Source organism: Variovorax sp. GW823-FHT02B07, from assembly GCF_058797695.1.
In genome coordinates, this window is record NZ_JBXAJX010000003.1 from 424,285 (window position 1) to 477,251 (window position 52,967).

Genomic DNA, 52,967 nt, shown 5'->3' on the forward strand with positions numbered 1-52,967 from the left:
CGATCAAGGAAAACATCGCCACGCGCGGCGACCCGCTGCCCGCGGGCACCGCCGCCGTCGACCTCATGCCCGCCGCCGCCGACGCGCCGCCGGCCGCGCGCCTGAAGGAAGCCGGCGCCGTCATCGTCAGCAAGACCACCATGCCCGACTACGGCATGCTGTCGTCGGGGCTGTCGAGCTTCCACACGCTGGCGCGCAACCCCTGGGACCTGAGCCGCACGCCGGGCGGTTCCAGTGCCGGCGCCGGTGCCGCCGCGGCCGCGGGTTACGGCCCGCTGCACCTGGGCACCGACATCGGCGGCTCGCTGCGGCTGCCCGCCAGCTGGTGCGGCATCTTCACGCTCAAGCCCAGCCTGGGGCGCATCCCGATCGACCCGCCCTACATGGGCCGCGCCGCCGGCCCCATGACGCGCACCGTCGGCGACGCCGCGCTCATGATGCAGGCGCTGGCCCGGCCCGACGCGCGCGACAGCATGAGCCTGCCCGCGCAGGACATCGACTGGGCCGCGTTCGACGTCGCGCCCGACCACCTGCGCGGCCTGCGCATCGGGCTGCTGCTGGACGCCGGCTGCGGCCTCGCGGTCGAACCCGAGATCCAGGCCGCGGTCGAGCAGGCGGCGCGCCTGTTCGAAAAGGCCGGCGCCACGGTCGAGCCCATGCAGCCCTTCATGTCGCAGGCCCTGCTCGACGGCATGGACCACCTGTGGCGCATGCGCTCGCTCGTGGACCTGAAGGCCCTGCGCCCCGACCAGCGCGCCAAGGTGCTGCCCTACATCCGCGAATGGGCCGAGAGCGCCGCCGAGTTCAGCGGCGAGCATGTGTTCCGCAGCTTCAGCCAGTTCCACGCCACGCGCGTCACCACGGTGAATGCCTGCGCCCGCTTCGACTACGTGATCTCGCCCGTGTCGCCCAACATGCCGGCGGCGGCCGAGGCGCCCTCGCCCACCAACGACCCGCTGCGGCCGCTGGAGCACATCGGCTTCACCGTGCCGTTCAACATGTCGGAGCAGCCGGCGGCGTCGGTGAACTGCGGGTACTCGGCCGGCGGTTTGCCGATCGGGCTGCAGATCGCAGGGCAGCGCTTCGACGACCTCGGCGTGCTGCGCGTGGCGCGTGCGTTCGAGCAGATCCGGGAAGTGCAGCGACCCTGGCCGCAGGTCTGAGCGCGGCCTTCATCAGGCCAGCTGCAACGACAGCATCTCCCGCGCCCGCGTCACGAACGCGGTCTCGCCCCGCCGCGCAGGCAGCCACTGGAACGCCACGCGCGGCAGCGCCGGCAGCCCATGCGGCGGTGCGAGCCGTGCAATGCCCTCCCCGATCGCCGATTCGTTGAGGCAGGCCACGCCCAGGCCCGCGGCCAGGGCCGACTGCAGGCCCGCCACCCCCGACGCGACATGCGCCAGCACGTAGGGCACGCGGCGGCGGCGCAGCAGGGACACGGTGAACTGGTGCAGCGAACAGGTGTCGGGCAGCGCCAGCAGCCGCACCGGCTCGCCGCGCACCACGCGCAGGCCGATCGCGCCGAGCCAGGCCAGCGATTCGCGCCGCAGCACGGCACCGCTGCCGGCCGCGGCTGCATTGGCCCCCGCGATGTTCATGGCCAGCCCCACGTCGAAATCGCCGTGCGAATAAGCGGTGCGCAGTGCGTCGCTCTTCAGGATGGTCACGTGGAGCCGCACCTGCGGATAGCGCTCGCCGAGCCGGCCCAGCAGGCGGGTGAGGTCGCCGGGGCGGAAGTAGTCGGTCACCGCCAGCCGCAGCTCGCCCTGCAGGGTTTCGCCGCGCAGGTCGCGAAAGGCCTCGTCGCTCAGCGCGAGGATGCGCCGCGCGTGCCCCAGCAGCCGCAGGCCCGCCTCGGTGGGCGCCACGCCGGCCTTGCTGCGGGTCAGCAGCGACTGGCCGGCGCGCTCCTCGAGCTTGCGGATCTGCTCGCTCACGGACGATTGCGACAGGTACACGCGCGGCGCCGCCGCCGTGAGGCTGCCGGCGTCGGCCACCGCCACCAGGGTGCGCAACTGTTCTAGGTCGAAGCCTTGCATGGTGCCCGCCTATCCATTCGCTGATCCGATGGATTCCATCATATCTTCCCGCTTTTCCGATGACTAGAGGAATCCCACAATCACCTCATCGACCACCCGTTCTTCAACGCAAAAGGAGTCCACCATGCCCCACATCGTCGTCCACCTCTCCGGCCAGCCTGACGCTGCCCTCACCCGCAAGACCGTCGACACGGTCGCCGAACTCACGCAGAGCGTGCTCGGCAAGGCATTGCCGGTCATCGCCGTCACGGTGCAGTACATCGCCGCCGACAGCTGGTTCATCGGCGGCAAGTCGCTGGCCGAGCTCGGCAAGTCGGCCTTCCACCTGGACATCAGCGTGACCGACGAGACCAACACCAAGGCCGAGAAGGCGCGCTACCTGCGCGAGGTGCACGCGGCCATGGCCCGGCTGCGGCCCGACCTGCACGAGGTCTCGTACGTCCACGTGATCGACGCGCGCGCCGCGGCCTACGGCTACGGCGGCCAGACGCAGGAGTACCGCCACCAGCAAGCGGGTGTCTAGGGCGTCTCACAGGGACTTGAAAGACGCCGGGGGCGTGGCACCATGCCGCCATGCCCTCCCACGGAACCCCGCACGCCGCCGACAGCCTCGGCAATCCGCTCACGCTCGACGACGCCGCCAGCCTCGCTTTGGTCGACGACTTCGTCATGGGCTTTCTCTCGACCGAGGCGCGCGCCGTGAACCTGCTGGCGCTGGCCGAACGCGATGCCAGCCCGATCGTGCAAGCCTATTGCGCGACGCTGCACCTGTTCGCCGAATCGCGCGAGGCCGCAGCGAATGCGCAGCCCTTCCTCGACAAGGCGCGCGCCGGTGCGGCGCGCGCCACGCCGCGCGAGCAGCGCTACATCGCCGCCGTCCAGGCCTGGGCCGACGGCGACATCGCACGCGCCATCGCGCTGCATGCCGAGCAGGCCCGCGAGCATCCGCGCGACCTGGTGTCGGTCAAGCTGGGCCAGTACCACTGCTTCAACACCGGCGACTGCCCCGGCATGCTGCGGCTCGCGCTCGCGGCGCTGCCGGCCGCGGCCGAGGTGCCCTACGTGCACGGCATGGCGGCCTTCGGCTACGAGCAGTGCCACCTGCTGCGCGAGGCCGAGGCCAGCGCGCGCCGCGCCATCGGCCTGTGCCGCAAGGAGCCCTGGGCCCACCATGCGCTGGCGCATGTGATGCTCACCGAAGGCCGGCTGGCCGAGGGGCTGGCGTTCATGCAAAGCGTGAGCGACACCTGGACCGGGCTCAACTCCTTCATGGTCACGCACAACTGGTGGCACGTGGCGCTGTTCCTCATCGACCTGGGCCGCGACGCCGAGGCGCTCGCGGTGTACGACGAGCACGCCTGGGGCGTGGTGAAGGACTATTCGCAGGACCAGATCGGCGCCGTGTCGCTCCTCGCGCGGCTCGAGCTGGCGGGCATCGACGTCGGCGCGCGCTGGGACGACGTGGCCGACCACCTGCGGCAGCGCCAGGCCGACCATGTGCTGCCCTTTCTCGACCTGCAGTACCTCTACGGCCTGGCGCGCGCCGGCCGGCCCGAGGCGCAGGTGCTGCTGCACAACATCGAGGCCTTCGCGCCCGTGGCGCCGACGTCCACGCGCGCCGCGTGGCAGCGCGTGTGCGTGCCGGCCGCACGCGGCCTCGTGGCCCATGCGCGCGGCGACGTGGCGGGTGCGGTCGAGGGCCTGGGCGTCGCGCTGCCGCGCATGATCGAGATCGGCGGCAGCCATGCGCAGCGCGACCTGTTCGAGCAGCTGTACCTCGACGCGCTGGTGCGCACCGGCACCGAGTCCGCGCTCGCGGGCGCGCAAGGCCTGCTGCAGCAGCAGCTCAACGGCCAGCCCGAATCGCTGCGGCTGCGGCGGCAGACCGACGCGGTCTACGCGCGACTGGGGCTCGGGCAGATCGCGGCGCGCTGAGCGGCGCGCGGCATCACCCATGCCTTCCGGTCATGGGGCGTGCCGCAAAAGGAATTAACGGCTGCGCGGGAGCGACTCCTAAACTGGCCGCTCCTCCCGCTCTCCTCCCGTTCGCCCATGCAGCGCTCCCTCGTCACGCTGGCCGTTCTCGCGGCCCTCGCCTCGCCCTTCCACGCCACCGCCGCTGAAGCCCCCGTCGCGCTCGACCTGCTGCTGCGCGGCGGCACCATCTACACGGGCGACAGCGACACGCCCGTGGTCGGCGACGTCGGCATCGCGGGCGACCGCATCGTGTTCGCGGGCCGCGCCATGCCAGCGCAGTTCAGCGCACGGCGCACCATCGACGCCACCGGCCTCGTGGTGGCGCCCGGCTTCATCGACGCCCACACGCACGCCGACGCCGACCTGCTCTCGAGCGACGCACGCAAGCGCCTGAACATTCCCTTCCTCACGCAGGGCGTGACCACGGCCGTGATCGGCAACGACGGCTTCGGCGGCTACGACATCGCAGCGCAAACGCAGAAGCTGCGCGCCGTGCCGGTCGGCACCAACGTCGCGATGTACGCGGGCTTCGGGCCGCTGCGCATCAGCCAGCTCGGCGAGGCCAACCGCGCCCCCACGCCCGCGCAGATGGACACGATGAAGCAGCACCTGAGCCGCGCGATGTGCGACGGCGCGCTCGGGCTGTCGACGGGCCTGTTCTACCCGCCGCAGAATTTCTCGAAGACCGAGGAGGTCATCGAACTCGCGAAGGTGGCGGCCGCGCACGGCGGCCTGTACGACAGCCACATCCGCGACGAGTCGATGTACAACGTCGGCCTCAAGGGCTCGATCGACGAGGTGATCCGCATCGGCCACGAGGCGAAGCTGCCGGTGCACGTGGCGCACATCAAGGCGCTGGGCGTGGCGGTGCAGGGCCAGAGCGGCGACATCATCCAGCGCATCGAGAAGGAGCGCGCCGCGGGCCTGGACATCACGGCCGACCACTACCCCTGGACCGCGTCGAGCACGCGCTTCTCGGCCGCGCTGCTGCCGCCCTGGGCCAACGAAGGCGGCCGCGCCGCGACGCTGCAACGCTTCGACGATGCGGCGCAGCAGGAGCGCCTGCGCAAGGACATGCGCGAGAACCTGCGCCTGCGCGGCGGGCCCGAGGCCATCCTGTTCTCGGCCGGCAGCACGACGTACGTGGGCAAGACGCTGGCCGACGTGGCCAAGGCCTCGAACGCCGACCCGGTCGACGCCGCCATCGCCGTGCTGCGCGACGGCGACCTGATGATCGCCTCGTTCAACATGAGCGACGACGACGTGCGCGCCTTCATGAAGCGGCCGTGGGTCATGACCTCGTCCGACTCGTCGCTGGGCCATCCGCGCGCCTACGGCACCTTCGCGCGCAAGTACGACCAGTACGTGGTGAAGGAGCGCGCAATCTCGCTGGCGCAGTTCATCCGCAGCAGCACCTCGTTCACAGCCGACACGCTGGGCCTCGTGCAGCGCGGCCACCTGCGCCCCGGCTACCACGCCGACGTGGTGGTGTTCGATCCGAAGCGCTTTGCGGCCAAGGCCACCTACACGCAGCCGACGCTGTTGTCCGAAGGCGTGGTCACGGTGCTGGTGAACGGCCGCCTCGCGGTGGACCGCGGCCAGCCCACGGGCGTGGGCGCCGGCGTGCCGCTGCTGCGCACGCCGAAGCCGGGCAGCTGCCCGGCCTGAGCCGAAGGCTCATCAGTCCTTCTTCAGGTGCCGCCGCTGGTCGTAGGTCGGCTGCGGCGGCAGGTCGGCGAGGTGGCGCGTGTCGGCCCACTCGACGATCTCGATGGCGTCCGGCGCGGCCGGGTCGGCGATGCGGATGCGGTTGAAGCCCGCGTTCGGGATCTCGCTCTGGCGCGGGCCGCTGAGGCTCAGGCCGCGCGCGGTGCGCCACACCATGTCGAGCACGCCGCCGTGCGTGACGACGATCAGGCGCTGGCCGCGATGCGCCGCGGCCACGGCGCCGAGCGCGCCGATCACGCGTGCATGGAACTCGCGCGCGCTCTCGCCCTGCGGCATGGCATGGTCTTCGCGGAACTCCAGCCACTCTTCCCAGGCGCGCGGATGCTGGCTCTGGATCTCGTCGGCCCGCATGCCCTCGACCACGCCGAAGTGCTGCTCGCGCAGCGCCACCGAGGTGACGACCGGCAGCGCCAGCTGCTGCGCCGCGGGCGCCGCGGTCTGCTGGGCGCGCATGAGGTCGCTGCTGATGAGGTGCTGTGCCGTCTCGCCCGCGAGCCGCAGGCCGAGGCGGCGCGCCTGCTCATGGCCGATGTCGTTGAGCGGGACGTCCGCATGGCCCTGGAAGCGCAGCTCGCGGTTCCAGGCGGTTTCGCCGTGGCGGATCAGGATGAGGTCGGTGGGGGCGGAGTCGGGGGTGGTGGTGGACATCGCATGCATTGTCCCCCGAGTGCATGACATGCCGGCTTCGTGCCAACCCGCTGTTGCACGGTCGCCACCGCGTGAGGGCCGTGCGCCGGGCGCGTCCGATCGCGCAAAATCGGCCCATGCCCCATCTTGTCCTGCTGCCCGGCCTTGCCTGCGACGAACGCCTCTGGGAGGCCCAGTTGCCCGCACTTCCCGCCGCCTTCGGCGCCCGCGTGAGCGACGTCCAGACGCGCCACGACACCATCGAAGGCATGGCCAGCGCCGTGCTGCGCGAGCACGACGGCCCGCTGGTGCTGTGCGGTGCCTCGATGGGCGGCATGGTCGCGATGGAGGCGGCGCGCCAGGCGCCCGAGCGCATCGCCGGGTTGATGCTGCTGGGCACCAGCGCGCGGCCCGAGACGCCCGACATGTTCGCGCTGCGCGAAGGCGCCATCGAATGGTTCGAGCGCGGCGAGGTGCGCGAGATCATCGAGCCCAACGTCGCCTTCGCCTTCCATCCCGTGCAGGCCGCCAACCCGGCGCTGGTGCAGCGCTACCTGGACATCGTGCTCGGCGCCGGCGCGGCCCAGCTCATCCGCCAGAACCACGCCGTGATGCGCCGCCCCGACGCGCGCACGCACCTGGCCCTGCTGCGTGCGCCCGTGCTGCTGATGTGCGGCGACGACGACCGCCTCGCGCCGCCCGAATGCACCCGCGAGATGGCGGCGCTGCTGCCGCGCGCCGAGGTGGTGTGGGTGCCGCAGTGCGGCCACATGCTGACGATGGAGAAGCCTGCCTTCGTCAACACGGCGCTCAACGACTGGCTGGGCAAGCACTTTCCCCGCGCTTGAGAGCCCCGGTCAGTGCAGCTGGCCGCCGGTTTCCGCGACGTCCTGCTTCACGGCGAGTGCTGTCTTCACGGTGATGCGCAAGGCATCGACCAGCGTCTCGAGCGCCATGCTCGGCGCACCCGGAAAGCGCGCCGCCTGCGCCGGCAGGTAGGGAATATGGATGAAGCCGCCGCGCACGCCCTTCGCCGCCGCGTGCGTCGCGATGCGGTGCATCAGCCCGTAGAAGAGGTGGTTGCACACGAAGGTGCCCGCGCTGTTCGACACCGAGGCCGGCACGCCGCCCGCGCGCAGTTCGCGCACGATGGCCTTCACGGGCAGGCTCGAGAAGTAGGCGGCAGGCGCGCCGGGCACCACGGGCACATCGATCGGCTGGCGGCCGAGGTTGTCGGGCACGCGCGCGTCGTCGACGTTGATCGCGATGCGCTCCGGCGTGAACTCGGCGCGGCCGCCGGCCTGGCCGATGCAGATCACCAGCGTCGGCTGGAGCTCGTCCATCGCGCGGTCGAGTGCGGCGAGCGCCTCGCCGAAAACGCAGGGCACGAGGCGCGCATGCACCGTGGCGCGGCCGCACTTCCAGCCGTCGAGCGTGCGCACCGCTTCCCACGACGGGTTGAGCAGCTCCTGCTCGAAGGGCTCGAAGCCCGTCAGCAGGACCGTGGGAGAAGCGCGTTTCGCCGGCATCCTGTTCAAGCCATCGCGCGAACGTCGATGCCTTCCTGCTGCAGCCGCTCGCGGATGCGCCGCGCGAAGGCCAGCGCATGCGCGCCGTCGCCGTGCAGGCACACGCTCTGGGCGTTGACGGGCACGGTGCTGCCGTCGATGGCGACCACGCGGTGGTCGCGCACCAGCGACAGGGTTTGCGCCAACGACTGTTCTTCGCTCTCGATGAGCGCGCCGGGCTGGCTGCGCGGCACGAGGCTGCCGTCGGGCATATAGCCGCGGTCGGCGAACACCTCTTCCACAGGCTGCAGGCCGGCGCGGCGGGCCGCATCGATCATGTTGCTGCCGGCCAGGCCGAAGAACTTGAGCGAGGGGTCGAAGCGGCGCACCGCCTCGCACAGCGCCTCGGCCAGCTCGGGCTCCTTCACCGCCTGGTTGTAGAGCTGGCCGTGGGGCTTCACGTGCGCGAGCCGGCCGCCCTCGGCTTTGACGATCGCGGCCAGCGCGCCGACCTGGTAGAGCACGTTCGCGACGATCTCCTCGGGCGGCAGGTGCATGGTGCTGCGGCCGAAGTTCTCGCGGTCGGGAAAGCTCGGGTGCGCGCCGATCGCCACGCCGTGGGCCATGGCCCAGCGCACGCACTGCTGCATCGTCCTGGCGTCGCCCGCGTGCCAGCCGCAGGCGATGTTGGCGGAACTCACGAGGCCGAGCAGCGCTTCGTCGCTGCCGGCGCCTTCGCCGAGGTCGGCGTTCAGGTCGATCTGCATGGGGTGTTCTCCGTCTCGGGGGCAGGTGCGGGAGCCACCTGCTTCAGGCCACAGTCTAGGCCGCGCCGGGCCAGCCCGCAGCGGCGAGCCCCTGCGCCACCTGCGCCAGGTAGCGCTGCTGCGCAGCCCAGGCCGCGAGCGCGTGCGACAAGTCGGTGCGCACCAGCCGCAGCCGGCCACCCAGCGGCGCCTGCGCGAGCTTCCAGAGGTCGGCGCGGATCACCACGCCGATGCGCGGGTAGCCGCCGGTGGTCTGCGCGTCGCCCATGAGGATGATCGGCTGACCCGAAGGCGGCACCTGGATCGTGCCGGGAATCACGCCCGAGGACAGCATGTCGCCGCCCGCCTTGCGCTGCAGCTCGGCGCCGGCGAGCCGGCTGCCCATGCGGTTGCTCTGCGGCGTGATGCGCCAGCGCTCGCTCCACAGCAGCGCCTGCGCGTCGGGCGTGAACAGGTCGAACTCGGGGCCGGGCAGCACGCGCAGCGCGAGCGTGCCGTCGGGCTCGGCCGTGCCCCAGTCGGGCGCGCGCAGGCCGAAGGGACGGCGCGCGTTCTGGTCTGCACCGAGGCGCGAAGCGCCCAGCGCGAGCCGGTCGCCCTTGCGCAGCGCGCGGCCCTCGTGGCCGCCGAAGCCGGCCTTGAGGTCGGTGCTGCGCGAGCCGAGCACGGGTGCCACGTCGATGCCGCCGGCCACCGCGAGCCAGCTGCGCAGGCCGGCCTTCGGCGTGCCGGGCGCATTGGCGCCGGCAAGGCGCAAGGTCTGGCCGGCACGCACCGGCACGCTCCAGCAGGGCCACAGCGGCACGCCGTCGAGCGTGGCGCCGAAGTCGTCGCCGGTGAGCGCGATGCGGGTGTCGACTTCGAACTGCAGCTCGCAGCCGCCCATGGTGAATTCGATGCCCGCCGCCGCGTCGGCGTTGCCGGCCAGCCGGTTCGCCAGCGTGAGCGCGAGCATGTCGAGCGCGCCGCCCGGGCAGATGCCGAGCTGGCGCAGGCCAGGCCGCCCGAGGTCCTGCACCGAGGCATGCACGCCGGGTTTGCGCACGAGGATCATGTCTGCAGGCTTTCGACGACGAAGCGCACGCGGTCGCCCGGACGCAGCAAGGTGGGCGACTCGGCCGAGGGATCGAACAGCTCGAGCGACGTGCGCCCGATGAGCTGCCAGCCGCCCGGCGACACCAGCGGATAGATGCCGGTCTGCTCGCCGCCGATGCCCACCGAGCGCGCGGGCACGGCGGTGCGCGGTTCGGCGCGGCGCGGTGTCGCGAGTTCGGGCGCCAGCCCGCCCATGAAGGCGAAGCCCGGCAGGAAGCCGAGCAGGTAGACCACGTAGTCGCCGCCGCTGTGGCGTCGCACCACCTCGGCCGCCGACAGCCCGGTGTGGGCCGCCACGTCGGCCAGGTCGGGACCGTGCTCGCCGCCGTAGGCCACGGGAATCTCGATGCGCCGCCCCTCGGCGGCATGGGCCGCGAGCCCCGGCCAGGCCTCGAGCACACGCGCCGCGAGTTCCTCGAACGCCACGGCGGTCGGGTCGAAGGTCAGCGTGAGGTTGTTCATGCCCGGCAGCGCTTCGCCGACGCCGGGCCAGGCCAGCACCTCGGCGGCCAGCGCCCAGATGCGCTGCTGCTGCGCCAGCGTGGCGGGCGCGGGCAGGTCGCACACCAGCGCCGCATCGCCCAGCGGATGCAGGCGGGGCAAGGGGGTGGCGCTCACCTCAGCGCGAAGCCTGGGAGCGGGCTCATTCCCTACCGAGGCTGCGGACCTTGGCGGTCAGCTGCTGCTCGACGTTCGGCGAGACGAACTTGTTGACCTCGCCGCCGAGCATGGCGATCTCGCGCACGAAGGTGCTGGAGATGAACTGGTACTTGTCGCTCGGGGTCAGGAACACGGTCTCGACGTCGGGCATCAGCGAGCGGTTCATGCCGGCGAGCTGGAACTCGTAGTCGAAGTCGGTCACGGCGCGCAGGCCGCGCACCATGGCCTTGCCGCCGCGCGCGACGACGAAGTCGCGCAGCAGGCCCGAGAAGCTCTCGACCGTGACCTGGTCGCTGTAGGGCTTCACGGCCTCGCGGGCCATGTCCATGCGCTCGGAGAGCGTGAACAGCGCCTTCTTGTGGTGGCCCGCCGCGACGGCGACGATCACCTTGGAGAAGAGTTGGGTTGCACGCCGCACCACGTCCTCGTGACCGAGGGTGATGGGGTCGAAAGTGCCGGGATAAACCGCGATCACGTTGCTGGCCATGGTTGCTTCTTCCTCATGCTGCCGGTGCGGCTTGTCCGGCGGATTATGCAGGCACGGACACAGCGCGGCGCAGCAGATGGGCATGCACGGCGCCGGCCTTCAGGTAGCGGAATTCGGCCAGGCCCAGCGCGGCGAGCTCCTCGGCGGCCCAGCGGCGCGGCGCCTCCAGGTAGATCGCGCCGTCGGCATGCAGCGCGCGCGCGGCGGCGCGCAGGGCCGGCTCGTACAGCGCGAGGTTGTCGAAGGGCGGATCGAGAAACACCGCCTGCAGGCTGCTCGCCACCGCGCGTTCGAGCGCGGTGACGCCGTTGCCGCGCTCCACGCGCACGGCCTCGGCCGAGAGCTTGGCCTTGGCGGCCTGCAGCTGGGCGACCAGCGCGGCGTCCTGCTCGCACAGCAGCACGTGGGCCGCACCGCGCGAGGCGGCTTCGAGGCCGAGCGCGCCGGTGCCCGCGAAGGCATCGATGCAGTGCCAGCCCGGCAAGGCACCACCGCCCACGCCGGCCAGGCTCGCAAGCCAGTTGAACAGCGTTTCGCGCACGCGGTCGGGCGTGGGGCGCAGGCCGGGCTTGTCGGCCACGGCCAGGCGGGTGCGCTTCCACTCGCCGCCGATGATGCGGACCTCGCTGGGCCGCGACGGGCGCTTGGCGGCAGGGGCGCGCGCGACGGGCGCGGCGGCGTTCTTCTTCGGGGGCTTCTGGGGCATGCGGCGAGCTTAACGCCGCAGCTGGCCCCCCTTCACTCAGTAGCCCATGAACGCGCGACGGGCCAGCAGCGCGGCCAGCACGAGCATCGTGCCGCCGATGAGCGCATCGAGCATCTGCCAGGCGCGCGGGCGTGCGAACACCGGCGCCAGCAGCCGCGCGCCGAAGCCCAGCGCGGTGAACCACAGCACGCTGGCCAGCGTCGACCCGACCACGAACCAGGCCTTGAGCAGGCCCGGGTACTGCGCCCCGGCCGTGCCCACGAGCAGCACGGTGTCCAGGTAGACGTGCGGGTTCAGCAGCGTGAAGCCGGCGGCCTGCGCGACCGCCGCGGCGCGCGAGCGCGAGGCGCCCTGCGACACCGTCTGCAGCGCGCCCGGCTGCCGCGAGCGCCACAGTGCGCGCAGGCCGTAGCCGCAGAGAAAGGCCGCACCGAAGCCCGCGAGCAGTGTCGCCAGCATCGGCCGCCCCTTCAGCGCCTGCGCCATGCCGGCCACGCCGGCGGCGACCAGCACCGCGTCGCAGACGGCGCAGAACAGCACCACCGCGCTCACGTGCTCGCGGCGCAGGCCCTGGCGCAGCACGTAGGCGTTCTGGGCGCCGATGGCGACGATGAGCACCAGGCTCATGAAGAGCCCGTTGAGGAAAGCGGTGGAGGCGTGAACGGCGGTCATGGTCCGAGCTTGCCCTCCGCAGGTGATTCAATCAAACTAAACTTTCTAACGCCGATTCAGTTTTACTTCATTCACCACCATGCTCGACTACGCCGCCCTGCACGCCCTCTCCGCCGTGGTGCGCGAAGGCAGTTTCGAGCGCGCCGCCCGCGCGCTGCATGTCACGCCCTCGGCGGTGTCGCAGCGCGTGAAGCTGCTCGAGGAGCGCACCGGCGGCGCGCTGCTGGTGCGCGGCCAGCCCTGCGTGGCGACCGAGGCCGGCCTGCAGCTGTGCCGGCACGTCGAGCGCGTGGGCATGCTGGAGCACGAGCTGCGCGAGGCCCTGCCCGCGCTGGGCATGGGCAGCGGCGAGGCGCACGAGCGGGTCACGGTGCGGGTGGCGGTCAACGCCGACAGCCTCGCGACCTGGTTCATGGCGGGTGCCGCGGCCTTCGCCGCGCAGGCGCCCGACGCGCTGCTCGACCTCACGGCCGACGACCAGGACCACACGGCCGAGCGGCTGCGCAGCGGCGCCGTGCTGGCGGCCGTGACCGCGCTGGCCCAGCCGGTCACCGGCTGCAACAGCGAGGCGCTGGGCACGGTGCACTACGTGGCCGCCGCGAGCCCCGGTTTCGTGGAACGCCATTTCGCCAAGGGCGTGGGCGCGCGCACGCTGGCCGCGGCGCCGAACCTGGTGTTCGACCGCAAGGACCGGCTGCAGGCGCGCTGGGTGCGCCGCATCTGCCACCGCAACGTGGAGACGCCGCGCCACTGGGTGCCCTCGCCCGCCGCCTTCGTCGAGGCGGCCTGCCGCGGCATCGGCTGGGGCATGCACCCGACCAGCATGGTGGCCGATGCGCTGCGCGACGGCACGCTGGTGGAACTGGTGCCCGGCGCGACGCTGCCGGTGCCGCTGTACTGGCAGCACGCCCGCGCGGCGCCGCGCCTGCTGGCGCAGCTCGGTGCCGCGGTGCGCGAGGCCGCGCGCAGCGGGCCGCACGCGCTGGCCTGAGCTTTTCTTTTCTTCTTACTGCGCCGCGGCGGCCTGCTTGCCGCCCACCACCACCGTCACCATGCGCTGCGGCTGCAGCTTGCGGGCGAACGCGGCCTGGATGTCGGCGGCCGTGACCGCGTTCATGCGCGCGGTCCAGGTGTCGAGGTAGTCCAGCGGCAGGCCGTACCAGGCGATATTGGCAACGTTGCCGATCAGCTTGCGGTTGCTGTCCAGGAGCAGCGGAAAGCCGCCGATCAGGTTGTCCTTGGCGGCCTTCAGTTCCTTCTCGGTCGGGCCTTCGGCCACGAACTTCGCGAGCACGTCGCGCGAGACCTTCGTCGCCGCCTCGGCCTGGTCGGGCCGGGTCTGGAAGCCGATGCGGAAGGCGCCCGCGTCGAGCCCCGGCGCAAAGCCGCTGTACACGCTGTAGGCCAGGCCGCGCTTCTCGCGCACCTCTTCGGTCAGCCGCGAGACAAAGCCGCCGCCGCCGAGCACGTAGTTGCCGAGCGTGAGCGCAAAGTGGTCCGGGTCCTGGCGCGGGTAGCCGGGCTGGCCGATGAAGACGTGGGCCTGCGCCGAGTCGAACGCAATGCGCTCGTCCTTCGGCGCCGTGAGCGCCACCACCGGCGCGACGGCCGGCAGCGGTGCGCAGGCGGCGGGGCTGGGCAGGCGCGACAGCAGCGTGGTCGCGAGCGCCTCGGCCTCGGCGCGCGTGACCGCGCCCACGATGCTGAGCTTGGCGCGGCACGGCAGGATCAGCTGCTCGTAGCGCTGGCGCATGGCGGCGGTGTCGATGCGCGCCAGCGTGGCTTCGGTCACTTCCTGGCCGTAGGGGTGCGTGCCGTACACGGCCTGCGCGAAGGCGCGGCCGACGACGGTGGCGGGCTTGGTGTTGGCTTCCTTGATGGCGGCGTTGATGCGCTCGCGCTCGCGCGGCCAGATGTCGTCGGGGAACGCGGGCTCGCCGATCTCGCGCGCGGCCAGGGCCACGGCCTTGCTCAGCAGCGCCGGGTCGGACAGCGTGCGCAGCGTGTAGCTGGTGCGGTCGGTGCCGGCGCTCACGTCGAAGCTGGCGCCCAGGTCGGCCCAGGCCTCGCCCAGCGCATTCTGGTCGAGCGCGGGCTCGCCGTTGCGCCCGGCGCGCACGCCCTTCTCGACCATCGCGGCGCTGGTGCTGGCCAGCCCGGCCTGCGCGGCCGGGTCGCGCCGGCTGCCGGCGTCGAAGTCGATCTGCACGTCGACGATCGGCAATGCGTTGGTCGACACCAGGTACACCTTGGCGCCGTTGGCCAGCGTCCAGTGCTGGATGGGCAGCGCGGCCTGCGCGCTGCCCATGCCGAACAGCGCGGTGATGCCCGCCAGGAGGGCGGTGCTTGCAATCTTGTGGAGTTTCTTCATGAGGGAATCCGGTGCCTTTCAGCGCATCTCGCCCACGGGGGCTGCGAAGCCGCGGCCGCGCTTGGGTTCGGGCGGCAGGGGCCGCAGCGTGGCGACCGTGAGCTGGTCATCGCCGAAGTACTTGGCGGCCACGGCCTGCACCTGCGCCGCCGTCACGGCCTGCAGCCGGGCGACGATGCGCTCGCTGGCGTCCAGCGGCAGGCCCTGGATCCAGTTGCTGCCGAGTTCGCGCGCCTGCGCCATCACCGAGTCGCGCTTGTAGGTCTCGCTCGCCACCCACTGCGTCTTGACGCGGGCCAGCTCGGCCTCGCCGACACCGTCTTTCGCGACGCGCGCCACCTGGGCGCGCAGCGCAGCCTCGACCGTCTCGGCGGTCTTGCCGGCGGCCGGCACGCCGTCGAGCATGAACAGCTGCGGACCGCGGCCGATGAAGCCCGCGTACGCGCCGGCCGAATCGGCCACGCGGCCGGGGCCCTGCGTGAGGGCGCGGTCGAGCCGCGCGCCGGCGTAGCCGTCGAGCACGGCCGAGAGCACCACCAGCGCCCAGGCGTCGCTGTTGGCGTCATCGATGTTCGTGAGCTGCGGCACGCGGAAGGCGAGCGACACGTACGCCTGCTCGGCCGGGGCCTTGAATTCGAGGCGGCGGATGCCGCGCTGCACTGGCTCGGTGCGCGGCTTGCGCTCCGGCACGGCGCGCGCGGGGATGCTGCCGTAGTACTTCTCGGCCAGCGCGCGCACGCGCGCCACGTCGACGTCGCCGGCCACCACGAGCACGGCGTTGGCCGGCACGTACCAGCGCTGGAAGAAGGCGCGCGCGTCGGCGGGCGTCATCGATTCGAGGTCGCTCATCCAGCCCACCACCGGGCGGCGGTACGGCGACGCGGTGAAGACGGCCGCGCTCTGTTGCTCGCCGAGCAGGGCGCGCGGCTGGTCGTCGGTGCGCAGGCGGCGCTCTTCCTTGACTACCTCGATCTCGCGCTTGAACTCGTCGTCGGGCCACTGGTTGTTGGCGAAGCGGTCCGATTCGAGCTTCATCACCTGCTCGAGGCTGCCGACCGGGATCTGCTGGTAGTAGCCCGTGGCGTCGCGCATGGTGAAGGCGTTTTCCTGGCCGCCCAGCGCCGCCACGCGGCGCGAGAACTCGCCGGCCGGCACGCTCTTCGTGCCCTTGAACAGCATGTGCTCCAGCACGTGCGCCACGCCCGAGGTGCCGTCGACCTCGTCCATGGAGCCGACCCGCACCCAGACCATCTGCACCGCGGTCGGCGAGCGCCGGTCGGTCTGCACGATCACGGTCATGCCGTTGGCGAGGGTGAATTGCTGGGGGCCCGGGGCCGCCGCGGCGGCGGCCGATGCGGCGGGGGCGGGGGTGGACTGGGCCTGCGCGGGCACGGTCCACAGCGCCGAAAGCGCCAGGGCCAGCACCGCACCAGACGCAGCGCGGCGTGGCGAGAGGTGTTTCATAGAATGGGTCGGATTGTAAAAAGCTCCCGATGTTCAGTTTCTTCAAGAAAAAACCACCTGCCGATGCCCCGGTGACACCGGCCCCGCCGCCGACCGCCGAACCCGCGCCCACCCCGGCCGCGGAACCCGCACCGGCACGCTCGGTGTTCTCGCCGTCGAGCTGGTTCGGGTCGAAGCCGGCGGCGGAAGCGCCTGTTCCCTCACCTGCACCCGCCCCTGCGCCGGCCCCCGAGCCGGCACCGGCCGCGCCCGTGGTGGCACCGGCGCCCGCACCAGTTCCGGTCGTAGCGCCAGCGCCGATCCCTGCGCCAGCGCCCGCCCCCGTTCCTGCACCCGCTCCTGTCATTGCGCCACCGCCGCCCCCTCCGGCGCCCGTGCCCGCACCGCCTCCCGCGCCTGTCGCCGTCGTCGCCGAACCGGCCCCCATCGCCACCGAGCGCAAGAGCTGGTTCGACAAGCTCAAGACCGGCCTGCGCAAGACCGGCACCGGCATCCAGGCGGTGTTCGTCAACGCGCAGATCGACGACGCGCTGTATGAAGAACTCGAATCGGCGCTGCTCATGGCCGACACCGGCGTCAAGGCCACCGAGTTCCTGCTCGACGACCTGAAGGTGCGCGTCAAGCGCCAGATGGCCACCGACGCCTCGCAGGTCAAGCGCCTGCTGGCCGATGCCGTCACCGACCTGCTCAAGCCGCTGGAGAAGCCACTGGTCATCGGCGAGTACACGCCCACCGTGATCATGGTGGCCGGCGTCAACGGCGCGGGCAAGACCACCTCCATCGGCAAGCTCACCAAGCACCTGGCCACCGAGGGCGCCTCGGTGCTGCTGGCCGCGGCCGACACCTTCCGCGCGGCAGCGCGCGAGCAGTTGCTGGTCTGGGCCGACCGCAACACCGTCGAAATCGTGAGCAACGAAGGCGGCGACCCCTCGGCCGTGAGCTTCGACGCGGTGAACGCCGGCAAGGCGCGCGGCAAGGACGTGGTGCTGGTCGACACGGCCGGGCGCCTGCCGACGCAGCTGCACCTGATGGACGAGCTCAAGAAGATCAAGCGCGTCGTCACCAAGGCCGACGCCACCGCGCCGCACGAGGTGCTGCTGGTGATCGACGGCAACACCGGCCAGAACGCACTCGCGCAGGTCAGGGCCTTCGACGAGACGCTGGGCCTCACGGGCCTCATCGTCACCAAGCTCGACGGCACCGCCAAGGGCGGCGTGCTGTGCGCCATCGCGCGCGAGCGGCCGATTCCGGTGTACTTCATCGGCGTGGGCGAAAAGCTCGAGGACCTCGAGACCTTCAACGCCCGCGAATTCGCGCAGGCACTCCTGGGCTGACCGGCGCTTTCGCCGCTTTTCGCTTCGGTCAAAAAAAACGGTCCCCGACTCGCGCCGGGGACCGTCAGCTCCCTGTCTTTCTTTTTTCTCCCTTTGTATTTCCCCCTGCGTGTGTGCCTCTTCGGAAATCAGAAACCGAACGGTGACGTCGGGCCGCACAACGGGCTGACGTTGCAATCGGTCGGTGTGAAGTAGTAGGCCTTCTGCTCGCTGGTGCCCAGCGCCAGGTGACCGAGCAGCGCCGCCTTCTTGGCCCCTTCGGCGTTCGCCTGCTGGATGAGGGCCGTGGTGTTGGTGCTCGGTGCGAGCGAATAGAAGTTGAAGGTCGCCGACTGCGACAGGTCCTTGGCGTAGAGCACACCGTTGCCCCCCGCAAAGAGGAGTTCGCCCCGGAAACGGAAGCCACGGCTTCCGCGCTCGTTGAATTGCGCAAGGTACCCAGCGTGATCACCGCTGATGTCACCCATCTCGTAGGCGAAGGTGGCGTTGCCAACCGAGCTCTTCTCATAGACGGCGACCGTGCCCGCCGGATCTCCGGTTATGAATGCGGTCGTCCGGTTGAAAAAGCCGCTCGCGCCTTGGGTGTTCGCCTGCGTCAGGTAGTCCGCCTTGCTCTTAGGCGCCAGCTCGACACGGTAGCTGTAGGTGGCAGTGTCGGCGCTGCTCTTGCGGTAGAAGTAGAAGGTCTCGCCACCGACGCTCCACTCGCCCGCCCATTGGAAGCCCCGCGCACCGGCTTCATTCAGCTGGTTCAGCAGGTCCGCGTTGGACGTGGCCTGCGGCTTCTTCTCGTAGCTGTAGGTCGCATCGACGGTCTTCACGAACCCATCAACCTGATCGACAGTGGTCGGGCTGGCCATGAAAGAGAAACCGCTCAGGAAACGGAACCCGCGCGCGCCCTGTGCAGCGAGGCTGTCGAAGAAGGCCGACGTGGCGGTCGCAGCCGGCAGGCCCTCGTACAGGAAAGTGGTCGCGCCCGGATTCGGCGCGGGTGCGGGGGCCGGCGCTGGTGTGGGTGCAGGCGCCGGGGCTGGTGCCGGTGCGGGCGGCGGGGCCGGCGGCGGCAACACGAAGCCACCACCACCGCCGCCGCTGCCTCCACCTCCGCACGCCGTCAGGGCCAACAACACGGCCGTCGCGGCGGCCACTGCAGCAGGTTTGAAATTCATGGGCACTCCCTGGTCGATTCTTGTTCGGTGGCGATGCGGACCGCTGTCCGTCGACGCCGTGGAAACCCGAAATTACGACGAGAGGCCGAGGCCCGGCAGTGCCAAAAGTCATTGCATGTGTGCCCATCCGAATCGATCGGCACGCAATGAACTACAACGTATTCACTTTCGACCGCAAGCTGTGTGCGGGACGCTACGACGCCGCTGCGAGCCCTGCCATGGCCTGCAGCAGCGCATCGGGCGCCACGGGCTTGAACAGCACGGGCACGCCCGACTCGCGCACGCGCTGCAGGCGGTCGGGCGAGGTCTCGCCGGTGATGAGCAGCAGCGGCAGCTCGGTGCCCAGGTGCCGACTCAGGCGCAGGCCCACGTCGAGGCCGTCGACGCCGTCGGCCAGGCGGTAGTCGCACATCAGCAGGCCGAAGGGCCGGCCCTCGGCGCGGGCCTGGTGCAGTGCCTCGGCCGCGGCGGCTTCGTCGGCGACGGCGTGTGCGTCGATCGCGTGGGAGCGCAGCAGGCCGGTCATGGCTTCGCGAATTTCAAGTTCGTCGTCCATCAACAGCACGCGACCGGGCAGCGTGGCCGCGCGCCGACGTGCAGCCAGTTCGACACTGCCGGCCGGAAACGGTCCCACGAGCGCACTGACCTGCGGCGGCACGGTCGGCAGCACGACGCGGAAGTGCGTGCCCCGGCCCGGGCGCGAATGCATCTGCACCGGATGGCCCAGCAGGCGCGACAGGCGGCGCACGATCGACAGGCCGATGCCCAGCCCGCGCGCGCGGTCGCGGCCCGGGTTATCGATCTGATAGAACTCTTCGAAGATGCGGTGCGACTGCTCGGGCGCGATGCCGATGCCGGTGTCGCGCACCTCGATCCACACCGTGTCGCCGCGGTCGCGCGCCGTGACAGTCACGCCGCCCTGCACGGTGTACTTGAGGGCGTTGTCCATCAGGTTGGACAGCATGCGGTGCAGCAGCTGCGGATCGCTGCGCACCCACAGGCCGCTGGCGCGCACGCGCAGCTGCAGCTCTTTCTGCTCCGCCTGCGCCGAGAAGGTGTGGTTGAGCGGCAGGAACAGCGCATCGAGCTCCACCGGCTGCGGCGACGGCGTGATGACGCCGGCGTCGAGCCGGGACACGTCGAGCATGGTGTCGAGCGACGCGCCCAGCGCGTTCACGGCGCGCATCAGGCGCTCGGCGTTGCGGCTCTCGGGACGGCCGCGCAGTTCGTTCTCGAGCGCGGCGCCGAACAGCGCGATGGCGTGCAGCGGCTGGCGCAGGTCGTGGCTGGCGGCGCCGAGGAAGCGGGTCTTTTCTTCGCTGGCGCGCTCGGTGGCGGCGATCTGCTCGCCCAGGCGCGCGGCCAGCGCCTCGTTCTCGAAACGCAGCATGAGCGAGTCGGTCAGCAGCCGGTGCTGGCGCACGCCGGCGTGCAGCGTGAGCATGAGGTAAGCCGAGCCGGCCGCGGCCAGGAACAGGTGCAGGCCGTCGCCCTGCCAGGCCAGCGCGATGATCATGCCCAGCGACATGGGCAGCGTGTAGCCGAACAGCGCGGGCTTGAGCGGCCACAGCGACTGCGCGGCGCGCGCGCAGCTGCCGACGATCACGGCCATCAGCAGCGAGGTCATGGGCAGGTTCTCGTGGGGCACGATGAACCAGGGCACCACCGCCGTGATCATGCTCACCAGCGTGACCATGCGCGAGATCTTGCGCGCCCAGTACGGGCTCTCGGAGGCCGGCTTGTCGGGCGTCCAGCGCGGCGTGAAGAACACGTAGATGTCGACCGCCACCAGCGCCGCCATCCAGAACAGCAGGCGCGCATCGCTGAGCTGCGAGTAGATGATGCAGCCGAACACGATCACGAAGCCCAGGTGGGTCAGCGTGGAGATGCCGTAGGTGTCGTAGACCGAGCCGACGTGCTCGCGCAGCACGCGCTGGCCCAGCAGCTGGCCGGCGGCGGCATCGCCGCGGCCCGCCAGCGTGGCGCCGCTCAACGCAGCATGCTGATCAGCTGGGCGCGCGAGCGCATGCCGAACAGCAGCAGGATGGTCGAGACATGGTTCTTCACCGTGCCCTCGCTCAGGTTGGCCAGTTGCGCGATCTCCTTGTTCGCCTTGCCTTCGAGCACCCACTGCAGCACCTGCATCTGGCGCGGCGTGAGCTCCTGCCAGGCGCTGGCGTGCGCGAACTCCGCGTACCCCGACAGCGACTTGGGCAACGACGCGGGCGGCAGCGGCTGCTGCGGCGTGCCGTCGGCCTCGAACAGGCCGCAGGCGCGGATGAAGCCCACCATCTCCTTCAGGTCGGCGGACTTGGGCAGGAAGGCACTGGCACCGAGCGCGAGCGCGCCCTGCGCCAGCGTGCTGTTGGCAGTGCCCGAGAGCACGACGACGCGCGCCGCCGGAAAGCGCAGCCGGAACTCGGCCAGGCCGCTGAGCCCGTGCGTGTCGGGCAGCGCGAGGTCGAGCAGCACGAGGCCGATGGCCGCGTCGTTCGCCGCGTAGAGCGCGAGCGCGTCGGCGATGTTGCCTGCCTCGAACACCGAGATGCGCGCGCCCGAGGTGGCGGCCTGGGCCTGCACCAGCGCGCTCACGCCCAGGCGCAGCAGGTCGTGGTCGTCCACCACCAGGATCGCGCCGGACACGCCGGCAGGCACACCGATGTCGGTGGTGGGCGGCAGGGGTGCGGAGGGGGAGTCGAAAGAGGCCACGGATTTGATCTTAGCGGCGCAAGCCCCGCGCGACAGTGCCCTAAGTCATGGCGCCCTGACCCGGGCTGGCGCCACTTGCCACGGCGCGGCGCCGTGGGCACCATGGACGTCTTGCCGCAACGCACGGCGCCCCGGAGACCTGCCATGACCCACACTGCTGCCGCCCCGCTCGCCACCAGCGAGCGCAAGGTCGACCGCCTGCTCGCCCACTACGAGGAGAGCCACCGCCATCCGACCAACGAGCTGATCCACTTCGTGGCCATTCCCGCGATCATGCTGAGCATCGTCGGGCTGCTGTTCGCGATCCATCCGTGGGTGGCCTACGCCTTCGTGGCGGCCAGCCTCGTGTACTACGCCCTGCTGCGCTCGCCGGCCTTTCTCGTCACGATGCTGGCGCTCACGGTGCTGGCGCTGGTGGCGGTGCATGCGATGGGCACTGCGGTGGCGCCGGTGTCGGCGGCGATCTTCGTGGTGGCGTGGATCTTCCAGTTCGTCGGCCACAAGATGGAAGGCAAGAAGCCGTCGTTCTTCGAGGACATCCAGTACCTCTGGGTCGGTCCGCTGTTCGTGCTGTCGAAGTTGTTCGTCAAGCTCGGCATCCGCTGGTAGCCCCGCAGGCCCGGCCACGCCGGTGCGCAGCGTCCGCGCGCGGGGTTCCTTCAAGGCGACACGAGCGGCTCGGCCTCATAGGCCCGGTGCAGCAGTTCCACGAAAGCCGGCGCTGGCGGCAACACCACGTCGCCGATGCGGTGCACCGCCACGCCCGGCGTCCACGAGTTCATGACCACGGCGCCGGCCAGCGCGGGCAGGTCGGCCATCCGCAGCACCTGGCTGCGCTGCGGGACACCGAGGCGTTCGAGCTGCCGGCGCACGATGCCCATGGTGGTGCCCACGAGGATCTCGGCCTCGGGCCACACCACCGCCTCGCCGTCCCAGAAGGCCAGGTTCCAGATCGATGCTTCGCCGAGCCGGCCGTGCCGGTCGAGAAAGGCCGCGTCGTCGAAGCCCTGCGCGACGGCCTGGCGCAGCAGCTGGGTCTTGGCGCCTTCACCGACATGCTTCACGGCCGGCAGGAAGCGCTCGTGTTCGATCGCGGCCAGGGTCAGCGGGCCGGCGGGGCCGTTGGAAGGCGGGCCGGTGCGGACCAGCACCTCGGGCACCGCGTCAGCCGCGGTGAACTCGCCGGCCGGGGAGTAGACGGTGGCCGTCAGCGACAGGTCCGCCGGGCCGGCCGCGAGCGCCGCCCGCAGGTGGGCGCGCACCGTGTCGTCGGGCAACGCCTGGCCGAACAGGGTCTGCGAGGCGAAGCGCAGCCGCGCCAGATGAAGGTCGAGGCCCCGCACCCGGCCGCCACGCACCTGCATGGCCGTGAAATGGGCGTGGCCGGCGAAGGCGAGCGACGCCAGGTCCGCGGCGAGCACCGGCAGGCCGCTGCGTTGCACGACAAAGGAAGAAGAAGAAGAAGGGACGCTGGCGGACATGGTTTCGTGGCTCCTGGATGGGATGGATCATCAAGTTCCTGAACTATCCCGCGTTGACTTCCCCAAGAGAAACGAATAGTTTTTGGAAAATCATCAAGAACCATTTGAAGATCGATGCACCCCAGACTGCTCCCCGGCACCCGTGCCCTGCGCACCTTCGAGGCCGCCGGGCGGCACCTGAACTTCACCCGGGCCGCCGAGGAAGTCGGGCTGACACCGGCGGCCGTGAGCCACCAGATCAAGGAGATCGAGGACCAGTTGGGCGTGGTGCTGTTCACGCGCACCAGCCGCAGCATCCGCCTCACGCCGGCCGGCGCCGTGTGGTTCGAGGCCACCGCCGACGCGCTCGACACCCTGCGCCGCGCCGCCGGCCGCGCCCGGCGCATGGCGCGCGGGGCGGCGACGCTGCGGCTGTCGACCAGCGCCCGTTTCGCGACCAACTGGCTGCTGCCCCGGCTGCCGCAGTTCCGCGCTGCGAACCCGGGGCTGGAACTGGGTTTCGATATTTCCGACGCGCTGCGGGATTTCGACGCCGACGACATCGACGTGGCGATCCGCTTCGGCACCGGAAAGTACCCGGGCACGCGCGCGCAGCGGCTGTTCGACACCGTCATCGTGCCGGTCTGCAGCCCCAGGCTGCTCGCCAGCGGCCCCCCGCTGGCAACGCCGCGCGACCTGTCCCAGCACACGCTGTGCTACGTCGACTGGAAGACCGACGGCATGGTCTGGCCGAACTGGCCGATGTGGATGGCCGCGGCGGGCATCGAGGGCTTCGACGACAGCCGCTGCATCGGCTTCGCCGACTCGAGCGACGTGGTGCGCGCCGTCACCGAGAGCGGCATGGTCGGCCTGGCCGACCTGGACATGATCGGCACCGACCTCGCCCAGGGCCGGCTGGTGCGGCTGTTCGACATCGGCGTGCCCATGGCGGCCGGCTACGCCTACCACCTGGTCTACCCGGAAGGCAGCGCCCGGGACCCGCGCATCCTGGCGTTCCAGGACTGGCTGCTGGGGCAGGCGTCCAGGACTTGAAAAACGCCAAACGGCATACAAATATCCAACAAATCGCGACAAAAGCTATCGCAACGATAGAAACCCAAGGGAACCCTTGGCTTAGCACTCCCTCTAACCGAGTGCTAATATGGCCAACACAAAGGAGTTTCCCCTGATGACAACGCTGTCTGGAGTCTCTGCCAACCAGCTGGCCGTCGCCAACCCATGGTCGATGGTCCCCCCGCTGGGCAACCTGGATGCCTACATTTCGGCCGCCAACCGCCTGCCGCTGCTCACGCTCGAAGAAGAGCAGGGCTTCGCACGCAAGTTGCGCGACCAGAACGACCTCGAAGCCGCCGGTGCGCTGATCCTGTCGCACCTGCGCCTGGTCGTGTCCATTTCCCGCCAGTACCTGGGCTACGGGCTGCCGCACGGCGACCTGATCCAGGAAGGCAACGTCGGTCTCATGAAGGCCGTGAAGCGTTTCGACCCCGACCAGGGCGTGCGGCTGGTGAGCTACGCCATGCACTGGATCAAGGCCGAGATCCACGAGTACATCCTGAAGAACTGGCGCATGGTCAAGGTCGCGACGACCAAGGCGCAGCGCAAGCTGTTCTTCAATCTGCGCTCGATGAAGCAGGGTTTCAAGGCCGACTCGGCCGCGGCCGACAACGGCACGCACCGCGAGACGCTGAGCCCCGACGAGGTCTCGCAGATGGCCACGCGCCTGAACGTGAAGCCCGAGGAAGTGCTCGAGATGGAAACCCGCCTGTCGGGCGGCGACGTGCTGCTCGATCCGGGTCCGTCCGATGACGGCGACGAAGGCTTCGGCCCCATCGCCTACCTGGCCGACGCCACGCAGGAACCGACCGCTTTGCTCGAATCGCAGCAGCGCGACCGCCTGTCGAGCGACGGCATCGCCACCGCCCTGGAGGCACTGGACGACCGCAGCCGCCGCATCGTCGAAGAGCGCTGGCTCAAGGTGAACGACGACGGCTCGGGCGGCATGACGCTGCACGACCTGGCCGCGGTGTACGGCGTGAGCGCCGAGCGCATCCGCCAGATCGAAGTGGCGGCGATGAAGAAGATGAAGAAGGCGCTGGCCGAGTACGCGTAAGCGTCACGACCGCCCTCCTCCAAGAAAAAGCCCGGCAGTGCCGGGCTTTTTTCGTTCAGGCGCGCTTCAGGGCGTCGACTTGGTCAGCGTGCGCAGCGCCCGCTTCGCGATGTAGCGGGTCTCGGCGACCGGCGACTCGGCCACCCAGCGCGTGCACAGCGTCTCGACCCACTCGGGCTGCGTCTTGCTGGCGTCGTTGAGCCAGTTGGCGACCGAGTTCTGCACGTAGCGATGATCGTCGGCGCGCAGCGGCTCCAGCAGCGGCAGCGCCAGCCAGGGCTCGGCCTTCAGCGTCTCGATCTGCGCGCACCACACGCCGCGCGGGCGCGTGAGCTCGCTGGCGAAGCGGCGCACGTTCGGATCGGCATCGGTCACCCAGGGCTGCAGCAGCGCCAGCGCCTCGTCGAGCGAGCCGATGACGCTGTCGCGCACCGCCATCCAGGCGAACTCGCGCACGCCGAAATGCGGGTCGGCGGCAAAGCGGCGCACGGCGTCGAGCTGGGCCGCCAGCGGCAGGCCCGACAGCGTGATCCACTGCACCGCCCAGCAGCGCGCCACGTCGCTCGCGTGCGTGGCCAGCCGGTGCGCCACGGCATCGCGTTCGGCGTGTTCGGCCGTCATGTCGTACAGCGCCCGCGCGATGTGGCTGTGGCGCTGCATGGGCTTGAAGGCGGCCAGCATGGCGAGCGTGTCGTCCAGCCGTTCGTGCGCCGCATCGAGGCCGACATGGCCCGCCACGCTGCGTGCGAGCAGCGGCAGTTCGAGCGCGAGGAATTCGTTGAGGTTGACGGTCTCGAGCAGTCCGCCGTTCAGCGCGCCCAGCACCTCGGGCGGAATCAGCGCGATGCGGAACGCGCCCTTGCGCGACTTCAGGTGCGCGACCGATGCGGCGTCCATGCCCCGGGCGCCCGGCTCAGGACGCGAGCAGCGTCTTCAGGTCCGACACCATGGCGGGCATGCCCGCGCCGTAGCGCGCGTAGAGCCGCAGCCGGCCCTGCGGGTCGTAGATGTAGCTGGCGGCCGAGTGGTCCATGGCGTAGCTGGTCGGCGTCTTGCCGTCGACCTTCTTGTAGTAGACCTTGAAGTCCTTCGCGACGGCGGCCAGCTGCTCGGGCGTGGGGATGAGCGCCACGAAGCTCGGGTCGAAGGCGCCCATGTAGGCCTTGAGCACCTCGGGGGTGTCGCGCGCCGGATCGACGGTGACGAACAGCACCTGCAGCTTGCTGCCGTCGGCGCCGAGCTGCTGCTTGACCTGCGCCATCTCGGTCATGGTGGTCGGGCAAACGTCGGGGCACTGCACGTAACCGAAGAACAGCACGACCGCCTTGCCCTTGAAGTCGGCCAGCGTGCGCACCTTGCCGTCGGCGTCGGTGAGCGAGAAGTCTTTGGCGTAGTCGGCGCCCGTGATGTCGACCGCCTGGAAGCTCTGCTTCGGCTGCTCGCTGCAGGCCGAAAGGCCCAGGCCCAGCGTGGCCGAGGCGGCCACCCAGCCGGCCGTGGCGGCGATCGATTTCAGGGCATTGCGCTTGTTCATGGGCAGGTCAGGTCCGGTCAGCGGAGGTAATGGTCGACGAGCAGCGCCGCGAACAGCACGCTCAGGTGGATGAGCGAAAACCGGAAGGTCTTGCGCGCCAGCGTGTCGGAGTAGTTGCGCCACAGCGCGAAGGCATAGCCGGTGAAGCCGATGCTCACGCCGATGGCGACCACGAGGTAGAGCCAGCCGCTCATGCCGTAGATGAAGGGCATCAGGCAGGCGGCGAACAAAATGAAGGTGTACAGCAGCACCTGCAGCCGCGTGAACTCGTTGCCGTGCGTCACGGGCAGCATCGGCAGGCCGGCCTTGCGGTAGTCCTCGACGCGGTACAGCGCCAACGCCCAGAAGTGCGGCGGAGTCCACAGGAAGATGATGAGGAACAGGATCAGCGCCTCGGGACCGACGTCGCCCGTCATGGCCGACCAGCCCAGCACCGGCGGCATGGCGCCCGAGGCGCCGCCGATCACGATGTTCTGCGGCGTCAGCGGCTTCAGGATGACGGTGTAGATCACCGCGTAGCCGACGAAGGTGGCGAAGGTGAGCCACATGGTCAGCGGGTTGACCGTGAACCACAGCAACGCCGAGCCGGCCGCGCACAGCAGCGCCGAAAACACCAGCGCCTGCATGTCGCTGAGCTGCCCGCGCGCCGTGGGGCGCCAGGCGGTGCGCTTCATCTTGGCGTCGATGCCCTTCTCGACCAGGCAGTTGAATGCGGCCGCCGCGCCGGCCACGAGCCAGATGCCGATGCAAGCCAGCACGCCGCGCTGCACGTCGGCCCACGACGGCAGGCCGGGCACGGCTAGCACCATGCCGATGAGCGCGCAGAACACGATCAGCTGCACCACGCGCGGCTTGGTGAGCGCGTAGAACTGGCGCAGCACGTTGGCGGTGCTGGCGTGCTGAACAGGAATCGGGGTGCTCACGCGGTGGCTTTCTTCGGTTGGGGGGTGCCGCGCGCATTGTCGACGGCGCGCGGAATCGGTGCAGCGGCGGCGCTTTCGCGCCGGCTCTCGCACAGCGCCCAGGTCAGGACCACGGCCAGCGCCGCGGCGCCGCCCGTGTGGAGCACGGCGGCGGCCAGCGGCCAGCCGAGCAGCACGTTGCCCAGGCCCGTGGCCAGCTGCAGCAGCGCCAGCCCGAGCAGCCAGCGGGCCTGCGGGCGCAGCGCCTCGAGGCGGCGCAGGCGCCAGGCCAGCAGGCCGAGCGCCACGAACACGGCATACGCCATGAGGCGGTGCACGTAGTGGATGGCGGTGAGGGCGGAAAAGTCGAGCGGCTGGCCGTCGCCGGTCACGCCGAGGTGGCGCCAGATCTCGAAGCCCTGCACGAAGTTCATGGGCGGCCACCAGCTGTCCTGGCAGGTCGGGAACTGCGTGCAGGCCAGCACCGCGTAATTGGTGCTGACCCAGCCGCCAAGCGCGATCTGCAGCACCAGCAGCACCGCCGTGGCGATCAGCCCGTTGCGCAGGGCTGGCGACACGGCCGTGGGCAGGCGCTGCGCCGCCACCTGGCGGTAGCGCACGGCCTGGATGCACAGCAGCGCGAGCAGCACGATGGCGCCCATCAGGTGCATCGTGACGATGGCGGGGAACAGCTTCCAGGTGACGGTCATGGCGCCGAAGGCGCCCTGCAGGCAGACCCAGACCAGCGTGGCCGCGGGCCACCAGGCACTGAGCACGACGTGGTGGTGCGCGCTGTCGACCGGCGGCGCGGGCTGGCGCCGCTGGCGGCGGCGCACGATCCAGGTCGCGCCGGCCAGCGTGAGGATCAGCACCCCGACGCCGGTCGCGAGGTAGCGATGGACCATCTCGATCCAGGCCTTGCTGTGCGTCACCGGGCCGGTCGGCTGGGCCGCCTGCGCCATCGCGATCTCGTGGCGCGCGCCGGCCGGGCTGGCGTTGCCGTAGCAGCCGGGCCAGTCGGGGCAGCCCAGGCCCGAATCGGTGAGCCGCGTGAAGGCGCCGAACAGCGTCAGGTCGAAGGTGAGGAACAGCGTGAGCACGGTCAGCGCATGCAGCCGCCGCGCGGGGCCGGAGCCGGCATTGCGGCGCCACACCCAGACCAGCGGTCCGAGCGCGAGCAGCACGCCGGCGCCCATCATCCAGGCGATCGGCGTGAGGTCGTAGAGGGAGCTCGTGTCCATGAGGCGGTGGTTGTTCGCGCGGGCTCAGCGGCCCGCTTCGTCCCACGACGACGAGGCGCGCAGCAGGCGGTCGATGTCGCGCTTGGCGCGGCTCGCGCCGGCGGCGTCCATGCGGGCCGGGAAACGCATCATCCAGTTGCCCATCGGATCAACCACGTAGAGGTGCTCGGACAGCGCGTGCCCTTGCACGGGCGCGAGCCAGCGTGCCAACTGGTCGGCCGGCACGCGCAGCACGGTCGCGCCGTGCAGGCCGTTGGTCAGGCGCTCGGGCACGGGCGCCGCGTCGCTCACGAGCCAGACGCGGTCCAGGCGGTCTTTTTCACGGCCGAGGCTCTCGCGCAGCTGGCGCTGCAGGTACAGCTGCTGCTCGCACAGCGCGTCGCAGGCGGCGTCGGCCACCGCCACCAGCAGCCACTGGCCCTTGAGCGTGGCCAGCTCGACCGGCGCGCCGCTGCGGTCGGTTGCCGTGAGACGGGGCATCTCGCGCTGCGGATCGATCAGCTCGCCGTACACGCTGCGGCCCTCGGGGCGGATCACGTAGTAGGTGAAGTAGGAGGCGATGACGGGCGCCGCGCACATCAGCAGCACGGCGATCATCTTCCAGCGCCCGTGGACGGTGCGGCGGTTCTCGGCCTCGTCCAGTGCCTGGCCCGGCGACGGCATCGAGTGCACGGTCAGGCCCAGCGGCTCGTCAGAGGCCGCGGCCATCGCGTGCGCGGCGCCGCGCGCGCCGGAAGGGGGAGATGAATTGGAACCAGACATAGAGGATGACAACGAGGGCCGACAGGCCGAACCACTGGAATGCGTAACCGTAGTGCCTCTCCAGGCCCAACGCCGGGGCCGGCCAGTCGCGCTGCAGGCCCTCGGACGCCGGCCCGCTCTGCTGCAGCGACACGTCGGTGCGCAGCGGCAGCTGGGTCTCGCCGCGGAATGCCTCCAGGTCGAGATTTTGCCGGATGGGGGAAGACCCCTGAATGCCCGGTGCCGGAGCGCTGGCGCCGGCAGCCGAAGGGGCCGGCGCGGCGGCCGATGCCGCGGACGCCGGTGCGGCCGCAGCCTTCGCGCCGAGTTCGAACAGATGGCTCGGCGGCGGCTCGATCAGCGCCGTGAGTTCGACGATGCCCGGCGGCGTCTCGACCACGCCGAGCTGCGTGCGGTCGACGAAATTGCGCTGCACCCATCCGCGCTGGACCATCACGGCCTGCTCGCTGCCTTCGAGCGCGAACGGCGTCAGCACGTAGAAGCCCGGCGTGCCGTGCATCTGGCGGTTGTCCAGGTAGACCGTCTGCGCCGTGAGCCACAGGCCGCGCAGGCGCACCGGCCGGTGCATTTCACCGGCTGCTTCGCCCAGCGCCAGGAACTCGGCCTGCGACAGCGGGGCTTTCAGCTTCTGCGCATCGATGCGGGCCTGCAGCGCCTCTTTCTGCGCGGCGCGCGACAGCTGCCAGCGGCCCAGCGACACGGTGGCGGCCAACGCCAGCACGGCGGCCAGCGTGACGACCAGGAAACGGCCCCGGCCCGCGCGGCGGCGCGGTGTGGCAGAGGAAACGAGAGGCTCGGAAGGCTCGGGGGTCACTGGAGCGGACGGGGCGTGCGGCCGATAATGCGGGTCATGAAATACTTCGTCGCCCTGATCTTTCTGGGCATCTTCGCGAGCCTCGCCTTCGCGCTCTACTTCATGCTGAAGGACGGTCGCGACGGGCAGAACAAGCGCGGCGGCATGGCCCGCGCCCTCACCTTTCGGATCGGCCTGTCGGTCTTTTTGTTCCTGTGCATGCTGCTGGCCTGGAAACTCGGCTACATCCAGCCCACCGGGCTCCCGCTCGGGAAGTAACAGATGGTGCTCGTTCCACGAGAACCATGAAAAAGGCGCCTTACGGCGCCTTTTTTCTGGAATGCCGTGAGGTTCTTCGCTCAAAGCCAATAGACCAGCACGTACAGGCCCAGCCAGACCACGTCCACGAAGTGCCAGTACCAGGCGGCACCTTCGAAGCCGAAGTGACGCTCGGCGGTGAAGTGGCCCTTCTGCAGGCGCAGCGTGATGAACAGCAGCATCAGCATGCCGATGAACACGTGCAGGCCATGGAAGCCGGTCAGCATGAAGAAGGTCGAGCCGTAGGTGCCCGAGCTGAGCTTGAGGTTCAGTTCGGTGTACAGGTGGAAGTACTCGTAGCCCTGCACGCCCAGGAAGATCACGCCCAGCAGCACGGTGAGCCACATGAAGCGGATGCACTGGGCGCGGTGGTCGGCGCGCAGCGCGTGGTGGGCGATGGTCAGCGTCACGCCCGAGCTCAGCAGCAGTGCGGTGTTGATGGTCGGCAGCCAGAACGGGCCGACGGTCTGGAAGGGCTCGATGATGCCGGCCGGGGAACCGGTCACGCCGGCCGCGACGCTGGGCCACACGGCCTTGAAGTCGGGCCAGAGGATCGCGTTGTCCAGGCTGCCGAGTGTCGGCAGCGCGTGGGTGCGGGCCCACCACAGCGCCGTGAAGAAGGCGCCGAAGAACATCACTTCCGAGAAGATGAACCAGCTCATGCTCCAGCGGTACGAGAGGTCGATCTTGTGGCCGTACTGGCCGCTCTCGCTCTCGCCGACGGCGGCGCGGAACCACACGAAGAGCGTGCCGAGCCAGATCACCATGCCCAGCAGCAGCGACCACGCGCCCCACTGGTGGCTGTTGATCCATTGCCCCGCGCCGAGGATCACGAAGAACAAGCCGATCGCGGACACGACCGGGTAGGCCGAGGGTCCGGGCACGAAGTAGTAGGGCGTGGTGCCGTGGGTGGTTGAACTCATATCAGCTCCTGGCTTTCTTTCTTCTCTCGATTCAATGATTCTGGAGATCGTGGTTTTTTGTCTTTGGCTCAGCAGGCAGCGCTCAGGCGGCCGCGACCACATGCCGCACCAGCAGCACCAGCCCGACCACGAAGACGATCACTGCGGCAAACGCCACCACGATGACGTGCAGCGGATTGAGCTTGCCCAAGTCTTCCTTGTAGGCGCTGTTGCGGCGCACCCCGAAGAACGACCAGCCCACCGCCTTCATCGTGTCCCACAGCGTGGGCTTGCGGCGCGGAGCTTCGGGCGGCAACGACGAGGTCACGAGCGCGGCTCATCGGCGACAACATGCGAAACGGCGGCCACCGGGGCCGGAGGCGTCTTGCCGCCCACCTCGAAGAAGGTGTACGACAGCGTGATGGTCTTGACGTCCTTCGAGATCTTCGGATCGATCACGAAGGCGACCGGCCACTGCTTCTTCTCGCCCGCGTCGAGCGTGTACTGGTTGAAGCAGAAGCACTCGAGCTTGTTGAAATGCGCCGCGGCCTGCTGCGGCGCGTAGCTCGGGATGGCCTGTGCAGCCATGCGGCGGTTCTGCGTGTTCTGGAACTCGTACATCACCGTGTTCAGCTGGCCCGGGTGCACTTCGATGAAGCGCTCGGCCGGCTTGAAGTCCCAGAGACCACCGCGCACGTTGGAGTCGAACTCGACCTTGATCGTGCGGGTCATGTCGACCTGCGTGTTGTCCGGCACGCGCACGTTCTTGGCGCCACTGGCGCCGCCCGGCACCTGGAGCTCGGAGAGCGCGAGGATGTTGATGCCGGTCATCTCGCAGATGGCGCGGTACATCGGCACCAGCGCATAGCCGAAGGCGAACATACCGCAGGTCACGACGGCCAGCTTGCCGACCATGCGGACGTTGGCGCGGCGGATGCGTTGACCGAGACTCATGCTGTTGCTTCCGTTCGGAGGGTGCGATGCGGCGCGGTCAGCGACCGCTGAACCAGACCATGCGGACGATGAAGCCGATGAAGAAGATCACTGCGATGGAGGCCAGCGTGAGCCCCATGCGTCGGTTGTTCCTTCTTTGTTCAGGCGTCGTCATCGTCGTGCGGTCGTGGTGCTTGTGCGGCGTGCGCGGGTGATCAGCCGATCACCTTGGTGGCGGTCACGTCGAGCTTGGGCGGGTTCTCGAAGGTGTGGAACGGGGCCGGCGACGGCACTTCCCACTCGAGGCCTTCGGCCGCTTCCCAGGGCTTCTGAGCCGCTGCTTCACCCTTGCCGCGCATCGAAGGCAGCACGATGAACAGGAAGAAGTAGACCTGGGCGAAGCCGAAGAAGAACGCACCCACCGAGGCGATGGCGTTGAAGTCGGCGAACTGCATGGGGTAGTCGGCGTAGCGACGTGGCATGCCGGCCAGACCCAGGAAGTGCATCGGGAAGAAGGTGACGTTGAACGAGATCAGCGACCACCAGAAGTGGACCTTGCCGCGCGTTTCGTTGTACATCACGCCGGTCCACTTGGGCGCCCAGTAGTAGAAGCCCGAGAACATGGCGAACAGCGAGCCGGCCACCAGCACGTAGTGGAAGTGGGCCACCACGTAGTAGGTGTCCTGCAGCTGCGTGTCGATCGGCGCGACCGCGAGGATCAGGCCGGTGAAGCCGCCCATCGTGAACACGAAGATGAAGCCGACCGCGAACAGCATGGGCGTCTCGAAGGTCATCGAGCCCTGCCACATCGTGGCGATCCAGTTGAAGATCTTCACGGCCGTGGGCACGGCGATCAGCATGGTCGCGTACATGAAGAACAGCTGGCCCGTGAGCGGCATGCCGGTCGTGAACATGTGGTGGGCCCACACGATGAACGACAGGATGGCGATCGACGAGGTGGCGTACACCATCGAGGCGTAGCCGAAGAGCTTCTTGCGGGCGAAGGCCGGGACCACCTGGCTGATGATGCCGAAGGCCGGCAAGATCATGATGTAGACCTCGGGGTGGCCGAAGAACCAGAAGATGTGCTGGTACATCACCGGGTCGCCGCCGCCGGCGGGGTTGAAGAAGCTGGTGCCGAAGTGGCGGTCGGTCAGCGTCATCGTGATGGCGCCTGCAAGCACGGGCATCACGGCGATCAGCAGGTAGGCGGTGATGAGCCAGGTCCAGCAGAACATCGGCATCTTCATCAGCGTCATGCCGGGGGCGCGCATGTTCAGGATGGTGACGATGATGTTGATCGAACCCATGATCGACGAGGCGCCCATGATGTGCATCGCGAAGATGCCGGCGTCCATCGAGGGGCCCATCTGCAGCGTGAGCGGGGCGTACAGCGTCCAGCCGGCCGCGGGGGCGCCGCCGGGCATGAAGAACGAACCGGCCAGCATGATGGCCGCCGGGATCAGCAGCCAGAAGCTGAAGTTGTTCATGCGCGCGAACGCCATGTCGGATGCGCCGATCTGCAGCGGGATCATCCAGTTCGCGAAGCCCACGAAGGCCGGCATGATCGCGCCGAACACCATGATCAGGCCGTGCATGGTGGTGAACTGGTTGAACAGCTCGGGGTTCACCATCTGCAGGCCGGGCTGGAACAGCTCGGCGCGGATCAGCAGGGCCAACACGCCGCCAATCATCAGCATCGTGAAGCTGAACAGCAGGTAGAGCGTGCCGATGTCCTTGTGGTTGGTCGCGAACACCCAGCGGCGCCAGCCGGTGGGCGCGTGGTGATCGTGATGGTCGTCGTGTGCGTGGCCGCCGGGGGCGTGACCGTGGGGGTCGAGGACTGCGCTCATGTCGTTGTTCCTTGCAATTTCTTCTTCGCGGGGCGCCGTCGGATCACTTGCCGCGCAGGGCCAGCACTTCGGCCGGTTGCACCAGCTGGCCCGTCTTGTTCGACCAGCTGTTCTTGGTGTACGTGGCCACGGCCGCGAGGTCGGTGTCGCTCAGCTGCTTCCAGGCAGGCATGGCACCGTTGTTCTGGCCATTGAGCAGCACCAGCAGCTGCACCTTGTGGTCGGAATCGGTCACCTTGGCTGCGCCGTCGAGCGGCTTGATCGGGCCTGCGCCCTTGCCGTTGGCCTGGTGGCAGGCCGCGCAGTTGGCGGCGTAGACCTTCTCGCCGCGTGCCAGCATGTCGGGCAGCGTCCAGACCTTGGTCGGGTCGTCGAGCTTGGCGGCGGCTTCCTTGCGCTTGGTGGCGACCCAGGCGGTGTAGTCGGCAGCCGACAGCACCTTCACGTGGATCGGCATGTAGGCGTGTTCCTTGCCGCACAGTTCCTGGCACTGGCCGTAGTAGTCGCCCACGGTCTCGGCGCGGAACCAGGTGTCGCGCACGAAGCCGGGAATGGCGTCCTGCTTGAGGCCCAGCTGCGGCACGGCGAAGGCGTGGATCACGTCGTTCGCGGTGGTGATGATGCGGACCTTCTTCTGCACCGGCACGACCATCGGGTTGTCGACCTTGAGCAGGTAGTCGTCAGGCATGGCGCCCTTGGCACCGGCGTCGGACATGGCGCGCTGCGAGCTGTCGAGCGTGGAGATGAAGGCCAGGCCCTCGCCTTCGCCGTTCAGGTAGTCGTAGCCCCACTTCCACTGGTAGCCCGTGGTCTTGATCGTGAGGTCGGCGTTCGTGGTGTCCTTCTGGGCCACGAGCACCTTGGTGGCGGGCAGCGCCATCACGATCACGATGAGGAAGGGCACGATGGTCCAGATGACCTCGACCACCACCGATTCATGGAAGTTCGCGGCCTTGTGGCCCACCGACTTGCGGTGCTTCCAGATGGAATAGAACATCACCGCGAACACGGCGACGAAGATGACCGTGCAGATGATCATCATGATCGTGTGGAGCAGATGCTGCTCCTGCGCGATCTTGGTCACGCCGACCGGAAGATTCAGCTGGCGCACCGCGGGGCCGCCGGGCAGATCGTTGACTGCGTGCGCCGCGTTGCTGAACGCCGCGCCGGCCGCCAGCAACAGATTCGCCGGCCTGTACTTATTGCGCCAAATGCTCTTCATCGTGTTCACGTTTCTTCAATTTTTCGAAAACCCAACCGTGCAGCACCGCGCGAGCCCCCTCAGGCGCCACGCAACGCCATGCGAATCTCGCGCGCCAGTGCGGCTCGCAACTCCGGGCGTACATAGCGCCCCACCCTGACCGATCGACCTTGCCCCGAGACCTCGATCAGCGAACGATCGCCGGTCTGCGGTTCGATCCGCACCTGGTGCGGAAGAAATTCCGTGCGTTCGTAGTGCCCACCGTTCTCGAGCTCCACGACGAGGCGTCCGCCCTGCAGCGCGATCCGTTCGCCATCGGTGGCATGCCGCGCGTACATCATGAACGCAAAGCCCACCGCGGCCAGTTCGAGCCAGGCGAATGGCAATACCAGCGGCGCACCGTGCAGCCAGAACACCATGCCCGTTCCCAGAGATACCACGCACAGCGAGGCGTAGAGCCAGCCCAGCTGGCTCGGCGTCACCGAGCAATTGCGTTTCAGGAACCAGTGGATGTTCTGGCCTGAGACGGTGGCAAAACGAAACACGGAATTCGACACGGGCGAGTTCAGCAAATCGGTGCGTCGATGGTGGCCAAACCCCTCGTACAAACAGGATCCGACACCCCTCGATCACGGGACAATACCCGCGAGTTTCACGCAACGGCGGATTGTAGCGGGTAGAGCGCGGGCCCCGCGCACCGAATGAGGGCTGCCGGGTCGCTCAGGCGCCAGGGCGGCCGCGCTGGAGCATCGATCGCATCTCGCGCAGCGAGACCGCACTCTCGGGCGACAGCGCGACGCGCGGCGTCGGCTTGAAGGCGTGGCCGTAGATGACCTCGAAGGTCAGCGCGATGCGGCCCTCGCCTTCCGCGGCCGGCGCCAGTTCGGGCAGGGCCTGCTTGAGCGCGCGGTGCCAGGCCTTGCCGCGCAGTGCGGGAAAGCGCGCCGGATGCAGGTTGCGCCCCAAGGTGCGCAGCTCGGCCAGGGCGGCCTCGGGGGTGGCCCAGGTGAGCACGATGCGCTCCATGTCCATCACCGGCTCGGCGAAGCCGGCATGCACGAGCATGTCGCCCCAGTCGTGCATGTCGGTGTATTCATGGCCGGCGGCGGGCCAGCCGAGCCGGGCGTGCAGGGCGCGCAGTTCGCGCACGGTGTCCGGGCCCAGGCAGGAGAACATCAGGAAGCCGTTGGTCGCGACCAGCCGGTGCCACTGCGCGATCAGCGCCTCGGGATCGGCCGCCATGTGCAGCGACATGTTGGCCCAGAGCAGGTCGACGCCGTCTTCGGGCGGCGCGTCGAAGCGGGCCTTGCCGCCCTGCCAGCGGCGCGCGCTCCACCAGGGGGCGGTCAGCGCCTCGCCGGTCCGGTCGGCCAATGCGGGTTCGGATTCGATGACGAAGGCTTCGGCGTCGCGGTAGCGGCGGGCCAGCAGCGCGTGCGCTTCGAGGCCGCCGCGCAGCGGCGACCAGTCGGCCCAGGTGCGGGGCTGGGCCTTGATCCATTGCAGCCGGTCTTCCATCCGGCGGCCGATTTCCTCGTGCAGCCAGGGCGAGCCCTCGGCGGGCGCGAGCCGGCGCCAGCGGTCGGCCGCCGTGGGATCGATGGTCGGCGGTCTTCTTGCGGGGTCGGTGGCCATGGGGCCGTGAGTATATTGAGGCATGTACAACCGCCGGGCCCTGAGGCCTTTCACCTCGCTGCTCGCGCGGCTGCCCAGCCAGTGCGAGGTCTGCCGCGCCTGGCCCGCACAGCGCGTGTGCGACGCCTGCGTGGCCCGCTTCGCGCCGCCGACCCCGCGCTGCGGGGGCTGCGCGCTGCCGATGCCCGAGGGCGTGGCGCGTTGCGGCGAGTGCATCAGGCACCCGCCGCCGCTCGACGCCTGCCTCGCCGCCTGCACCTACGCCTGGCCGTGGCCCGACTGCATCGCCCAGTTCAAGTTTCGCGGCGAGGCGGGCTGGGCCGGCCCGCTGGCCACCCTGCTGCGCAGCGCGCCGTGGGTGGAGCCGGCGCTGGAACAGTGCGACCTCGTGCTGCCGATGCCGCTGGCGCCCGGCCGACTGGGCGAGCGCGGCTTCAACCAGGCGCACGAGCTCGCGCGCCGGCTGGCACCGGCCAAGACCGACGCCACCCTGCTGCTGCGCACGCGCGACACGCCCGCGCAGAGCGGCCTGCCGCGCGCCGACCGGCTGCGCAACCTGCGCGGCGCCTTCGCCGTGGAGCCGCTGCGCGCCGACGGCCTGCGGGGGCGGCGCGTAGTGCTGGTGGACGACGTGATGACCAGCGGCGCCTCGCTGTTCGCCGCGGCCGCCACCTTGCGCCTGGCAGGCGCGGCGCACATCACCGGCGTGGTGCTGGCGCGGACCGACCCGCCGCGCTGAAGCCACCGGCGGCGCCCGCGACAATCGGCGCATGTTCCATATCGTCCTGGTCCACCCCGAAATTCCGCCGAACACCGGCAACGTGATCCGGCTCGCGGCCAACACCGGCTGCACGCTGCACCTGGTGGAGCCGCTCGGCTTTTCGATGGACGACCGCCTGCTGCGCCGCGCCGGGCTCGACTACCACGAGTACGCCGAGGTCAAGCGCCACGCCGACTGGGCCGCGCTGCTGGCCACGCAGCAACCGCCGGCCGAGCGCATGTTCGCGCTGACCACGCGCGGCACCCGCGCCGTGCACGACGTGCGCTTCCAGCCAGGCGACTGGCTGGTGTTCGGCTCGGAAACCGCCGGCCTGCCACCGCCGATCCGCGACGGCTTTGCCGAGGCGCAGCGCCTGCGGCTGCCGATGCGCGCCGGCCAGCGCAGCCTGAATTTGTCGAACGCGGTGGCGGTCACGGTGTTCGAGGCCTGGCGGCAGAACGGTTTCGCCTGACGGCCCTTCGCGCGGCAGGGGCACATCCGATCGGCGCTGCGCAGCGTATGGGAAGGCATGCCGGTGATTCGCACCGGCATCCGTCCCCTCACCGCTGACTGCCAAGGAGTCCCGCCATGCACACCACCACCCTGCGCCTCATCACGATCACCGCCCTCGCCTTCGCCGGCGGCGCCCATGCCTTCCAGGGCGAGCAGAACCCGCTGCCGCCCGCGCCCTTCCAGTCCTCGCTGACGCGCGCCCAGGTCCAGCAGCAAGCCCTGCAGCCGCTGCAGATCAGCAACGGCGGCACCGGCGTGGCCCGCCCGACCGCGGGCAATGTCGACCGCGCGGCGGTGCGTGCGAGCGCCATCGGCATCACCCGGCAGGGCGCCGCCACCTACGGCGAAGTCACCGACCGCCGGATGTAAAGAGAAGAAGAAAAAGTCCGCTCAGGGAAAACGGCGCACCACCGACTCGGCGACGCACGCCGGCTTGGCGGCGCCTTCGAGTTCGATGGTGGTTTCCCAGGTCATCTGCAGGCCGTTGTTGGGAATCGGCTCGGCGCTCAGCAGCTTCATGCGGGCGCGCAGGCGCTGGCCCACCGGCACCGGCGACATGAAGCGCACGCGGTTCAGGCCGTAGTTCACGCCCATGCGCGACTCGACCACGTCGATGGCGGTCTCGAAGAACTTCGGCAGCAGCGACAAGGTGAGAAACCCGTGCGCGATCGGCGCGCCGAAGGGGCCGGACTTGGCCCGCTCCACATCGACGTGGATCCACTGGTGGTCGCCCGTCGCCTCGGCGAACTGGTTGACCTGCTGCTGCGTCACGCTGATCCAGTCGCTCACGGCGACTTCCTGGCCGACGCAGGCGGCGAGATCCTGAAGGGTCTGGAATGTCTTTTTGGTCATGCGGGGCATTCTGGTGCCAAGGGCACAAGGCTGGCTGTCGGACTTGCGACAACCGGGAATCAGGGAAATCCGGGGTCAGTTCAGGCGTCGAGCCATTCGCAGATCGGCGCCCACTGGTCCAGGTCGCGCTGCACGCGCCCCGGCGCAATGTCGAACAGCGTGAGCCCGCGTGCGGCCAGCTGCACGTAGTTCTGCGTGTCGCGCAGCTCGCCCAGCACGGGCACGCCCAGGCCGGCGATGAACTCGTGCAGCCGGTCGGCCGCCAGCGTGCGGGCGTTCACGCGCATGCCGACCAGGCCGATGCGGGTCTTCTCGGCGCGGCGGCTTTCCAGCAGGCGATCGAGGAAATCGCGCGTGGCGTAGATGTCGAAGATGCTCGGCTGCAGCGGCACGATCACGCGGTCGGCCAGCGCCAGCACCTCCTTGAAGCGCCAGCCGTGCAGGCCGGCCGGCGTGTCGAGCACCGCGTGGGTGGTGCCGCGCGGCGGGCGCACCACGGTGCTGTCGCCGGTGGCTTCCCAGGTGGCGATGGGGCGGGCCTGCGGCGGGCGCAGGCCGAGCCACAGCCGCGAAGACTGCTGGCGGTCCACGTCGCCGAGCATCACGGCATGGCCGCGGCTCGCGAAGTAGCCCGCGATGTTCGTTGCAATCGTCGACTTGCCCACGCCTCCCTTGGGATTGGCGACCAGAACCACCGGCATGAGGATCTCCTCCAGAACGGGAACAGGGCTGGATGGTAGTCGCCCCGGGTTGCGCGTCGGCGACGGCGGGCCGTCTGCGTTATGTTCGCCACATGACGACAACAACATCCGCGGAGAACCCTGCCAGCATCTATGTGCTGGCGGCCCACCCCCACTGGCGCGACTCGCGCGTGAACCGCCGGCTGTTCGCCGCCGCGCAGCGTGTGCCCGGCGCCGACGTGAACGACCTGTACGGCAGCTACCCCGATTTCGCCATCGACGTGGAGGTCGAACGCGAACGGCTGGCCCGCGCGGACCTGGTGGTGCTGCTGCACCCGATCCAGTGGTACTCGATGCCGCCGCTGCAAAAGCTCTGGGTCGACGACGTGCTGGGCTACGGCTGGGCCTACGGCCCCGGCGGCACCGCGCTGCAGGGCAAGGACTGCTGGCTGGTCGCCACCACCGGCGGCCCCGAGCCGAGCTACCACCCGCAAAGCTACAACCGCTACTTCTTCGACGCCTTCCTGCCGCCCTACGAGCAGACCGCCGCGCTGTGCGGCATGCGCTTCCTGCCGCCGCTGCTGCTGCACGGCGCGCGCCGCGCCAGCGAGGCCGAGGTGGCCGCGCACGTCGAGGTGTTCGTGCAGCGCCTGGAAAGCTACCCGGTGTGGCCGGAGATGGACGAGCTCGATGCCTGCATCGCCTGCCCGGTGCCCGAGACCGACCGCCCCGCCGAATCCGACGACGTGGGCCAGGTGATGGCTGGCGCCTTCCACAGCGCGATGACGCACGGCCTGGCCGTCGCCAATGGCAGCAACAGCACCCACAAGGCGGCCTGAGCATGGAACACGCACCCGCCTGGCTGACCAGCAGCCTGATCTACCTGAGCGCCGCCGTGCTGGTGGTGCCGCTGTCCAAGGCCCTGGGCCTGGGTTCGATCATCGGCTACCTCGTGGCCGGCATCGCCATCGGCCCCTGGGGCCTGGGCCTCGTGTCCAGCGTCGAGGACGTGCTGCATTTCGCCGAGTTCGGCGTGGTGCTGATGCTGTTCCTCGTGGGCCTCGAACTCGAGCCCAAGCGCCTGTGGAGCCTGCGCCGCCCGATCTTCGGCTGGGGGTCGGCGCAGGTGCTCAGCTGCGCGGCGGTGCTGTTCGCCATCGGCTGGGCCGTGGGCGCGCCGTGGCGGGTGGCGCTGGTGGCGGCGCTCGGGCTGGCGCTGTCGTCCACCGCCATCGCGCTGCAGGTGTTCGGCGAACGCAACCTGCTGAAGACGCCCAGCGGCCAGGCCGGTTTCTCGATCCTGCTGTTCCAGGACGTGGCCGCGATCCCGATCCTCGCGCTGCTGCCGCTCCTGGCCGGTGCGACTGCGGCCGAACAGTCCATCAGCGGCCTGGACCGCGCACTCGAGGCGCTGAAGATCGTCGGCGTGATCGCCGGCATCATCCTCGGCGGCCGGCTGCTGCTGCGCCCGATCCTGCGCTGGATCGCGCGCAGCGACACGCCCGAGATCTTCACCGCCGCCGCGCTGCTGCTGGTGGTGGCCATCGCGGCGCTGATGCAGTTCGTCGGCCTGTCGATGGCGCTGGGCGCCTTCCTTGCCGGCGTGCTGCTGGCCGAGAGCGAGTACCGGCGCGAGCTCGAGACCGACATCGAGCCCTTCAAGGGCCTGCTGCTGGGGCTGTTCTTCATCGCGGTGGGCATGTCGATCAACTTCGGCGTGCTGCTGGCCAACCCGGGGGTCATGGCCTTGCTGGTGGTGAGCTTCCTGGTCATCAAGCTGGTGGTGATCTACGCGCTGGCCAAGGCCATGGGCCTGGCCTACCAGGAGCGGCCGGTGTTCACGCTGCTGCTGGCGCAGGGCGGCGAGTTCGCCTTCGTGGTGTTCCAGGCCGCCGGGCCCGACGTGCTGCCGCCGCAGACCACCTCGCTGCTGATCGGCGCGGTGGCGCTGTCGATGCTGCTGTCGCCGCTGCTGCTGGTGCTGCTCGACAAGTTCGTGCTGCCGCGCTACAGCCACGCGGGCGGGCCGCAGCTCGAAGAGATTTCGGAGCAGCAGGACGCCAAGGTGCTGATCTGCGGCTTCGGGCGCTACGGCCAGATCGTCGGGCGCCTGCTGATGTCGCAGGGCCTGCGCGTGACGGTGCTCGACCACGACGCCGACACCGTCGAAGGCCTGCGCCAGTTCGGCTTCCGGGTGTTCTACGGCGACGCCACGCGGCTGGACCTGCTGCGCACCGCGGGCGCCGGCACGGCGCGTGCCATCGTGGTGGCGGTGGACGACATCGAGCAGTCGCTGGACATCGTCGACCTGGTGCGCGAGAACTTCCCGCAGGCGCGCATCATTGCGCGTGCGCGCAACGTGACGCACCTGTTCCAGTTGCGCGACCGCGGCGTGCAGGACATCGAGCGCGAGGTGTTCGAGTCGTCGCTGCGCAGCGCGCGCTCGGCGCTGGAGGCGCTGGGCTGGCCGGCGGCCGAGGCGCGCGAGGCGTCGATGCGTTTCCGCCAGCGAAACCTCAAGCTCAGCGACGAGATCTACCCGCATTACAAGGACCGCGCCAAGCTGATCGCCGCCAACAAGGCGGGCCGCCAGCAGTTCGAGGAACAGATGGCGCGCGAGCGCGAGGAGCGCAAGCTGCGCTCGGGCCAGGACTGGGACCGGCTCGGCGAAGACGAACCAGCGGGCGACGCAAAGGCGCCCTGAGGCCCCAGGTCAGACGGGCACGGTCAGGTACACGCCCTCGCGGCCGATCACCGGCGCGCGCGTCGGCATGAAGATCGTGCAGCCGTCGCAGGGCGAGCGGATCTCCCGCCCGGCCTGCACCGCGATCAGCTCACCCTGGTCGAAGGTCTCGAAACCGAGCACCGGGCGCACGAAGGCGAAGTCGTTCGACGTGACCATGTGGACCTCGAGCAGCCGGAAGCGGCGCGCGGCCACCGGCACGCGCGGCACCGGGTCGACGAGCCCGAGGTGCGCCAGGAAGCGCAGCGACACGTCGGTGGCCAGGTCGGCCGCCGACTGCGCGAAATGCTGGCCGCACTCGACCACCACCGCGCCGCCGTCGATGCCCGGCTCGCCGTGCCGGCCGTAGGCCGTGACGCCCGTGCCGGGCGCGGCGCCCACGGGCATCACGAGGTGCACCGCCGGGCCGCCGACGGCCTGCGCCAACCCTGCATTGCGTTCGAACTCCGGGTAGACCCAGAAGGGCTGCACGGGCGCGCGCGTGGAATGGATGTCCAGCACGTAGTCGGCCGCGTCGAGCACCGGCCGCAGCTCGCGCGCGCGGCGCAGCTCGGGGCTGTCCCCGGTGCCGTCGAGCAGCTCGGGCGACCAGATGCGGTTCAGGTTGTGCACCAGCTGGCGGTTCTCGTAGGGCCGGCCGATGTCGAAGGCCTCGTAGGCCTCGACGTTCGCAAAGCTCACGGTGAGCGTGCCGATCTTCGGGCGCACGCCGGTGTCGAGCAGGTGCGTGGCCGCGACCATGCCGCAGATCTCGTTGCCGTGCGTGAGCGCGTTGACGAGCACGTGCGGACCCGGCTTGCCCGACGCGAAGCGGTGCACGTAGTCGATGCCGGTGTTGCCCTGGCGGTAGGCCGAGAGGTCGCGCGGCAGCACCTCCAGCGGTGCGGTGTCGGGAGCGAAGGTCGGCAGTGTCTGCGTCATGGAAGCAGCCGCCCGCTCACTCGCCGCGGATGCCGGCGCGCTTGACCATCTCGCCGTACAGCGCGAGCCGCTCCGACATCATGGCCGTGAACTGCGCGGGCGACTGCGCCTCGGGCGCGAGCGAGCCGCGCGCCAGCAGCGCGTCGACCATCGTCGGCTGGTCGGCCACGGTGCGCACCGCCTTGTGCAGCGCGGCGATGACCTCGGGCGGCGTCTTCGCGGGCGCGGCCAGGCCGATCCACGAGGTGGTGTTCAGCACCGGATAGCCCAGTTCGGTGAAGGTCGGCACGTCGGGCAGCGCCGCGACGCGCGTGGGCGAGGCCACGGCCAGCGCACGCAGCTTGCCGGCCTGGATGTGCGGCAGGAAGGGCGCGAGGTTGTCCAGGCCGAACTGGACTTCGTTCGAGATCAGCGCGGTCACCAGCGGGCCGCCGCCGCGGTAGGGCACGTGCGTGGCGTTGAGCTGCAGCTGCGACTTCATCAGCTCCACGTTGAGCTGGCCCATGCTGCCCGGCCCGGCGCTGCAGAAGTTGAGCTCGCCCGGGCGCGACTTCACCAGCGCCACGAACTCCTTGAAGGTCTTGGCGGGCACGGCCGGGTTCACCAGCAGCACGTTGATGGAGCGCGCGAGCTGGCTGATCGACAGGAAATCCTTGATCGGGTCGTAGCCCGGGTTGGCCTGCGTCAGCGGGTTGGCCAGGTGCGAGCTCTGCGACGACACCACGAGCGTGTATCCGTCGGGCTTGGCGCGCGCCACCTGTGCGCTGGCGATGGAACCGCCGGCGCCGGCGCGGTTGTCGATGACCACCGGCGTGCCCAGCGCCTTCGACAGCGGCTCGGCGTACAGCCGCGCGATCAGGTCGACCGAGCCGCCAGCCGGAAACGGCACCACCAGCGTGACCGGGCGGGCCGGAAAGGCCTGGGCGCGCGCGGACAGGGGCAGCAGCGCCGCCGTCAGGCCGGCGCCGAGGATCTCGCGCCGGCGCAGGGCGGGCACGGCGGGGGTGGTGGAACGCATGGCAAGGTCTTTCTGCAGAAGAAGCGGGCAATCGGGCGGACAGGTCCGGCCGAAATCGTGCATTCATTTTTGCAAGGAGACCTAATTTTTGCAATACTCGTTGCAAACATGAGGTTTCTCCGATGCCGCACGCAGACACCCCCGCCGCCCCCAGCCTGAACCAGCGCATCTCGGGCTATGGCAAGAAGCTCACGAAAAGCGAGCGACGCCTCATCGAGGAATTGCAGGCGCACCACCCGCAGGGGCTGCTCGAATCTGCAACGAGCCTTGCAAGAAAGGTGGGCACCAGCGCCTCGACCGTGGTGCGGCTGCTCGCCAAGCTGGGCTACGAGAGCTACGCCCAGGCGCAGATGGAGGCGCGCGCCGAAGTCACCGCCCTGCTGGCCTCGCCCGCCACGCGCGCCGACGCGGTCATCGGCGACGACACCTCCGTGCGCAGCTGCCTGGACAACGCGCTGCTGCACGACCAGCACAACCTGGCCGCCACCTTCGCGGCGCTCGACGTGGGCGCGTTCGAGGCGGCGGTGAAGCTGCTCACGCAGCGCAAGGTGCGCGTGCACGTGCTCGGCCAGCGCAACGGCCTGCCGCTGGCCAGCCACCTCGCGCTGAACCTGAACCTGTGCCTGCCCGATGTGCGGCTGCTGGGCGGCGCGGGCGCGCTGCCGCTCGAAGACCAGCTGCTGCGCATCGACGACAACGACCTCTTGCTCACGCTCACCTTCCGCCGCCACTCGCTCGCAATCGCGCGCACGGCAGCGTACTTCCGCGAGCAGGGCGCGAAGGTCGTCATGGTCACCGACAGCCCCACCGCGCCCGCGGCGGCCTCGGCCGATCACCTGCTGCTGGTGCGCACCTCCAGCGCCTCGCCCTTCGATTCGTACACGGCGGCGCTGTCGGTCTGCAATGCCTTGATCACCGCGGTGGCGCAGCGCCGCAAGAAGGCGCTGGCCGCCGTGTTCGAACGCGGCGCGGCGCTGTGGGAGCCGCACTGGAACGAGGCGGCGCCGCGCGCCGCCTGAGCCTCAGGCCGCCGGGGTTCCGAGCCCCAGCAGGCGCACCGCGTTGTCCTTGAGGATGCCGGGCATCACCTCGGGCTTGAAGCCGGCGGCCTCGAAGTCCTTCATCCAGCGGTCGGGCGTGATCAGCGGGTAGTCGCTGCCGAACAGCACGCGGTCTTTCAGCAGCGTGTTGGCGTACTGCACCAGCTGCTTCGGAAAGTACTTGGGGCTCCAGCCCGACAGGTCGATCCACACGTTGGGCTTGTGCGTGGCCACGCTGAGCGCCTCGTCCTGCCAGGGGAAGCTGGGATGGGCCATGACGATCTGCATGTCGGGGAAGTCGATGGCCACGTCGTCCAGGTGCATCGGGTTGCTGTACTCCAGCCGCAGGCCGCCGCCGCAGCGCATGCCCGAGCCGATGCCGCTGTGGCCGGTGTGGAAGATGGCCGGCAGCTTGTACTCGGCGATCACCTCGTAGATCGGCCAGGCCATGCGGTCGTAGGGGTGGTAGCCCTGCACGGTCGGGTGGAACTTGAAGCCCTTCACGCCGCGCTCCTCGATGAGCCGGCGCGCCTCGCGCGCGCCCATCTTTCCCTTGTGCGGATCGACGCTGCCGAAGGCAATCATGATGTCGCTGTTCTGCTGCGCGGCCTCGGCGATCTCCTCGTTCGGTATGCGGCGGCGGCCCATGTTCGACTCGGCGTCGACCATGAACATCACCAGCCCGATCTTCCTTTCACGGTAGTACGCCACGCTCTCGGCGATGGTGGGGCGGCGGTTCGAGCCGAAGAACTTGTCGGCCGCGCGGTCGTATTCCTCGCCGTAGTTGTCGAAAGGGTTCCAGCAGCTCACTTCAGCGTGGGTGTGGATGTCGATCGCGATCAGGTTCCGTGGGTCCATGTCGTTGTCTCCGGTTCGGGTAAGTCCCTAGGTTTCGAGAGGCTCCAATGCCTTGAATTGATTATTCCTCATAACCATAATCCAACGCAACCCCGCACACCATCATGACCAATCCAGACCTTCACCTCGACATCCGCGACGACGTCGCCATCGTTCGTCTCACGCGCGGCGCCAAGCGCAACGCGCTGTCCGACGGCCTGATCCTCGCGCTGCGCGACACCTTCGAGACGCTGCCCGCCACCGTGCGCGCGGCCGTGCTCGACGGCGAGGGCCCGCATTTCTGCGCCGGCCTGGACCTGAGCGAGCTCAAGGAGCGCGACGCCGGCCAGGGCATGCAGCACTCGCGCCTGTGGCACAGCGCGCTCGACCTGATCCAGCACGGCCCGGTGCCGGTGGTGGCGGCGCTGCACGGCGCGGTGGTCGGCGGCGGGCTCGAGCTGGCCAGCGCCTGCCACATCCGTGTGGCCGACCGCTCCACCTTCTACGCACTGCCCGAAGGCTCGCGCGGCATCTTCGTGGGCGGCGGCGGCTCGGTGCGCATCCCCAAGCTGATCGGCGTGGCCCGCATGACCGACATGATGATGACCGGTCGCGTCTACAACGCCGAAGACGGCGAGCGCGCCAACTTCGCGCAGTACCTGGTCGACGAAGGCACCGCCTTCGACAAGGCCCTGGAGCTTGCCAAGCGCATCGCCACCAACGCGCCGCTCACCAACTACGCGCTGATGCACGCCCTGCCGCGCATCTCCGAGCAATCGGCCGACCACGGCTTCTTCACCGAGGCGCTGATGTCGGGCATCGTCCAGGCCGCGCCCGAAGCCAAGGCACGCGTGCGCGACTTCCTCGAAGGCCGCGGCGCCAAGGTGAGCAAGGGATGACCGCCGTCCGCTACCGCCCGCTGGCCTTCGGCGTGACGCGCGCGGTGCTGCGCGACGGCGCGCCGGGCACGCGCTACCTCACGGCCGAGACGCCGCTGCAGGCCTACCGCGAACGCATGACCGACCGGCTCGCGCACTGGGCGCAGGTCGCTCCCGATCGCACCTTCATCGCACGCCGCGAGCGCCTGCCCGACGGCCGCACCGGCGACTGGCTGCGCGTGAGCTATGCGCAGGCGCTGGAAGAAGCGCGCGGTATCGGACAAGCCTTGCTCGATCGCGGCCTGAATGCCGAGCGCCCGGTCGTGATCCTCAGCGAGAACGGCATCGAGCACGCGCTGCTCGCGCTGGGCTGTCTCTACGCCGGCGTGCCCTACTGCCCGGTGTCGCCGCCCTATGCGATCGTGAGCCAGGACTACGACAAGCTGCGCCACGTCATCGACACGCTCACGCCCGGCCTGGTGTTCGCGGCCGACGCCGCGCGCTTCGCCAAGGCCATCGCGGCCACCGTGCCGGCCGGCACCGAGGTCGTGCTCGCCGAAGGCACGCTCGAAGGCCGCGCCACCACGCGCTTCGACGTGCTCGCCGCCACGCCGGCGACGCCCGCCATCGACGCGGCGATGCAGGCCACCGGCCCCGACACCATCACCAAGTTCCTCTTCACCTCGGGCTCGACCAAGATGCCCAAGGCGGTGATCAACACGCACCGCATGTGGTGCGCCAACCAGCAGCAGCTGCGCCAGTCGATTCCCGCGCTGGGCGACGAGCCGCCCGTGCTGGTCGACTGGCTGCCCTGGAACCACACCTTCGGCGGCAACCACAACGTGGGCATCGTGCTGGACAACGGCGGCACGCTGTTCATCGACGACGGCAAGCCCACGCCCGCCGGCATGGCCGAGACGCTGCGCAACCTGCGCGAGATCGCGCCCACCATCTACTTCAACGTGCCCACCGGCTTCGAGGCGATTGCCAACGCGATGGAAACCGACGCCGTGCTGCGCCGCAACCTGCTGTCGCGCGTGAAGATGTTCTTCTACTCGGGCGCGGCGCTTGCGCAGCCCGTGTGGGACAGCCTGCACCGCACGCAGGAGTCGGAAGTCGGCGAGCGCATCGTGATGGGCACCGGCCTGGGCATGACCGAGTCGGGTCCCTTCGCGCTGTACGTGACCGGCCCCGACGTGAAGTCGGGCGACGTGGGCCTGCCGGCCGCCGGCATCGAGCTCAAGCTGATCGAGGTCGACGGCAAGACCGAGGTGCGCTACCGCGGCCCCAACATCACGCCCGGCTACTGGCGCGCGCCCGAGGCCACCGCCGAGGCCTTCGACGACGAAGGCTTCTTCTCCACCGGCGACGCGGTGAAGTGGATCGACGAGCACGACATCCACCGCGGCCTGCGCTTCGACGGCCGCATCGCCGAAGACTTCAAGCTCGCCACCGGCACCTTCGTGAGCGTGGGCCCGCTGCGCGCGAAGATCATCGCGGCCGGCTCGCCCTACGTGCAGGACGCGGTGCTCACAGGCATCAACCTGAAGGAAGTCGGCGCGCTGATCTTCACTACGCAGAAGGTGCGCCAGCTCGCCGACCTGCCTGCCGACGCCCCGCTGCAGCAGGTGCTCGAAAGCGCGCCCGTGCAGGCGCACTTCCAGCAGGTGGTGGACACGCTCGCGGCCGGCGCCACCGGCAGCGCCAACCGCATCGCACGGCTGCACCTGATGGCCGAGCCGCCGTCGATCGACAAGGGCGAAGTGACCGACAAGGGCTCGATCAACCAGCGCGCCGTGCTCAAGCACCGCGCCGCGCTGGCCGACGCGCTGCACGCCGACACGCTGCCTTTCACGCTCAAGCCCCGCTAACCCCATTCAGGAGACAACCCATGAAGATCGAAGGACAAGCCGCACTCGTCACCGGCGGCGCCTCGGGCCTCGGCGAGGCCACCGCGCGCGAACTCGCGCGCCTGGGCGCCAAGGTCGCGGTGCTCGACCGCAACGCAGCCCTGGCCGAAAAGGTGGCCGCCGAAATCGGCGGCGTCGCCTGCGTCTGCGACATCACCGACACCGACAGCGTGAACGCCGCGCTCGACAAGGCGCAGGCCGCACACGGTCCCGCACGCATCTTGATGAACGTCGCCGGCATCGGCAGTGCCAAGCGCATCGTCGGCAAGGACGGCAACCCCGCGCCGCTCGAAGACTTCGTGCGCGTGGTCAACATCAACCTGATCGGCGGCTACAACATGGCGCGCCTCTTCGCAGCGCGCTGCGCGAAGCTCGACGCACTCGACAACGGCGAGAAGGGCGTGATGCTCTTCACCGCCTCGGTCGCGGCCTTCGACGGCCAGGTGGGCCAGCAGGCCTACAGCGCATCGAAGGGCGGCCTCGTCGGCATGACCCTGCCGATGGCGCGCGACCTCGCGCAGCACGCCATCCGCGTGTGCACCGTGGCGCCCGGCCTCTTCGCCACGCCGCTGCTGCTGGAGCTGCCCGAGCCGGTGCAGCACTCGCTGGCTGCATCGATCCCGTTCCCGCCGCGCCTGGGCAAGCCGTCGGAGTTCGCCGAGCTGGCCTGCCACATCGTCACCAACGGCCACCTCAATGGCGAAGTGATTCGCCTCGACGGCGCCCTCCGAATGGCGCCGCGCTGATTCCCGCCCCCGCAGACAACCAGGAGACAAGACCATGACCACCCGACGCCAATTCACGGCGGCGCTCGGCGGCACCGCCGCGCTCGCCGCATTGCATCCCCTTGCCGCACTCGCCCAGGCGGTGCAGCAGCAGGTGAAGATCTACTACGGCTTTCCGGCCGGCAGCGCGGGCGACAGCGTGGCCCGCCGCGTGGCGGACAAGCTGGGCAACACGCCCTTCACCGCCACCAACCCGGTGGTCGAGAACAAGCCCGGCGCGGGCGGGCGCATCGCGCTCGACACGCTCAAGACCTCGCCGGCCGACGGTTCGGTGCTGTGCCTCGCGCAGGCCTCGGCGCTGTCGATCTACCCGCACATCTACACCAAGCTCAGCTACGCCATCCCCGACTTCGCGCCCATCTCCATCGGCGCCGTGATGACGCACGGCCTGGCCGTCGGCCCGATGGTGCCGGCCAGCGTGAAGACGCTGAAGGACTACATCGCCTGGGCCAAGGCCAACCCCGGCCAGGCCAGCTACGGCTCGCCGGGCGCGGGCTCCACGCCGCACTTCCTGGGCGCGCTGCTGGGCCTGAGCACCGGCACCGACCTGCGCCACGTGCCCTACCGCGGCTCGCTGCCCGGCATCAACGACGTGGTGGGCGGCCAGATCGCCTCGTGCCTGACGCCCGCCGGCGACTGCCTGCCCTTCGCCAAGGCCGGCAAGCTGCGCGTGCTCGCCACCTCGGGTGCGCAGCGCCCGGCCTACCTGCCCGACGTGCCGACCTTCACCGAGCAGGGCTTCCCCGAGATCGTGGCCGACGAGTGGTTCGGCTTCTTCGCACCGGCGAAGACGCCGGCCGCGACCATCGCCGTCGCGAGCACCGCGATCCAGGCCGCGCTGAAGGACAAGGCCGTGGCCGACGGCCTGCTGTCGGTGGGCCTCATCGCGCACGGCTCCTCGCCCGAGGAGATGAAAAAGTCGCTGCAGTCCGAGTACGAACGCTGGGGCCCGCTGGTCAAGAAGATCGGTTTCACCGCCGAGTCCTGAGCCCCATGCACTACCAGCCTCGCCCCGAAGACGTCCGCTTCCTGTTGAACGCGGTGCTCGATGCGCCCACGCGCCTGCGCGCCCTCGCGCCCTTCGCGGAGGTCGACGAGCCGCTGCAGTCGCAGGTGCTCGAGGAAGCCGCACGCTTCGTCGGCGAGGTGATCGCGCCGCTGAACCGCGAGGGCGACGAGATCGGTTGCCGCTTCGACGGCGGCGAGGTCGTCACGCCCCCGGGCTTTCGCGCGGCCTACCAGGCCTTCGTGGACGGCGGCTGGCCGGCGCTCTCCGCCGCCGCTGAAGACGGCGGGCAGGGCCTGCCCGCGGTGCTCGAGGCCATCCTCTACGAATGGCTCAGCGCCGCGAACCACGGCTTCACGATGGCGCCGGGGCTGCTGCACGGCGCGTACGCCTGCCTCAAGCACCACGGCAGCGACGAACTGAAGGCGCGTTATCTGCAGAAGATCGCGACCGGCGAATGGCTCGCGACCATGTGCCTCACCGAAGCGCATGCCGGCAGCGACCTCGGCCAGGTGCGCACGCGCGCCACGGCGCAGGCCGACGGCAGCGTGCGCGTGAACGGCGGCAAGATCTTCATTTCAGGCGGCGAGCACGACCTCACGCCGAACATCGTGCACCTCGTGCTGTGCCGCCTGCCCGATGCACCGGCCGGGCCCAAGGGCCTGTCGCTGGCGCTCGTGCCCAAGGTGTTGCCCGACGGCGCACGCAACGCGGTGCACTGCGAGCGCATCGAAGAAAAGATGGGCCTGCACGGCAGCCCGACCTGCACGATGCGCTTCGACGACGCCACCGGCTGGCTGGTCGGCGAGCCCGGTCGCGGGCTGGCCGCGATGTTCGTGATGATGAATGCGGCGCGCCTGCACGTCGCGCTGCAGGGCATCGGCCTGCTCGACGCCGCCTGGCAGAAGGCCGACGCCTACGCCGCCGAGCGCCGCCAGATGCGCGCGCCCGGCGCCGCGCCCGCCAGCCGCGGCACCGAAGCGGCCGACCTGATCGCCGAGCACCCGGCCGTGCGCCGCATCCTCGACACGCAGCGCGCCTGGATCGAGGGCTCGCGCGCACTGGCCTACCGCAGCGCGCTGATGCTCGACATCGCCACGCACGACAGCGACGCCAAGGCGCGCGAGCGCGCGCAGCGCTGGTGCTCGCTGGTCACGCCGATGCTCAAGGCTGCCTGCACGCAGCAGGCTTTCCATGGTGCGAGCGACTGCCTGCAGGTGTTCGGCGGCCACGGCTACATGCGCGAATGGGGCGTCGAGCAGGTGGTGCGCGACGCGCGCGTGACCATGATCTACGAGGGCACCAACGAGATCCAGGCCATCGACCTGCTGGTGCGCAAGGTGCTGCCCGACGGCGGCGCGGCGCTGTCGGCCGTGCTGCTCGAGCTGCGCGACACGCTCGACGCCTCGCGCGAGGCCGATGCCGACGTGCAGCGCCGGCTGGCGCAGCTGCGTTACCTGGGCACCACGGTGGCGATGGCGGCGCACGCCAACCCCGTGCTGCCTTACGAGGTGGCGGATGACTTCCTGCGCGTGACCGCCCTCACGCTGATGGCGTGGGCCTGGGCCCGCATCGAGGTGGCCGCGCCCGACGATGCGGATCGCCTGCGCGCCGCGGCGGCCTTCCGGCGCTGGGTGCTGCCCGAGTTCGAGATGCGCCTGGGCATCGTCAAGCGGGCTTGTGAGGGTGTCGCACTGGCGCATTCCGCACAAGAGGCGTCACGCTAGTTGTTCGAGAAAGCAACGCGCGGTTACGCTCGCCGCATGCCTCCTCCCGCGAAAACACCGTCCGCCAAAACCGAATCCGCCGCTGCGCCGTCGCCCCGCACGGACCGGCTCGACGCCCGCGTGCTCGAAGGGCTGGTCGGCTACAACGCCCGGCGCGCCTGGCTGATCGTGAGCACCGTGTTCGCCGACCGCATGGCGCCCTACGGCCTCAAGCAGATCGACTTCTCGGTGCTCTCCTTGCTGGCGCACAACCCGGGCGCCACCTCGCGGCAGCTGTGCAACACGCTGGACATCCTGCCGCCCAACCTCGTGAGCCTGG

57 protein-coding genes (2 of these 57 only partly in view) are annotated in these 52,967 nt (G+C 70.0%); 23 read left to right on the forward strand and 34 right to left on the reverse strand.

Annotated features, from left to right (window positions below; genetic code table 11):
• Positions 1–1,163 carry the 3' portion of an amidase gene (locus tag AC1RGU_RS19755; protein WP_492697507.1) on the forward strand. 247 nt of this gene lie to the left of the window's left edge, so the window shows 1,163 of its 1,410 coding nt (coding positions 248–1,410); its start codon lies beyond the left edge, outside the window; it ends in the stop codon at positions 1,161–1,163.
• A gap of 12 nt (positions 1,164–1,175) precedes the next feature.
• Here the strand turns inward: AC1RGU_RS19755 and AC1RGU_RS19760 are convergent, their stop codons facing one another.
• Positions 1,176–2,039 (reverse strand): LysR family transcriptional regulator, encoded by an 864-nt coding sequence (locus AC1RGU_RS19760; protein ID WP_492697509.1) that lies wholly within the window; start codon positions 2,037–2,039, stop codon positions 1,176–1,178.
• A 124-nt stretch (positions 2,040–2,163) separates the two neighbouring features.
• Here AC1RGU_RS19760 and AC1RGU_RS19765 point away from each other — a divergent pair, with 124 nt between their 5' ends.
• The 3 genes from AC1RGU_RS19765 (at position 2,164) to AC1RGU_RS19775 (ending at position 5,684) form a co-directional block, all read left to right on the forward strand.
• Positions 2,164–2,562: a tautomerase family protein gene (locus tag AC1RGU_RS19765; RefSeq protein WP_095949164.1), complete on the forward strand. Its 399-nt coding sequence runs from the start codon at positions 2,164–2,166 to the stop codon at positions 2,560–2,562.
• A 50-nt stretch (positions 2,563–2,612) separates the two neighbouring features.
• A complete protein-coding gene (locus AC1RGU_RS19770; protein WP_492697511.1) occupies positions 2,613–3,974 on the forward strand; it encodes a tetratricopeptide repeat protein in 1,362 nt (453 codons plus the stop codon).
• A 117-nt stretch (positions 3,975–4,091) separates the two neighbouring features.
• The gene (locus AC1RGU_RS19775; protein ID WP_492697513.1) at positions 4,092–5,684 is read left to right on the forward strand and encodes an N-acyl-D-amino-acid deacylase family protein; all 1,593 of its coding nucleotides are present in this window, start codon (positions 4,092–4,094) and stop codon (positions 5,682–5,684) included.
• Between the two features lie 12 nt (positions 5,685–5,696).
• Here the strand turns inward: AC1RGU_RS19775 and AC1RGU_RS19780 are convergent, their stop codons facing one another.
• Positions 5,697–6,392: a histidine phosphatase family protein gene (locus AC1RGU_RS19780; protein WP_070061984.1), complete on the reverse strand. Its 696-nt coding sequence runs from the start codon at positions 6,390–6,392 to the stop codon at positions 5,697–5,699.
• 116 nt (positions 6,393–6,508) lie between these two features.
• On the opposite strand from AC1RGU_RS19780, the gene AC1RGU_RS19785 reads away from it, so the two are divergent.
• Positions 6,509–7,219, forward strand: coding sequence for an alpha/beta fold hydrolase (locus tag AC1RGU_RS19785; RefSeq protein WP_175497067.1), 711 nt, complete (start codon positions 6,509–6,511; stop codon positions 7,217–7,219).
• A gap of 9 nt (positions 7,220–7,228) precedes the next feature.
• Here AC1RGU_RS19785 and pcp read toward each other — a convergent pair whose 3' ends face one another.
• Genes pcp through AC1RGU_RS19820 form a run of 7 tightly spaced genes read right to left on the reverse strand, consistent with a single transcriptional unit; the run spans position 7,229 to position 12,266 of the window.
• On the reverse strand, positions 7,229–7,900 hold the full coding sequence (gene pcp / locus AC1RGU_RS19790) for a pyroglutamyl-peptidase I (protein ID WP_070061983.1): 672 nt from the start codon (positions 7,898–7,900) through the stop codon (positions 7,229–7,231).
• A 5-nt stretch (positions 7,901–7,905) separates the two neighbouring features.
• Positions 7,906–8,646, reverse strand: a complete 741-nt coding sequence (gene pxpA / locus AC1RGU_RS19795) for a 5-oxoprolinase subunit PxpA (RefSeq protein WP_070061982.1) — start codon at positions 8,644–8,646, stop codon at positions 7,906–7,908.
• A 55-nt stretch (positions 8,647–8,701) separates the two neighbouring features.
• Complete coding sequence (locus AC1RGU_RS19800; RefSeq protein ID WP_070061981.1) at positions 8,702–9,700, reverse strand: 5-oxoprolinase subunit C family protein; 999 nt, start codon at positions 9,698–9,700, stop codon at positions 8,702–8,704.
• Complete coding sequence (gene pxpB / locus AC1RGU_RS19805; protein ID WP_492697740.1) at positions 9,697–10,344, reverse strand: 5-oxoprolinase subunit PxpB; 648 nt, start codon at positions 10,342–10,344, stop codon at positions 9,697–9,699. The genes AC1RGU_RS19800 and pxpB overlap by 4 nt, the downstream gene beginning before the upstream one ends.
• 40 nt (positions 10,345–10,384) lie before the next feature.
• Positions 10,385–10,888, reverse strand: coding sequence for a pantetheine-phosphate adenylyltransferase (coaD, locus tag AC1RGU_RS19810; RefSeq protein WP_062481439.1), 504 nt, complete (start codon positions 10,886–10,888; stop codon positions 10,385–10,387).
• Positions 10,889–10,931: 43 nt separating this feature from the next.
• Positions 10,932–11,594: an RsmD family RNA methyltransferase gene (locus tag AC1RGU_RS19815; RefSeq protein WP_492697516.1), complete on the reverse strand. Its 663-nt coding sequence runs from the start codon at positions 11,592–11,594 to the stop codon at positions 10,932–10,934.
• 36 nt (positions 11,595–11,630) lie between these two features.
• Positions 11,631–12,266 carry a LysE/ArgO family amino acid transporter gene (locus tag AC1RGU_RS19820; RefSeq protein WP_492697518.1) on the reverse strand — a complete coding sequence of 212 codons (636 nt, stop codon included), beginning with the start codon at positions 12,264–12,266 and terminating at the stop codon, positions 11,631–11,633.
• A gap of 79 nt (positions 12,267–12,345) precedes the next feature.
• Between AC1RGU_RS19820 and AC1RGU_RS19825 the strand changes: the two genes are divergently transcribed.
• Positions 12,346–13,257 (forward strand): LysR family transcriptional regulator ArgP, encoded by a 912-nt coding sequence (locus AC1RGU_RS19825; protein WP_492697520.1) that lies wholly within the window; start codon positions 12,346–12,348, stop codon positions 13,255–13,257.
• A gap of 15 nt (positions 13,258–13,272) precedes the next feature.
• Here AC1RGU_RS19825 and AC1RGU_RS19830 read toward each other — a convergent pair whose 3' ends face one another.
• Positions 13,273–14,637, reverse strand: coding sequence for a M16 family metallopeptidase (locus AC1RGU_RS19830; protein ID WP_492697522.1), 1,365 nt, complete (start codon positions 14,635–14,637; stop codon positions 13,273–13,275).
• Between the two features lie 18 nt (positions 14,638–14,655).
• The gene (locus AC1RGU_RS19835) at positions 14,656–16,101 is read right to left on the reverse strand and encodes a M16 family metallopeptidase (RefSeq protein ID WP_492697524.1); all 1,446 of its coding nucleotides are present in this window, start codon (positions 16,099–16,101) and stop codon (positions 14,656–14,658) included.
• A gap of 29 nt (positions 16,102–16,130) precedes the next feature.
• Here AC1RGU_RS19835 and ftsY point away from each other — a divergent pair, with 29 nt between their 5' ends.
• Positions 16,131–17,435 (forward strand): signal recognition particle-docking protein FtsY, encoded by a 1,305-nt coding sequence (ftsY, locus tag AC1RGU_RS19840; RefSeq protein ID WP_492697526.1) that lies wholly within the window; start codon positions 16,131–16,133, stop codon positions 17,433–17,435.
• Between the two features lie 128 nt (positions 17,436–17,563).
• On the opposite strand, the gene AC1RGU_RS19845 is transcribed toward ftsY, so the two are convergent.
• From AC1RGU_RS19845 to AC1RGU_RS19855, 3 genes are all read right to left on the reverse strand, one after another.
• Positions 17,564–18,604, reverse strand: coding sequence for a hypothetical protein (locus tag AC1RGU_RS19845; RefSeq protein ID WP_492697528.1), 1,041 nt, complete (start codon positions 18,602–18,604; stop codon positions 17,564–17,566).
• Between the two features lie 193 nt (positions 18,605–18,797).
• The gene (locus tag AC1RGU_RS19850; RefSeq protein WP_240531195.1) at positions 18,798–20,597 is read right to left on the reverse strand and encodes an ATP-binding response regulator; all 1,800 of its coding nucleotides are present in this window, start codon (positions 20,595–20,597) and stop codon (positions 18,798–18,800) included.
• Entirely contained in the window at positions 20,594–21,313 is a 720-nt protein-coding gene (locus AC1RGU_RS19855; RefSeq protein ID WP_492697531.1) for a response regulator transcription factor, read from the reverse strand. The genes AC1RGU_RS19850 and AC1RGU_RS19855 overlap by 4 nt, the downstream gene beginning before the upstream one ends.
• A 144-nt stretch (positions 21,314–21,457) precedes the next feature.
• On the opposite strand from AC1RGU_RS19855, the gene AC1RGU_RS19860 reads away from it, so the two are divergent.
• Positions 21,458–21,922 (forward strand): Mpo1 family 2-hydroxy fatty acid dioxygenase, encoded by a 465-nt coding sequence (locus AC1RGU_RS19860; RefSeq protein ID WP_095746687.1) that lies wholly within the window; start codon positions 21,458–21,460, stop codon positions 21,920–21,922.
• A 50-nt stretch (positions 21,923–21,972) separates the two neighbouring features.
• Here AC1RGU_RS19860 and AC1RGU_RS19865 read toward each other — a convergent pair whose 3' ends face one another.
• Positions 21,973–22,794 carry an aminotransferase class IV family protein gene (locus AC1RGU_RS19865; RefSeq protein ID WP_492697533.1) on the reverse strand — a complete coding sequence of 274 codons (822 nt, stop codon included), beginning with the start codon at positions 22,792–22,794 and terminating at the stop codon, positions 21,973–21,975.
• Positions 22,795–22,908: 114 nt separating this feature from the next.
• Here AC1RGU_RS19865 and AC1RGU_RS19870 point away from each other — a divergent pair, with 114 nt between their 5' ends.
• Together AC1RGU_RS19870 and rpoH are read left to right on the forward strand one after the other, a co-directional pair.
• Positions 22,909–23,826 carry a LysR substrate-binding domain-containing protein gene (locus AC1RGU_RS19870; RefSeq protein ID WP_492697535.1) on the forward strand — a complete coding sequence of 306 codons (918 nt, stop codon included), beginning with the start codon at positions 22,909–22,911 and terminating at the stop codon, positions 23,824–23,826.
• Between the two features lie 136 nt (positions 23,827–23,962).
• Entirely contained in the window at positions 23,963–24,904 is a 942-nt protein-coding gene (gene rpoH, locus AC1RGU_RS19875) for an RNA polymerase sigma factor RpoH (RefSeq protein WP_056577975.1), read from the forward strand.
• A gap of 66 nt (positions 24,905–24,970) precedes the next feature.
• Here rpoH and AC1RGU_RS19880 read toward each other — a convergent pair whose 3' ends face one another.
• Genes AC1RGU_RS19880 through AC1RGU_RS19905 form a run of 6 tightly spaced genes read right to left on the reverse strand, consistent with a single transcriptional unit; the run spans position 24,971 to position 30,157 of the window.
• Entirely contained in the window at positions 24,971–25,801 is an 831-nt protein-coding gene (locus tag AC1RGU_RS19880; RefSeq protein ID WP_492697537.1) for a DNA alkylation repair protein, read from the reverse strand.
• Positions 25,802–25,817: 16 nt separating this feature from the next.
• Positions 25,818–26,438, reverse strand: coding sequence for an SCO family protein (locus AC1RGU_RS19885; protein WP_492697539.1), 621 nt, complete (start codon positions 26,436–26,438; stop codon positions 25,818–25,820).
• 17 nt (positions 26,439–26,455) lie between these two features.
• Positions 26,456–27,361 (reverse strand): heme o synthase, encoded by a 906-nt coding sequence (gene cyoE, locus AC1RGU_RS19890; RefSeq protein WP_095950890.1) that lies wholly within the window; start codon positions 27,359–27,361, stop codon positions 26,456–26,458.
• Positions 27,358–28,581 (reverse strand): COX15/CtaA family protein, encoded by a 1,224-nt coding sequence (locus tag AC1RGU_RS19895; protein WP_492697541.1) that lies wholly within the window; start codon positions 28,579–28,581, stop codon positions 27,358–27,360. The genes cyoE and AC1RGU_RS19895 overlap by 4 nt, the downstream gene beginning before the upstream one ends.
• Positions 28,582–28,605: 24 nt before the next feature.
• The gene (locus tag AC1RGU_RS19900) at positions 28,606–29,289 is read right to left on the reverse strand and encodes a redox-active disulfide-containing membrane protein (RefSeq protein WP_062481371.1); all 684 of its coding nucleotides are present in this window, start codon (positions 29,287–29,289) and stop codon (positions 28,606–28,608) included.
• On the reverse strand, positions 29,273–30,157 hold the full coding sequence (locus AC1RGU_RS19905; RefSeq protein ID WP_492697543.1) for an SURF1 family protein: 885 nt from the start codon (positions 30,155–30,157) through the stop codon (positions 29,273–29,275). The genes AC1RGU_RS19900 and AC1RGU_RS19905 overlap by 17 nt, the downstream gene beginning before the upstream one ends.
• A gap of 27 nt (positions 30,158–30,184) precedes the next feature.
• On the opposite strand from AC1RGU_RS19905, the gene AC1RGU_RS19910 reads away from it, so the two are divergent.
• Positions 30,185–30,415: a twin transmembrane helix small protein gene (locus AC1RGU_RS19910; protein ID WP_062481367.1), complete on the forward strand. Its 231-nt coding sequence runs from the start codon at positions 30,185–30,187 to the stop codon at positions 30,413–30,415.
• Positions 30,416–30,495: 80 nt separating this feature from the next.
• Here AC1RGU_RS19910 and AC1RGU_RS19915 read toward each other — a convergent pair whose 3' ends face one another.
• From AC1RGU_RS19915 to AC1RGU_RS19950, 8 genes are all read right to left on the reverse strand, one after another.
• On the reverse strand, positions 30,496–31,377 hold the full coding sequence (locus AC1RGU_RS19915; RefSeq protein WP_062481365.1) for a cytochrome c oxidase subunit 3: 882 nt from the start codon (positions 31,375–31,377) through the stop codon (positions 30,496–30,498).
• A gap of 82 nt (positions 31,378–31,459) precedes the next feature.
• The gene (locus tag AC1RGU_RS19920; protein ID WP_082818316.1) at positions 31,460–31,627 is read right to left on the reverse strand and encodes a DUF2970 domain-containing protein; all 168 of its coding nucleotides are present in this window, start codon (positions 31,625–31,627) and stop codon (positions 31,460–31,462) included.
• Positions 31,628–31,680: 53 nt separating this feature from the next.
• Complete coding sequence (locus AC1RGU_RS19925; protein WP_095950886.1) at positions 31,681–32,310, reverse strand: cytochrome c oxidase assembly protein; 630 nt, start codon at positions 32,308–32,310, stop codon at positions 31,681–31,683.
• A 37-nt stretch (positions 32,311–32,347) separates the two neighbouring features.
• On the reverse strand, positions 32,348–32,464 hold the full coding sequence (locus AC1RGU_RS19930) for a cytochrome oxidase small assembly protein (RefSeq protein ID WP_216360125.1): 117 nt from the start codon (positions 32,462–32,464) through the stop codon (positions 32,348–32,350).
• A 40-nt stretch (positions 32,465–32,504) separates the two neighbouring features.
• A complete protein-coding gene (gene ctaD / locus AC1RGU_RS19935; protein WP_062481356.1) occupies positions 32,505–34,142 on the reverse strand; it encodes a cytochrome c oxidase subunit I in 1,638 nt (545 codons plus the stop codon).
• Positions 34,143–34,185: 43 nt separating this feature from the next.
• Positions 34,186–35,364, reverse strand: a complete 1,179-nt coding sequence (gene coxB / locus AC1RGU_RS19940) for a cytochrome c oxidase subunit II (protein ID WP_062481354.1) — start codon at positions 35,362–35,364, stop codon at positions 34,186–34,188.
• Between the two features lie 59 nt (positions 35,365–35,423).
• The gene (locus tag AC1RGU_RS19945; RefSeq protein ID WP_056578078.1) at positions 35,424–35,900 is read right to left on the reverse strand and encodes a DUF2244 domain-containing protein; all 477 of its coding nucleotides are present in this window, start codon (positions 35,898–35,900) and stop codon (positions 35,424–35,426) included.
• 163 nt (positions 35,901–36,063) lie between these two features.
• Positions 36,064–36,978: a class I SAM-dependent methyltransferase gene (locus AC1RGU_RS19950; protein WP_307589381.1), complete on the reverse strand. Its 915-nt coding sequence runs from the start codon at positions 36,976–36,978 to the stop codon at positions 36,064–36,066.
• A 22-nt stretch (positions 36,979–37,000) separates the two neighbouring features.
• Here AC1RGU_RS19950 and AC1RGU_RS19955 point away from each other — a divergent pair, with 22 nt between their 5' ends.
• The 3 genes from AC1RGU_RS19955 (at position 37,001) to AC1RGU_RS19965 (ending at position 38,620) form a co-directional block, all read left to right on the forward strand.
• The gene (locus AC1RGU_RS19955; RefSeq protein ID WP_492697546.1) at positions 37,001–37,717 is read left to right on the forward strand and encodes a ComF family protein; all 717 of its coding nucleotides are present in this window, start codon (positions 37,001–37,003) and stop codon (positions 37,715–37,717) included.
• Between the two features lie 31 nt (positions 37,718–37,748).
• Positions 37,749–38,210, forward strand: a complete 462-nt coding sequence (gene trmL, locus AC1RGU_RS19960) for a tRNA (uridine(34)/cytosine(34)/5-carboxymethylaminomethyluridine(34)-2'-O)-methyltransferase TrmL (protein WP_095746695.1) — start codon at positions 37,749–37,751, stop codon at positions 38,208–38,210.
• 116 nt (positions 38,211–38,326) lie between these two features.
• Entirely contained in the window at positions 38,327–38,620 is a 294-nt protein-coding gene (locus AC1RGU_RS19965; RefSeq protein ID WP_492697548.1) for a DUF4148 domain-containing protein, read from the forward strand.
• 21 nt (positions 38,621–38,641) lie between these two features.
• Here the strand turns inward: AC1RGU_RS19965 and AC1RGU_RS19970 are convergent, their stop codons facing one another.
• Positions 38,642–39,112 carry a MaoC family dehydratase gene (locus tag AC1RGU_RS19970; protein WP_062479484.1) on the reverse strand — a complete coding sequence of 157 codons (471 nt, stop codon included), beginning with the start codon at positions 39,110–39,112 and terminating at the stop codon, positions 38,642–38,644.
• Between the two features lie 71 nt (positions 39,113–39,183).
• A complete protein-coding gene (locus AC1RGU_RS19975) occupies positions 39,184–39,804 on the reverse strand; it encodes a nucleotide-binding protein (protein ID WP_070061962.1) in 621 nt (206 codons plus the stop codon).
• Positions 39,805–39,896: 92 nt separating this feature from the next.
• Here AC1RGU_RS19975 and kefF point away from each other — a divergent pair, with 92 nt between their 5' ends.
• Both kefF and kefC read left to right on the forward strand, forming a co-directional pair.
• The gene (gene kefF / locus AC1RGU_RS19980) at positions 39,897–40,622 is read left to right on the forward strand and encodes a glutathione-regulated potassium-efflux system oxidoreductase KefF (RefSeq protein ID WP_159272982.1); all 726 of its coding nucleotides are present in this window, start codon (positions 39,897–39,899) and stop codon (positions 40,620–40,622) included.
• A gap of 2 nt (positions 40,623–40,624) precedes the next feature.
• Entirely contained in the window at positions 40,625–42,487 is a 1,863-nt protein-coding gene (gene kefC, locus AC1RGU_RS19985; RefSeq protein ID WP_492697550.1) for a glutathione-regulated potassium-efflux system protein KefC, read from the forward strand.
• Between the two features lie 9 nt (positions 42,488–42,496).
• Here kefC and AC1RGU_RS19990 read toward each other — a convergent pair whose 3' ends face one another.
• The gene (locus AC1RGU_RS19990) at positions 42,497–43,447 is read right to left on the reverse strand and encodes a M14 family metallopeptidase (protein WP_492697552.1); all 951 of its coding nucleotides are present in this window, start codon (positions 43,445–43,447) and stop codon (positions 42,497–42,499) included.
• Positions 43,448–43,463: 16 nt separating this feature from the next.
• Positions 43,464–44,465, reverse strand: a complete 1,002-nt coding sequence (locus AC1RGU_RS19995) for a Bug family tripartite tricarboxylate transporter substrate binding protein (protein ID WP_492697553.1) — start codon at positions 44,463–44,465, stop codon at positions 43,464–43,466.
• A gap of 122 nt (positions 44,466–44,587) precedes the next feature.
• On the opposite strand from AC1RGU_RS19995, the gene AC1RGU_RS20000 reads away from it, so the two are divergent.
• Complete coding sequence (locus AC1RGU_RS20000) at positions 44,588–45,484, forward strand: MurR/RpiR family transcriptional regulator (RefSeq protein ID WP_492697555.1); 897 nt, start codon at positions 44,588–44,590, stop codon at positions 45,482–45,484.
• A 3-nt stretch (positions 45,485–45,487) separates the two neighbouring features.
• Here AC1RGU_RS20000 and AC1RGU_RS20005 read toward each other — a convergent pair whose 3' ends face one another.
• The gene (locus tag AC1RGU_RS20005) at positions 45,488–46,363 is read right to left on the reverse strand and encodes an amidohydrolase family protein (protein ID WP_492697556.1); all 876 of its coding nucleotides are present in this window, start codon (positions 46,361–46,363) and stop codon (positions 45,488–45,490) included.
• Between the two features lie 104 nt (positions 46,364–46,467).
• Between AC1RGU_RS20005 and AC1RGU_RS20010 the strand changes: the two genes are divergently transcribed.
• The 6 genes in view from AC1RGU_RS20010 to AC1RGU_RS20035 are tightly spaced (at most 36 nt apart) and all read left to right on the forward strand, a layout consistent with a single transcriptional unit that may run on beyond the window.
• Entirely contained in the window at positions 46,468–47,241 is a 774-nt protein-coding gene (locus tag AC1RGU_RS20010; protein ID WP_062479508.1) for a crotonase/enoyl-CoA hydratase family protein, read from the forward strand.
• Positions 47,238–49,091, forward strand: coding sequence for a feruloyl-CoA synthase (locus tag AC1RGU_RS20015; protein ID WP_492697558.1), 1,854 nt, complete (start codon positions 47,238–47,240; stop codon positions 49,089–49,091). The genes AC1RGU_RS20010 and AC1RGU_RS20015 overlap by 4 nt, the downstream gene beginning before the upstream one ends.
• Positions 49,092–49,111: 20 nt before the next feature.
• Positions 49,112–49,876 (forward strand): SDR family NAD(P)-dependent oxidoreductase, encoded by a 765-nt coding sequence (locus AC1RGU_RS20020; RefSeq protein WP_062479514.1) that lies wholly within the window; start codon positions 49,112–49,114, stop codon positions 49,874–49,876.
• A gap of 34 nt (positions 49,877–49,910) precedes the next feature.
• The gene (locus tag AC1RGU_RS20025; RefSeq protein ID WP_062479517.1) at positions 49,911–50,903 is read left to right on the forward strand and encodes a Bug family tripartite tricarboxylate transporter substrate binding protein; all 993 of its coding nucleotides are present in this window, start codon (positions 49,911–49,913) and stop codon (positions 50,901–50,903) included.
• A gap of 5 nt (positions 50,904–50,908) precedes the next feature.
• A complete protein-coding gene (locus tag AC1RGU_RS20030; protein WP_492697560.1) occupies positions 50,909–52,648 on the forward strand; it encodes an acyl-CoA dehydrogenase family protein in 1,740 nt (579 codons plus the stop codon).
• A 36-nt stretch (positions 52,649–52,684) separates the two neighbouring features.
• Positions 52,685–52,967, forward strand: partial view of a MarR family winged helix-turn-helix transcriptional regulator gene (locus AC1RGU_RS20035; protein ID WP_062479522.1) — the 5' portion only. It continues 209 nt past the right edge of the window; the window shows 283 of its 492 coding nt (coding positions 1–283); the start codon lies at positions 52,685–52,687; its stop codon lies off the right edge, out of view.

What these genes read in the sequence shown, in the direction of transcription:
- AC1RGU_RS19760 (WP_492697509.1), bottom strand. Translation starts at nt 2,039, where the DNA reads ATGCAAGGCTTCGACCTAGAACAGTTGCGCACCCTGGTGGCGGTGGCC.
- AC1RGU_RS19765 (WP_095949164.1), top strand. Translation starts at nt 2,164, where the DNA reads ATGCCCCACATCGTCGTCCACCTCTCCGGCCAGCCTGACGCTGCCCTC.
- AC1RGU_RS19770 (WP_492697511.1), top strand. Translation starts at nt 2,613, where the DNA reads ATGCCCTCCCACGGAACCCCGCACGCCGCCGACAGCCTCGGCAATCCG.
- AC1RGU_RS19775 (WP_492697513.1), top strand. Translation starts at nt 4,092, where the DNA reads ATGCAGCGCTCCCTCGTCACGCTGGCCGTTCTCGCGGCCCTCGCCTCG.
- AC1RGU_RS19780 (WP_070061984.1), bottom strand. Translation starts at nt 6,392, where the DNA reads ATGTCCACCACCACCCCCGACTCCGCCCCCACCGACCTCATCCTGATC.
- AC1RGU_RS19785 (WP_175497067.1), top strand. Translation starts at nt 6,509, where the DNA reads ATGCCCCATCTTGTCCTGCTGCCCGGCCTTGCCTGCGACGAACGCCTC.
- pcp (WP_070061983.1), bottom strand. Translation starts at nt 7,900, where the DNA reads ATGCCGGCGAAACGCGCTTCTCCCACGGTCCTGCTGACGGGCTTCGAG.
- pxpA (WP_070061982.1), bottom strand. Translation starts at nt 8,646, where the DNA reads ATGCAGATCGACCTGAACGCCGACCTCGGCGAAGGCGCCGGCAGCGAC.
- AC1RGU_RS19800 (WP_070061981.1), bottom strand. Translation starts at nt 9,700, where the DNA reads ATGATCCTCGTGCGCAAACCCGGCGTGCATGCCTCGGTGCAGGACCTC.
- coaD (WP_062481439.1), bottom strand. Translation starts at nt 10,888, where the DNA reads ATGGCCAGCAACGTGATCGCGGTTTATCCCGGCACTTTCGACCCCATC.
- AC1RGU_RS19815 (WP_492697516.1), bottom strand. Translation starts at nt 11,594, where the DNA reads ATGCCCCAGAAGCCCCCGAAGAAGAACGCCGCCGCGCCCGTCGCGCGC.
- AC1RGU_RS19820 (WP_492697518.1), bottom strand. Translation starts at nt 12,266, where the DNA reads ATGACCGCCGTTCACGCCTCCACCGCTTTCCTCAACGGGCTCTTCATG.
- AC1RGU_RS19825 (WP_492697520.1), top strand. Translation starts at nt 12,346, where the DNA reads ATGCTCGACTACGCCGCCCTGCACGCCCTCTCCGCCGTGGTGCGCGAA.
- AC1RGU_RS19830 (WP_492697522.1), bottom strand. Translation starts at nt 14,637, where the DNA reads ATGAAGAAACTCCACAAGATTGCAAGCACCGCCCTCCTGGCGGGCATC.
- AC1RGU_RS19835 (WP_492697524.1), bottom strand. Translation starts at nt 16,101, where the DNA reads ATGAAACACCTCTCGCCACGCCGCGCTGCGTCTGGTGCGGTGCTGGCC.
- ftsY (WP_492697526.1), top strand. Translation starts at nt 16,131, where the DNA reads ATGTTCAGTTTCTTCAAGAAAAAACCACCTGCCGATGCCCCGGTGACA.
- AC1RGU_RS19845 (WP_492697528.1), bottom strand. Translation starts at nt 18,604, where the DNA reads ATGAATTTCAAACCTGCTGCAGTGGCCGCCGCGACGGCCGTGTTGTTG.
- AC1RGU_RS19860 (WP_095746687.1), top strand. Translation starts at nt 21,458, where the DNA reads ATGACCCACACTGCTGCCGCCCCGCTCGCCACCAGCGAGCGCAAGGTC.
- AC1RGU_RS19865 (WP_492697533.1), bottom strand. Translation starts at nt 22,794, where the DNA reads ATGTCCGCCAGCGTCCCTTCTTCTTCTTCTTCCTTTGTCGTGCAACGC.
- AC1RGU_RS19870 (WP_492697535.1), top strand. Translation starts at nt 22,909, where the DNA reads ATGCACCCCAGACTGCTCCCCGGCACCCGTGCCCTGCGCACCTTCGAG.
- rpoH (WP_056577975.1), top strand. Translation starts at nt 23,963, where the DNA reads ATGACAACGCTGTCTGGAGTCTCTGCCAACCAGCTGGCCGTCGCCAAC.
- AC1RGU_RS19880 (WP_492697537.1), bottom strand. Translation starts at nt 25,801, where the DNA reads ATGGACGCCGCATCGGTCGCGCACCTGAAGTCGCGCAAGGGCGCGTTC.
- AC1RGU_RS19885 (WP_492697539.1), bottom strand. Translation starts at nt 26,438, where the DNA reads ATGAACAAGCGCAATGCCCTGAAATCGATCGCCGCCACGGCCGGCTGG.
- AC1RGU_RS19895 (WP_492697541.1), bottom strand. Translation starts at nt 28,581, where the DNA reads ATGGACACGAGCTCCCTCTACGACCTCACGCCGATCGCCTGGATGATG.
- AC1RGU_RS19900 (WP_062481371.1), bottom strand. Translation starts at nt 29,289, where the DNA reads ATGGCCGCGGCCTCTGACGAGCCGCTGGGCCTGACCGTGCACTCGATG.
- AC1RGU_RS19910 (WP_062481367.1), top strand. Translation starts at nt 30,185, where the DNA reads ATGCGGGTCATGAAATACTTCGTCGCCCTGATCTTTCTGGGCATCTTC.
- AC1RGU_RS19915 (WP_062481365.1), bottom strand. Translation starts at nt 31,377, where the DNA reads ATGAGTTCAACCACCCACGGCACCACGCCCTACTACTTCGTGCCCGGA.
- AC1RGU_RS19920 (WP_082818316.1), bottom strand. Translation starts at nt 31,627, where the DNA reads ATGAAGGCGGTGGGCTGGTCGTTCTTCGGGGTGCGCCGCAACAGCGCC.
- AC1RGU_RS19925 (WP_095950886.1), bottom strand. Translation starts at nt 32,310, where the DNA reads ATGAGTCTCGGTCAACGCATCCGCCGCGCCAACGTCCGCATGGTCGGC.
- AC1RGU_RS19930 (WP_216360125.1), bottom strand. Translation starts at nt 32,464, where the DNA reads ATGACGACGCCTGAACAAAGAAGGAACAACCGACGCATGGGGCTCACG.
- ctaD (WP_062481356.1), bottom strand. Translation starts at nt 34,142, where the DNA reads ATGAGCGCAGTCCTCGACCCCCACGGTCACGCCCCCGGCGGCCACGCA.
- coxB (WP_062481354.1), bottom strand. Translation starts at nt 35,364, where the DNA reads ATGAAGAGCATTTGGCGCAATAAGTACAGGCCGGCGAATCTGTTGCTG.
- AC1RGU_RS19950 (WP_307589381.1), bottom strand. Translation starts at nt 36,978, where the DNA reads ATGGCCACCGACCCCGCAAGAAGACCGCCGACCATCGATCCCACGGCG.
- AC1RGU_RS19955 (WP_492697546.1), top strand. Translation starts at nt 37,001, where the DNA reads ATGTACAACCGCCGGGCCCTGAGGCCTTTCACCTCGCTGCTCGCGCGG.
- trmL (WP_095746695.1), top strand. Translation starts at nt 37,749, where the DNA reads ATGTTCCATATCGTCCTGGTCCACCCCGAAATTCCGCCGAACACCGGC.
- AC1RGU_RS19965 (WP_492697548.1), top strand. Translation starts at nt 38,327, where the DNA reads ATGCACACCACCACCCTGCGCCTCATCACGATCACCGCCCTCGCCTTC.
- AC1RGU_RS19970 (WP_062479484.1), bottom strand. Translation starts at nt 39,112, where the DNA reads ATGCCCCGCATGACCAAAAAGACATTCCAGACCCTTCAGGATCTCGCC.
- AC1RGU_RS19975 (WP_070061962.1), bottom strand. Translation starts at nt 39,804, where the DNA reads ATGCCGGTGGTTCTGGTCGCCAATCCCAAGGGAGGCGTGGGCAAGTCG.
- kefF (WP_159272982.1), top strand. Translation starts at nt 39,897, where the DNA reads ATGACGACAACAACATCCGCGGAGAACCCTGCCAGCATCTATGTGCTG.
- kefC (WP_492697550.1), top strand. Translation starts at nt 40,625, where the DNA reads ATGGAACACGCACCCGCCTGGCTGACCAGCAGCCTGATCTACCTGAGC.
- AC1RGU_RS19990 (WP_492697552.1), bottom strand. Translation starts at nt 43,447, where the DNA reads ATGACGCAGACACTGCCGACCTTCGCTCCCGACACCGCACCGCTGGAG.
- AC1RGU_RS19995 (WP_492697553.1), bottom strand. Translation starts at nt 44,465, where the DNA reads ATGCGTTCCACCACCCCCGCCGTGCCCGCCCTGCGCCGGCGCGAGATC.
- AC1RGU_RS20000 (WP_492697555.1), top strand. Translation starts at nt 44,588, where the DNA reads ATGCCGCACGCAGACACCCCCGCCGCCCCCAGCCTGAACCAGCGCATC.
- AC1RGU_RS20005 (WP_492697556.1), bottom strand. Translation starts at nt 46,363, where the DNA reads ATGGACCCACGGAACCTGATCGCGATCGACATCCACACCCACGCTGAA.
- AC1RGU_RS20010 (WP_062479508.1), top strand. Translation starts at nt 46,468, where the DNA reads ATGACCAATCCAGACCTTCACCTCGACATCCGCGACGACGTCGCCATC.
- AC1RGU_RS20015 (WP_492697558.1), top strand. Translation starts at nt 47,238, where the DNA reads ATGACCGCCGTCCGCTACCGCCCGCTGGCCTTCGGCGTGACGCGCGCG.
- AC1RGU_RS20020 (WP_062479514.1), top strand. Translation starts at nt 49,112, where the DNA reads ATGAAGATCGAAGGACAAGCCGCACTCGTCACCGGCGGCGCCTCGGGC.
- AC1RGU_RS20025 (WP_062479517.1), top strand. Translation starts at nt 49,911, where the DNA reads ATGACCACCCGACGCCAATTCACGGCGGCGCTCGGCGGCACCGCCGCG.
- AC1RGU_RS20030 (WP_492697560.1), top strand. Translation starts at nt 50,909, where the DNA reads ATGCACTACCAGCCTCGCCCCGAAGACGTCCGCTTCCTGTTGAACGCG.